Source organism: Burkholderia torrens, assembly GCF_984668525.1.
Genome location: NZ_OZ480213.1, coordinates 798,022 through 852,729 on the forward strand (window position 1 = coordinate 798,022; position 54,708 = coordinate 852,729).

The window sequence follows — 54,708 nt, forward strand, 5'->3', positions numbered from 1 at the left end:
GCGCGACCGCGCGGGAAAAATCCTTCACGTCGTCCCAACCGGCATGCCGCGTGAGCGGCACGACGACGTGCAGCCCCTTGCCGCCGCTCGTCTTGCAGAACGATACGAGCCCCAGTTCGTCGAGCAACCCGCGCACGAGCTGCGCGGCGTCGATCATCGCGCGCCACGGCAGCGCCGGGTCGGGATCGAGGTCGAACACGATGCGGTCGGGCCGCTCGACGTTCGACGCGTGCGCATTCCACGTATGCAGCTCGACCGTGCCCATCTGCGCGGCGCCGAGCAGCGCGTCTACGCTGTCGATCGACAGCAGCGGCCCGTGGCCGGGGTCGAGCCCGTCGTGCTGCGTGACGAACGGGATCTCGCGTCGTTCCGCATGCTTCTGGAAGAACAGTTCGCCGGCAATCTCGCCCGTTGCGCGCACGAGCGACACGGGCCGGCCTTTCAGGTCGGGCAGCAGCCACGGCGCGACCCATTGCCAGTAATGCGCGAGGTCGATCTTGCGCGTGCCGCTTTGCGGGTCGATCACGCGATCGGGATGCGTGATGCGCACGCGGCCGACCTGATCGGCGCCCGATTCGCCGCGCGCGCGGCCGGCAGACGCAGGGGATCGTGCGCGCGACCGGCGGCCATGCGCGGCATCCGCATGCGGCTCGGGCGGGTGTCGGTCGTGCGCTGCTCGGGGTTCGTCCATCGTCGCCTCCGTTTCGGGTTGCCGCGGCATCTCGCGGACGATCTGCCGCGCCGGCTTGTCTTCGCGCAGCGCGACGAACGCCGCTTGCCGCACGATCCCGTCGCCCGTCCATTCCGCGAACTCGCATTCGGCGACGAGCGTCGGCTCGACCCAGTGCACGCGCGTGCGCGACCGTTCGCGCGGCGGCGGATCGAACGGCGTCGTGTCGCGTTCATGCTTGCGCAACGTGGCCGCGAGCCGGTCGAGAAGGCGCGTATCGAACCCGGTGCCGACGCGGCCGACGTAGCGCAGCGGCGGCGCGCCGTGCGATCGCCCGCCGCCCGCGGCGGGCTCGTGCACGCCGAGCAGCAGCGCGCCGAAGCCATGCCGGCTGCCCGACGGCTCGGTATAGCCGCCGATCACGAACTCCTGCCGCCGCCTGCATTTCAGCTTGATCCACGTAGGCGAACGGCCGCCGCGATAGCGCGAATCCGCGCGCTTGCCGATGAGCCCTTCGAGCCCTGTGTCGCACGCGCTCGCGATCAGCGACGCGATGTCGTCGCCGAGGTCGGGCGAGTAGCGCAGCCGCGCGGGGTCGCTGCGGGCGACCAGCGGTTCGAGCCGCGCGCGACGCGCGGCGAGCGGCACGTCGCGCAGGTCGTATCCGTCGAGGAACGGCAGGTCGAAGACAAACAGCGTCACGGCGTCCGAGCGCCCCGCGCCGAGCGCGTTCTGCAGCGCCTGGAAATCGGGCAGGCCGTCGGCGCCCAGCACGACGGCCTCGCCATCGAGCCACGCATTGTCGACGTCGAGTGCTGCAAGCGCGTCGCGCTGCGCGCGCAGTTTCGCGGTCCAGTCGCGGCCTTCGCGCGTCATCAGCGTGACGTGCCGCCGCGCACCGCGGCCCGCGATTCGCGCGAGGATCCGGTAGCCGTCGAATTTCACTTCGTAGCGCCAGTCGCCGTGCGCAGGCGGCTGATCGACCAGCGTCGCGAGTTGCGGCGCAACGCGCTCGGGCAACGCCGCGCGCACGGCGCCGTCCAGGCCGGACAGAGCGGCCGACGCATGTGCTGCCGCGTCGTCGTGACGCGCGGCGCGCGGGCCGGACGCCTTGCCGTCGCCGCGCGTCCTGCGCACAGCCGGCGTGAGTTCGTGATGGACGCTGCCCGGCCGCTGCGCGACGACGTCGAACGCCTCGGCGTCACGCGCGTCGTCGTCGCGTTCCTTGATCAGCAGCCATTGCTCCTGGCGGCCCTGCTGCCGCCCGCTGCGCACGAGCGCCCAGCCGCCGTGCAGCTTCGTGCCGTCGAGCCGGAACGTCAGCTTGCCCGCCCGATAGCCGTCGCGTGCCTGCGCGACGCCGCCGTCGGGCGTCCACGTGCCTTCGTCCCAGACGACGACCGAGCCCGCGCCGTAATGGCCGGCCGGAATCTCGCCTTCGAACGACGCGTATTCGAGCGGATGATCCTCGACGTGCACGGCCAGCCGCTTCACCGACGGGTCGACGCTCGGCCCCTTCGGCACGGCCCACGACTTCAGCGTGCCGTCGAGTTCGAGACGGAAGTCGTAATGGAGCCGCCGTGCGTGATGTTCCTGGATCACGAAGCGCAGCGGCCGGGCTGCGCGCGCGGACGGTTGAGGCTTCTGCGCATGCGCATCGGCATGCGCGCGCCGCCGCCCGTGCGCGCCCTCGGGTTCAGGGCTCTCGTCGAAGCGGCGCTTGCGGCGATACGGATCAAGCTTGCCGGCCATCGCGTCATCCTCCGTCGTGCGCCGTCATGCAGCATGCTTGCGGCGCGCGGCGGTCTTCTTCGCCGTGTGCGCGCCGGTCGCACCATGCTTCGCGGCCGTGCGTTTCGCGGGCGCCTTCGCCGCAGCTTTCGCCGGCGTTTTCGCCGCCGGCTTGCGCCGCGCGCCGGCGGCACGCGAAGACGCCGGCGCCCCGGCCTCCGCTTCGTCTCCCGCATCGGCCGCACCTGCCCCGCCGCCCTTCAGGCTGCGCTTGAGCAGCTCGGTCAGGTCGACGACGTTGGACGCCGCGCGCCCCGTCTGCGCCGGCCGGTCTTCGATTTCCTCGATCCGGCCCGCGCGCACCTTGCGCTCGACCAGCTCGAGGATATCGTCGCGAAACGTGTCGTGATACTCGTCGGGCGTCCAGGTGCCCGACATGTCGTCGATCAGCTTCTTCGCCATCGCGAGTTCGCGCGCGCTGACACCGGCGCGCTTCGCATCGATGGCCGGCACCGACAGCTCGTCGAGCGGGCGCAGTTCCTCCTGCCAGCGCAGCGTATCGAGCGCGAGCAGCGGCCCGACCGGAATCAGCGCACCGAGATGCTGCCGGTCGCGCATCACGACATGCGCGATGCCGATCTTGCCGCTGTCCTTCAGCGCGTCGCGCAACAGCGCATAGACCTTCTCGCCCTTGCGGTCCGGCACGAGGTAGTACGGCGTGTCGAGATACAGGAACGACACGGCGTCCTCGTCGACGAACGTGACGATGTCGACCGTCTGCGTCGATTCGGGGTTCGCCGCGCGGATCTCGTCGTCGGTCAGCACGACATAGCGTTCCTTCTCGTACTCGTAGCCGCGCACGATGTCCTCGCGCGTGACTTCCTTGCCGGTGCGCTTGTTGATCTGCCGGTAACCGACCGGATCCATCGAGCGCTTGTCGAGCAGCCGGAACGACGGCTTCACGGTACGCGTGGCCGGGAACAGCTGCACGGGCACGTGAACGAGCCCGAAGCTGATCGCGCCTTTCCAGATCATCCGTGCCATCGATGCCCTCCTTGTGGCGTGTGGCGCCTCCTTCATGCAGCGAACGTCAGGGCCTGCGGCAGCGGCTGCGCCGCACGATGCTGACGTGGCCGTTGCGCTCCAGGATCGCCGCGTCGACGTCGGCCAGGTCGGTCGCGCCGAGCGCCTGCCGCACGCTTTCGCGGATGTCGGTCGGCGTGAGCAGCGCGGCACGCATCTGCGCGTCGTCGAAGCGGCCGTGGTGATACACCTCGCGCTCGACGCCCACCAGCAGCCGCTCGAGCCGGCGCGAGCGCACGCAGGCCCAGCCGATCGCGCGATGCAGCAGCGCGATCGCGAACGACGCCGCGACGGTCGCCACGAACGGCGACGCGCCGACCACCGCGCGGCTCAGGATCGCGCCGAGCAGGATCCCGACCACGTAGTCGAACGGCGAACGCTGGCCGAACGCCCGCCGCCCGGCGATGCGGATCAGCACGAGCGCGATCATGGCCACGACGATCGCGCGCAGCACCATCTGCCCGGGACCGAGCATCCGGCCCTGTCCGAACAGCGCGACGACGGCGTCCATGATCGCTCGGCGCTAGGCCGGCAACTCGGTGGCCTGCGGCTCGCGCGCCCAGACGCGATGCTGGCCGAGGTCGTCCGACAACGTCTTCAGGATCGCGTCGAGATCGACGGCCTGCCCGACGCACACGCCTTCGGCCGGATCCGGCAGGTGCGCGGCGCTCAGCAATTGCCGCCCCGACCCGACGGCCGCGATCGGCTTAAGGTGCTTGAACGCCTCGCGCACGAAATGCCGTGCGTCGGCGCTGTGCGCGAGGTCGCGGCCATCGCCGTCGCCGCCGCAGACGAACACCGCGTCGAACATCACCGACGGCATGCCGGCCAGCGTCGCCTGCGGCACGATGCCGCCGATCGGCGCGAGCGTCGGCGCGACGATCGTCGGCACCGCGTGCGCGGCCTGCAGCGCGTCGCGCACCTGCTCGACGAGCGTCTGGCTCACGCCCGGCGTCGCGATCAGCGCGATCTTGCGCGAGCGGATGCCGGGCTTCGAACGGCCGATCAGGCTCAGCGCGGGCGAGCGCTGCGCGACGGCCGGCGTCGCGGCCGCCTGCGGCGCGGGCAGCCCGAGCCGTTCGGCGACCTGCGCGGCCAGCCCCGCGTCGAAGCGCGCGATCGTTTCGTTCACCACACGTTCGCGAATCTGCGGCTGCGTCACCTTGCCGAGTTCGAAGCAGTACGCGTCGCGGATATGCCGCTGCTCGATCTCGGTCATGCTCTGATAGAACAACGCGGCCTGCGAGAAATGGTCGGCGAACGATTCGCTGCGCACGCGCACCTTGTCGCCTTCGAGCGGCTCGTGCACGGTCTCGAAGCCGCCGCCGGACGGCGCGGGCGGCGTCTCGCGCGGCCAGCCGCCGCTCGTGGAATTCGGCTCGTACGACGCCTGCCCGACGTTGATCGTCTGCCGGTGCAGCGCGTCGCGCTGGTTGTTCGCGAACGGGCACACCGGCCGGTTGATCGGAATCTCGTGGAAGTTCGGGCCGCCCAGCCGGCTCAGTTGCGTATCGGTGTACGAGAACAGGCGCCCCTGCAACAGCGGATCGTTCGTGAAGTCGATGCCCGGCACCACGTGGCCCGGATGAAACGCGACCTGCTCGGTCTCCGCGAAGAAGTTGTCGGGATTGCGGTTCAGCGTCATCCGGCCGATCGGCCGCACCGGCACGCGTTCTTCCGGCACCAGCTTGGTCGGATCCAGCAGGTCGAAGCCGAAGGTGTCGGCATCGGCCGGGTCGATCATCTGCACGCCGAGCTCGAACTCCGGATAGTCGCCGCGCTCGATCGCCATCCACAGGTCGCGCCGGTTGAAATCCGGGTCATGGCCGGCGATCCGCTGCGCCTCGTCCCACAGCAGCGAATACGCACCGCTCACCGGGCGCCAGTGGAACTTCACGAAACGCACGTCGCCGGCCGCGTTCACGAAGCGGAACGTGTGCACGCCGAAGCCGTCCATCGCGCGAAAGCTCGCGGGCAGCGCGCGATCCGACATCAGCCACAGCACCATGTGCGCGGATTCCGGCACCAGCGACACGAAATCCCAGAACGTGTCGTGCGCGGATGCGCCGGTCGGCATCTCGTTCGGCGCCTCGGGCTTCACCGCACGCACGAAGTCGGGAAACTTGATCGCGTCCTGGATGAAGAACACCGGCATGTTGTTGCCGACGAGGTCGTAGTTGCCTTCCTCCGTGTAGAACTTCACCGCGAAGCCGCGCACGTCGCGCACGGTGTCGGCCGACCCGCGCGGCCCCTGCACCGTCGAGAAGCGCACGTACACCGGCGTTTCGGCGGCCGGGTCCTGCAGGAACGCGGCCTTCGTGTAGTCGGCCATCGGTTCGTAGACGCGGAACACGCCGTGCGCGGCCGAGCCGCGCGCGTGCACCACGCGCTCGGGAATGCGCTCGTGATCGAAGTGCGTGATCTTCTCGCGCATGATGAAGTCTTCGAGCAGCGACGGGCCGCGCGAGCCGCCGCGCAGCGTGTTCTGGTTGTCGGCGATCCGTACGCCCTGGTTGGTGCGCAACGCCTCGTGGTCGGGCCGCACACGGTTTTCGTCGAGCTGGCGCGACTTCGCGCTGTCGGGCGACGGCGCGGGCGAAGTCTTGCCGGCTGAGGGGGAATGGGTCATCGATAGGTCCTCGTGGCATTCGGGTAGGCAGCCGCCACGCGCACCTCGCACTGCGGCACGCGCGGGCGGACAGCAGGAAAGGCCGGCGCGGCGCGGGCCGCGACCGCGCCCGCGGGGCCGGCTACGGCGTCAGGGCGCGCGCAGCGCCGCGTCGAATTCGGCGCGCGTCACGTCGAGCGCCACGTTGCATTCGATCGCGGCATCCTCGACGCGCGGCTTGTGCTCGTCCACCGCGCGCCGCGCGCGGTCGCACAGCTGCGTGCGCACGCGCAGCCGGTCGGCCGCGTCGAGCGATGCGTAGCGCGTGATCACGTCCGGATCGAACCGCAGGTCGACGGTGCAGCGCCAGTCGCGCGCCGTGGCCTCGGCCGGCACGCGCACCCACGACACCTGGATCGTCAGCCGGCCGGAGGCGTCGTCCGCATGCACGACGACGGTCGACTGCGACGGAAAGCCGATCGCGAGCGCATGTTCGAGTTCGGCCACGCGCTGCGACCGGTCGGGTGCGTCGCTCATCGTCGTACGACGCCCAGCAGCAGCGTGACCAGGAAGATCACGACGAAGATGTAGAACAGGATCTTCGCGATCTCGGCCGCGCCGGCCGCGATGCCGCCGAAGCCGAACACGGCGGCAATGATCGCGATGATGAAGAAGATGATGGCGTATCGAAGCATGGAACCCTCCTGGATGACAGCGGTCGTCACCAAACGTCGTCGTCGGTCACGCATCGTGCTTGTGTTTCGGTTTGCCGCGCGCGGGCGTGGAAGCCATTCTCTCGAGCTCTTTCTCGCTCATCGATTTGGCCATCGACTTCGCCGGCGGCTTGAGGTCCTTCATTTTCGTGTCGCCGCGCTTGGCCGACAGCGCGGCGCCTGCGGCACGTTGCTGGGCCTGGGATTTTGCTGGCATGGTTGCGCTCCTGTCGTGAATGCGCGGGCCGATCCGACGGGCGGCCTCGCGCGCGGTTGATTCGCCAGGCAAGCCGTCACGCGGCATCGCGGCGCCGCAGGTCGGCCGGCGGAATCTTCATCGCCTGGCGATACTTCGTCACCGTGCGACGCGCAAGAAGGATGCCGCGCCCCGCGAGGTTCTCCGCGAGCGCGACATCGGACAGCGGTTCGGTATGCCGCTCGGCCGCGATCATGTCGCGGATCAGCACCTTCGCGGCCGATGCCGAGCACACGCCCTTGCCGGCCGCCTCGAGCTTGCGCGGGAAGAAATGCTTGAACTCGAACGTGCCGTGCGGCGTGGCCATGTACTTGTTGCCCGTCGCCCGCGACACCGTCGATTCGTGCAGGTCGAGCTCTTCCGCGATGTCGCGCAGGACGAGCGGCTTCATCGCGATCTCGCCGTAGCGGAAGAAGTCGCGTTGCCGCGCGACGATGCATTCGCCCACGCGCTGGATCGTGTCGAAGCGCTTCTGCACGTTGCGGATCAACCAGCGCGCTTCCTGCAGCTGCTGGCCGAGCGGCGAATCGCGCTCGCCGCTCGACTGCGCGAACAGCGTCGCGTAGCGCTCGTGCAGGCGCGCGCGCGGCAGCACGGCCGGGTTGATCGTCACGATCCATTCGTCGCGTACCTGGCGCACGATCACGTCGGGCACCACATAGTCGCCGCGTGTGCTGCCGTAGTGATTGCCGGGCCGCGGGTCGAGCCCGCGCACCAGCGCGCAGGCCGCGTGCAGCGTCTGCGGGTTGCAGCCGAGGCGCCGCTGGATCTCGGCCGTCTCGCGGCGCGCGAGCCGTTCGAGATGCTCGCGCGCGATCGCTTTCGCTTCCGCCAGCGCCGGCGTACCGGCCGGAATCGCATCGAGCTGCAACGTCAGGCATTCGGACAGCGAACGCGCGGCCATGCCCGGCCGGTCGAGCATCTGCACGAGCCGCAGCGCGATCGCGAGATCCTGTTCCGACAGCAGCAGCGCCGGATCGGCCGCGATCAGCAGCTCGGGCAGTTCCTGGCGCAGGTAGCCGTCGTCGTCGAGCGCGTCGATCACGATGCGCGCGGCTTCGCGGTCGCGCCGGTTCAACGGATACAGCCGGAGCGCATCGTGCAGCTGCTGATGCAGCGACGGCTCCGCGGCGATCCATTCGCCGGGCGACAGGCCGTCGGCATCGTCGCCCTGGCGGTTCGTGCCGCGCGGCGCGGGTGCGGCCGTAAACGGCACTTCGCCGTCCGGCGGGCGGACTTCCTCGGGTTCGGGCGTCGCTTCGGGCGCGGCCGTTTCGACCGGCTGCTCCGGCGTGCCGGGAGCAGGTTCCTCGTCGCCCTGGCCGTCTTCGAGAAACGGATTCATGTCGAGCGCCTGCCGCAATTCCTGTTGAAATTCGAGCGAGGACAACTGCAGCAGCCGCAGCGACTGCTGAAGCCTCGGCGTAAGTGCCAGATGCTGTCGCATCTGCAGAGCAAGCGAGACGGACATCGAAAGCCTCCTGACGGTACGGTTCGCGGTAGGTCGTTGACAGGATTTACGCAGCTTTCGTGCCAGTCCGGCGACACGCGTCGCACGGCGGCTCTCGTGGATTCGCACCCCGTTTCGCCGTGGGTCGGGGCCGCTTTTTTACAAGCCGGGAGCACTTTGGGGAACGCATTTCGCTCGTCGGGCAAGCGCGCGGCGTCGCGGCATGCCGTGCGTCGCGCGCGGCGGGTCGGGTTCAGTACTGCATCGGCGGCGGCGTGCCCGGCAGAGGCGGGTCGCCCTGTACGCCGTTCGGGCCCGGCGGCGGGACGTCGGCCGGTTCGCCGCCGGCCGCGCCTTGCGGCATCGTGTTGCCTGGCGACGGGCGCGCGTCGTAGCGCGTATTCGCATCCGGCATCGTCGTGGTCGACTGGGCGCCACGGCCGTCCGGCGGCGCAGGCGGCGCCGCATGCGCGCCGTAGCTGCCGTTCGTCGGTTGCGTGCAGGCGCCCAGCGCGCACGCGGCAGCGAACGCACACGCGCCCGCGCGTATCGTCTGGATCGTGTTCATCGAAATCCTCCCTCGGATCGACGGCTCAGAGCCGGTTGAAATGGAAATCGCCCGCGTAGGCGGTCGGCGTACGGCGCGCCATCATCACGTCGAATTCGGCCGCGACGCGCGTGAGCGTGCCGCGCTGCCGTTCGATGGCGGCCTGCTCGAGCGCGGCGAATGCAGCCGCGTCGAACGTCACGGTGAGCGACGCCGGATGGCCGTCGACCCGAAAACCGATATGCAACGCGCCGGCCGGCTGTTCCTCGACATGGAACGGCATCGCGCGTGCCTCGAAATGGCGGCCGAGCGTCTCGGCGATATCCCGCAGCAGGCCGGGTTTCACACGGATGCTCATCGCAGCGCCTCCGTTCGGGTTCGCCGCCCCATGCCCGCCGGCGGCGCACGCATGGGCGGCGCATGCACGGGCGGCGCATGCACGGGCGGCTCGCGCGACGGCGGTTCGCGTTCCGGCGGCGCGGTCCCGGGCGGGTCGCCTTCAGGCTGGCGGTACGGCTCCGGCAGGTCGGGCGGCACGTCGTCGGGATCGGGTGGCCCGCGGTCCGGCTCGATGTCGGGAATCGGCGGCTCCGGCCGCTGCAGCCGCTGTGCGGGATCGTGTTTCATCGGCATTCCATGATGGCGGGTTCGGATCGATAGCGTGTGCCACGGTCGCATTCGGATACAGCGGTCGCGCAATGCGCATGCCGTCCCGGCGCGCCACCCGCATACGGGCGGCGGTGCGCATCCGCGCGGCCCCGCGCGATACGCCGTGCCTTCGCTACACCGTTCGCTGCAAATCTTGCAAGCGCGCCGCTACGCGTCATAGGCGGCCATCACGAGCCACAGCTCGCGGCCGTCGTCCCTCACGCAGGCCGCGAGCGCATACGGGTCCGACGGCTCGCACGCGCGCTGCAGCGCGAAGCGCGCGGGCTCGGTCGAACCGAACGTCTCGTCGCCGAGCGGCCGCACGTCGGCCTTGCCTTCGAACATCCGGCGCTCGGGCCGGTAGATCAGCGGTTCATGCTTCCATTCGGTGAAATGGCTCTTCACCGAATCGAATCCGCCGCCGCATACGTTGACCTCGTAGCGCACCCCTGGTCGTCGTTTCGGAATCGTCATTCGTGCCTCCGGCTTGAAGTGCGCATGGCTGGCACCGGGCGGTGCCGCGCGTCGTCGTGATCGTCGTCGCCGTCGATACGGCAAGTCGTGTGCCGCGTGCGCGAACCGGGCACGACCGTTGCGGCACTCGTGGCTCATCGTCACCGATACGGAGCCTCGCGATGAAGGATTCGACCCGGCCCGGCCACGACAAGCCGGCGCACGAGCGGCACAGCGACACGTCGCCGCCGCTGAAGCACCAGGACCGCACGCGCACGCGCCATTCGGAACGCCATATCGACAAGCAGCTCGAGGACACGTTTCCGGCGAGCGACCCGCCGGCGACCGGCGGCGTCACGCGCATCGAACCGGATACGCCGCCCGGCACGCACGACGACGGGCCGTGGCAGGACAAGCGCGAGCGCGGCGACGCGTGACCGGCCGCGCGCATGGCGGACGGCACGCGGCTTGCTGAATCCCGCCGACGAATCGCCCTACCCACCCGCAAGGAGGACTTCATGCATCGCGTCAACGAAATCATGTCGCAGGACGTCGTGCGCATCGCGCCGACCGACTCGATCCGGCACGCCGCGCAACTGATGGAGCGTTACGACATCGGCGCGCTGCCCGTGTGCGACAACAACCGGCTGATCGGGATGGTGACGGACCGCGATCTCGCGGTGCGCGCGATCTCGGCCGGCAAGCCGCCGGAGACGCGGATCCACGAAGTCGCGTCGGGCCCGATCGAATGGTGCTTCGACGACGATTCGCTGGACGAGATCCAGCACTACATGGCCGACGCGCAACTACGCCGGCTGCCGGTCGTCGATCACGACAAGCGCCTGGTCGGCATGCTGTCGCTCGCGGACATCGCGACGCGCACGGCCAGCCCCGACCGCGACGACGTCGCGAACACGCTCGAAGGCGTGTCGCAACCGAAGCAGACGTGACGGCGCGACCCTCGCCCGTCCCGACAACCCGCGCGACCCGCAGGGCCCATACCGGGCACGGTCGCGCCCCATGCAGCCTGGAGGAAACCATGCAGACTTCCGATCAAGGTCAGACCCGCATCATCGGCAAGGGCGCCGCGACCGCGGCCGGCCCCGGCCCCGACGTGATGGCGGCCGATACGCTGGAAGGCGACAAGGTCTATACGACCGACGGCGACGATGTCGGCAAGATCAAGGACATCATGCTCGACGTGCGTTCAGGCCGGATCGCCTATGCGGTGCTGTCGAGCGGCGGCATCCTCGGCATCGGCGACAAGCTGCACGCGATTCCGTGGAGCGCGCTCACGCTCGACACCGAACGCAAATGCTTCCTGCTGTCGGTATCGTCCGAGCGAATCCGCAACGCGCCGGGATTCGACAAGGATCACTGGCCGGCGATGGCCGACCCGCAATGGGCCGAGCCGCTGCACGAGTTCTACGGCAGCGCGCCGTACTGGAGCGCCGGCGACGAGCTCGGGCTGACCGACCCGACCGAGGAACTGAACGATCCGCGCGCGCGCGATCGTCACTGACCGCACGCCGATGCGGCGCCGGCACGCCGGCGCGTCCGCGCGTTCCACACGCCCCGCCCACGCGGGGCGTTTTTCTTCGCATGCCGACACGTCACGCGTTTTTACAAGGTCGTGTAACGACACCGTCGACCTGCCCTTCACCGCCGCTCGCCGATTCCAGATAGCCCAGCAGCCGGTGCGGCGTCAGCGGTTTCGCGCAGTGCGCGTCGAAGCCCGCTGCCTTCGCCTGTTCGCAGTCGCGCCGCGACGCGAACCCGCTGCACGCGACGAGCAGCATGTCGGCCGTTCGCGGATCGCCGCGCAGCCGTGTCGCGAGCTGCAGCCCGTCGAGGCCCGGCATCGCGATGTCGAGCACGACCGCGAACGGCTGCCAGTCGCGCGCGACGTCGCACACGGCGAACGTATCGTCGGCGACGCGGCATTCGAAGCCGCGCGCCTCGAGCAGCAGGCGCAGCGCGTCGGCCGCGTCGCGATAGTCGTCGACGACCAGGACGCGACGCGGGCGGCGCGGCACGGTGCCGGGCGCGCGCCACAGCAGCACATCGTCGGCGGCCGGATCGTCGCCGGGGTCGAATTGCATCGCGGTTCTCCGTGGTTGGACCGGACGGCCACGCAAGCCGCGCACCCGTCGCGACTGCATGCGGCATGCCGATTGCTGCGTCTCCCGGATCGTCGATACGGGAGTTCTTCATGCGCGCGATGCGGCTTCATCCGTCCGGTTTGCGTTCCTCCGCGCGTGCGGCAGCCCGCACGCCGGACCGTTCCGCGTGCAGGCGGCGCGCCCCGGCTGCGGTCCGTGCACGGGGCGTCGCATGACCCGCAAGCCCCCGGCACGGCCGGCCCCGTCCCCCAACGCCGACGACGCGCCGCCCACGCTCGACGCGTGCCGCCGCTGCACGCTGTGGGAACACGCGACGCAGCCCGTGCCCGGCACGGGGCCCGTCGACGCGCCGATCATGCTGGTGGGCGAGCAGCCGGGCGACCAGGAAGACCGCGCCGGCTTGCCGTTCGTCGGCGCGGCCGGCCGCCTGCTCGATCGCGCGCTCGACGAAGCCGGCATCGAACGCACGCACGTGTACGTGACGAACGCGGTCAAGCACTTCAAGTGGGAGCCGCGCGGCAAGCGGCGCCTGCACAAGACGCCCGCCCAGCGTGAAGTGGCCGCGTGCCGCTACTGGCTCGAACGCGAACTCGATGCGGTGCATCCGCGCGTGGTCGTCGCGCTCGGCGCCACCGCGCTGCGCGCCGTGCTGCAGGACAACGACGCGACGCTCGAGCGCACGCGCGCGCCGGTGCGCACCGGCGATGGCCGGCTCGTCGTCGCGGCCTACCATCCGTCGTACGTGCTGCGCACGCGCGGCGCCGATTCGCGCGAGCACGCGTACCGGGCGCTCGTCGACGCGCTGCGCACCGCGTCGGACCTCGCACGCGACCGGCACCGCGAGAGCGGCCGTCACGCCCGCGGCGACGCCGGATGAGCACGCCGGACGAAGGCGTGCAGCCGGCGGCCGACGCCGCGCAACCGTGGTACCGGCGGCTCGGCCCCGGCCTGCTCGCGGGCGCATCCGATGCCGACCCGAGCAACGTGGCCGTCTACGCGCAGGCCGGCAGCCAGTTCGGCTTCAACATGCTGTGGATGATCGTCGTCACGCTGCCGATGATGGTCGCCGTGCAGCTCACGTCGGCCTTCGTCGGGCGCCGCAACCGCGAAGGGCTCGTCGCCGCCATTCGCGAGCATTTCTCCGACCGTCTCGCCAAGGTGCTGATCGTGATGGTCGCGATCGTCAATATCGCGAATGTCGGCGCCGATCTCGCGGCAATGGGCGATGCAACGACGCTCGTCGCCGGCGGCCGCAGCTACTGGTATGCGCCGCTTTACGGCATCGCATCGCTCGCGCTGCAGGTGACGCTGTCGTACGAGCGCTACGCGCGCTGGCTGAAGTGGATGACGCTCGGCCTGCTCGCGTACGTGCTCGAACTCGGCTTCGTGCAGGTCGACTGGCGCGGCGTGCTGCATGCGCTCGTGCTGCCGCGGGTCGCGTTCACGCATGCGTACGCAACCACCGCCGTCGCCGTGCTCGGTACGACGCTGAGCCCCTACCTGTTCGTCTGGCAGGCCGCGCTCGAAGTCGAGGAAACCGCATCCGAGCAGCGCGAAGGGGCGGCCGGCACGCGCGCCGCGACCGAACGGCGCGTCACGTTCGACACGTGGACCGGCATGATCGTGACCAACGCGGTGTCGTTCTGCATCATGGTGATCGGTGCGGCCGTGTTCTTCGCGCACGGCAAGCACGATATCGGCAGCACCGCGCAGGCTGCCGAAGCGTTGCGGCCGATCGCCGGAGAAGCCGCGTTCGTCGTGTTCGCGTTCGGCATCGTGGGCTGCGGCCTGCTCGCGATTCCGGCGTTCGCGGGCAGCGCCGCGTACGGTTGCGCGGAAGCCTGGCGGTTCCGCGAGGGGCTGAACGAACCCGTGCGGCGCGCGCCCGCGTTCTACGCGGTGCTGGCGCTGTGCGTGATCGTCGGCATCGCGATCTGCATCAGCCCGATCGATCCGATCAAGGCGTTGTACTGGAGCGCCGTGCTCAACGGCGTCGCGGCAGTGCCGATGCTCGTGCTCGTGATGCTGCTGGCGCGGCGGCGCGAAGCGGCCGGGCAGCCCGGCAGCGGACCGGCAGCGAAACTGTTCGGCTGGCTCGCGGTCGCCCTGATGGGCGCATCGGTGGTCGCGATGATCGTCGACCTGCTGACCTGACCTAACCTGACCGCAATGGGACGGTTGCGCCGGCAACCGGTTAGGCACGGCGCGAACAACCGGGCGGCCGCCCATGCGGCACCGCCCGGTTGCCGGCCCGCGGCCGTCACATCATCTTGCCGCGCGAGCGTTCGGCGCGCGCTGCCTCGGCCGCCGATTCGACCTTCTTCACCTCTTCCGGCGGCGGCAGCACGGCCTTGAAGCCCATCGACTCGATCCACAGCTCGCGCGCCCAGCCGCGCGTGTGATACAGGTGGTGATCCTCGTCGGCCTCGACCTCGTCATGCGCATCCTTCAGCGTCTTCGCCGCGTCGCCCGACAGCTGGTCGGCCGCGTAGCCGATCAGCTCCCAGTTCAGGTGATCCTTGGTCTCGGCGAGCACCACGCACTCCGCCGCGACGACCTGCGCGACGGCCGGGTCGGCCTGCTTCTGCGCCTGCTCGATCACGTGGACGAGCGACTTGCCGGTAGCCGCGACCGCGCTGCGCCCGGGCGACTGCGCGTCCGGGTCCATGCCGAACGTCTCGAACACCTTGCGCAGCACCTCCTGGTGATGCAGCGTCTCTCGGTGATATTTCTCCCATTCCTTGTGCAGATCCTCGTCGGTCGCGCACTGCAGCGCGGCCTCGTATATCTTCGCGCCGCCAAGCTCGGTTTCGTATGCCTGGCAGAGCAATTCGCGGATGCCTTCGTGTTTCGGTTGCCGATGGGCCATGACTGACTCTCCGAAAAAACGGGCCGCGCACGCGGCCCAGGGGTTGGACGGGCGCGCGTTACTGCGCGCCCACCTTGCGTTCGAGCGCCTGCGCCATGCTCAGGTGATGCCGGAGCGTCGGCAGCGTCGCGCTCGCGAACTCGCGCAGCTGCGGATCCTGGCCGTCGCGCGCCTCGCCTTCGAACAGCACGACGGCCTTGTGGTGCGCGTCGGGGCCGACCGCCGCCACGTACGCGGCGTCGAAGTCGCTACCGCTCTTGCCGCGCAGCGCCTCGACGTCGGGGTCCGCGATCTGTTCGACCTGCGGCTTCATGCCCTTGCGGGCGGCAATCTCGGTGAGCCGTGCGTTCGCCTTGCCGTGATCGCTCACCATCCGCTGCGCGAATGCGCGCACGTCCGGCGACCGCGCCTGCTTCAGCGCGAGCTGGCTGGCCTGCAGCTCGGCCTTGCCGGCGATCGCGGCCTTGTCGACGAATTCCGCATCGCCGCCTTGCGGCGCCTTCGCGATGCGTGCGTCGCCCGCGCCCGACGACGGATTGATCACGCCGCCCGGCACATGCGAATTCGATGCGGGCGGCTCGCTCGGCATCTGCGCGCCGGCGAGCCCCGACACGGCGAGCGCGCCTGCGGCGAGCACCGCGATCGTCCAGTTGGGATGTTTCATCTGCGTTCTCCTTGCACTTGCGTGGAAGCGGCCGCCGGCGGAGGTCGACGCTCGTCAGCCGCCGACGATCGAGCCGCCGTTCGGGTGCAGCGTCTGCCCCGTCATGTAGCTCGCGCCGTCCGACGCGAGCAGCACGTAACAGTCGATCAGCTCGTCCGGCTGCCCCGGCCGCCCGAGCGGCACGTTCGAGCCGAACTTCGCGACCTGTTCGGCCGCGAACGTCGACGGGATCAGCGGCGTCCAGATCGGCCCCGGCGCGACCGCGTTCACGCGGATGTCGCGTTCGGCCAGCTCGATCGACAGCGATCGCGTGAACGCGACGATCGCGCCCTTGGTCGCCGAGTAGTCGGGCAGTTTGGGGCTGCCGTGGTAGGCCGTCACCGACGCCGTGTTGACGATGCGTCCGCCCTGTTTCATGTGCGGCAGCGCGGCCTGCGTGCAGAAGAACATCCCGTACACGTTCGTGCGGAACGTGCGGTCGAGCTGTTCCTCGGTCACGTCCTCGATGCCCGGTTGCGGATGCTGCTCCCCCGCATTGTTCACGAGCACGTCGAGCCGGCCGAGCCGCTCGACCGTGCGCGCCACCGCGTCGCGCGCCTGACGGCGATCGCCGACGTCGCACGCGATCGCCTCGCAGCGCCGGCCGGCCTGTTCGATCAGCTTCTTCGTGTGCGCGGCATCGTCGGACTCCTTCAGATAGACGATCGCGACGTCCGCGCCTTCCTTCGCGAAACCGATCGCCACCGCGCGACCGATCCCGCTGTCGCCGCCCGTCACGAGCGCGACCTTGCCGGCCAGCTTGCCGCTGCCCGTGTAATCGGCTGCGTCGTCGCGCGGCTTCGGGACCATGTCGCCCTCGGTGCCCGGCTGGTGCGTCTGTTTCTGGGGCGGCAGCGTTTGTGCGGTGGTCATGGGTTCCTCCTTGAACGGGTGCCGGTCATGCCGCGCAAGCCGCATGCCGCGCCCGATGCGCCGGCTTGTAAGGCGCGGCCGTGTTCTAGCGGTCGACGTTGCAAGCGCATGCAATAAAGTGCATCGTCAGCGCGAACCGCCCGACGTGGCCTGGTCCGGACGGCGCACCGGGTCGAAGTCGCGCCATTCGCCGTCACGCCAGTCGCCCTCGACGCGCTCGATCGACTGCGCGCCGTTCGCGTGCAGCACGTCTTCCGCGGCGGTCGCGGTGTCGGGCGTCACGCGCGCGGCGAGGATCACGCCCGTGTCGCTCTGCGCGAGCGCGCCCTTGCCCTCGGCCGCCTCGCCGCGCATCCGGCCGAGCGCGCCGCCGAAGGCGCCGAGATACGCGCCGGCCAGCGCACCCGCGGCGGGCACGAACCAGTAGCGCACGCCCACCGCGTAGACGATCAACCCGACGACGACGCCGATCAGCAGCCCGCGGACCGCCCCCGCCATCGCGCCGCGGCCGCCCGGCTTCGCCGCCGTATCGGCGTACACGTCCCCGCCGATCGGAAAGCGCGCGTGCTGGCCGCCCGGATTCAGGAAGAAGATCGACACGTCGTCCGTGCCGAACGCGCGCTCGTAAAGGTGGCGCGCCGCACCTTCCGCCTCGTCGAACGTCGTGAAGCGGCCTGCGACGATCATCGCCATGCTGGTCCTCCGCGTGACCGGTGGTGCGCCGCACAGGGCGCGACGGGACGGCCCTTACATCAGCCGTCCGAGCTCCTTCGATACCGACGCCGGCGTGCCGTACTCGCGATCGGGAATCCGGCGCAGCATGTCGAGAATGTCGCGGTCCGCATGCGAACGCTCCGCACACTGGACGACCTCCGACTTGCTCGCCGGATAGTCCATGCCCTTCAGCGCCTTCTGCACGTCGACCGGGCTCGGCGCCTTGCCGTGCCCCGTCTGGTGGCCGCCCTTGTCGTGGTCCTGCTGCTCGCGCTCGCCTTCGTGCGCGCGTGCGTGGCTGTACTCGTGGCCCGTATGTTGTCGGGATGTCATGAAAGCCTCCTTGGAAATTGAACGAAATCACGCGGACGGGCGGCGCGCGCGGGCGAACGCGGCGAACAGGAGCGCCGCCGCGCCCAGCGCGACCGCACCGGCAACCTTCGGCCGCTGCACCACCGTGTTGTAGGCACAGCTGCGCAGCACCGGGCCGTCCATCCCCTCGCGCTCGTGCAGCGCATGGCGCGAGTCGTACAGTGCGTTGTCGTCGCGCGGCCGCGCGGGCCGCACCGTGCGCTGGCCGCGCGAGAACAGCGTGGCCGCGACGCGATCGAACAGGCGCGGCGCGTGGTACGCGCTCGCCGACGTGAATTTGGCGGCGCCGCCGACGAACAGCGTGCGGCGGGCGTGCGCGGCCGCGAACAGGATCGCGTCGGCGACGAGATCGGGGTCGTAGATCGGCGGCGGCAGCTTCGCCTCGACGTTCATGTAGTTCTTCGCGTGCATCACGAACATCGTGTCGATCGCGGCCGGCTTGATCAGCGTGACCGAGACCGGCAGGTGATCCGCTTCCATCTCGAGCCGCAGCGAATCCGTGAAGCCCTTCACCGCGTGTTTCGAAGCGACATACGCGCTTTGCAGCGGCACCGGCGCGTCGGACGCCTCGCTGCCCATGTTGATGATCGCGCCGCCGTGGAAATCGCTCTTGCGCCGGAAATGATCGGCCGCGACGAGCGAGCCGTGCACGACGCCCCAATAGTTGGTGTCGAACAGACGGCGCTGATCCTCGAGCGGCACCGAGGCCGCCGTGCCGAAGATCGACACGCCCGCGTTGTTGACCCACGTATCGAAGCCGCCGTACGTGTCGGCCGCCTGCGCGGCCGCGCGCTGCAGGTCCTCGACATTGCCGACGTCGCCGGCGACCGGCACCGCCAGGCCGCCGTGCTGGCGGATTTCCTCGCACAGCGTGTTCAGCGCGTCCGCGTTGCGCGCGAACAGCACGAGCTTCGCGCCGCGCCGTGCCGCCTTCCGGGCGGTGACGAGGCCGATGCCGCTTGTCGCGCCGGTGATCACGATCGTCTGCTCGCCGACCGGTTTGAGCATGCAGTTCATCACTGGACTCCTTTGGCGACGCCGCGATTACTTGGCCCGGATGGTCAGCTGGTCGCGCACGTCCTGCACGCCGTCGACCTGCTTCACGACGCTCACGGCCTGCGTGCGCTGCTGCTCGTCCGGCACGCTGCCGGTCAGCGTCACGGTGCCGCGACGCGTCTTCACGTGAATGTCGCCGGACGACAGGCCGTTCGCGCCGACGAGTTCGGCCTTCGCCTTGGTCGTGATCGTCGCGTCGCGAATCTTCGCGCCGGTAGTCGAATGCGACGACGACGCGGTGCTGTCGTCGCCTGCCGCGACCGCGTTCGGCGCGATCACCGCGCAGGCCGCGGCTGCGGCAATCGCGACCGCCATGCCGGCGCGCACCGCACGCTGACGACGAATTCTCGGGGAGCCTGCTTGCAGCGGGATGACCTTCATCGTGACCTCCTTGTGGTCTGGCCGGGCAGTGCCGGCAGGTGACCCCGTGGTGCGCAAACCGCGTGCCGCCCCGGCCGCGCCGCGCGCCCGTACGGCACACCGATCGGACGCCCTATCATCCAACGCTTTGTAATTTTTTCGGCGTACCGACCGGCCGATTTCCCCGCAGCGCACCGGGCATGCCGATTGCCGACTGCAGGGCTAACGGAGGTGCATCGCCGCAGCCCCGATACCGGGAGCCATGCCATGCAAGGAATTGAGTTGGTCAGGGAACATGCGTCGCCGCTGGGGGTGATGGGCGGCGTCGATGCCGGCGGCCGGAACATCCATGTGTCGTGAACGTCGCGAAGCAGCTCGCGGAGCGCGTGTAAAGGTCGACGTCTACACGCGCTGCGACAACCCGCACCTGCCGGAGGTCGTGCCGATCGGCCCGCGCATGCGTGTGATCCACGTGCCGGCCGGGCCGCCGACCGACGTGCCGAAGGAGCGGCTGCGGCCGGACAGGGTGGCGTTCGCGGACGCCATGATCATGCCGGGCGACGCCGCGCTGCGCATGAAGCGGCAACTCGGCATCCCGCTCGTCACGACGTTCGTCAGCCGTCGCGCTTCGTCACGTGCGCGATCTTGTGCGCCAGTTCGCGCACGTCGACCGGCTTGCACAGATAGCCGTCGAACCCGGCCTCCAGCGCGCGCCGTTCGTCGGCGAGGCCGGCATGCGCGGTAACGGCGAGCACGCGCACGTCGGGCGGGCCGCTGTCGCCGTTCATCGTCCCATGCCGCAGCGCGTCGAGCAGCCAGAAGCCGTCGCCGTCGGGCATCGCGAGATCGGACAGCACGACGGTCGGCCGCATGTCGGCGGCCACCGCGAGCGCTTCGCGGCCCGACGACGCGATCGCGACGGCCGCGCCGAACGTGGTCAGCGCGGCGGTGAGGCTCGCGCGCGTCGTTGCATCGTCGTCGACGATCAGGATCCGCTGCGCGTCGAGCGCGAGCGATTCGCGCGGGCCGCCCGCCTGCGCGAGTCCCCACGCCATCGCGCCGGCCGGCTGCCAGCCGGCTGGCAGCGTCACCGTGAACGTCGTGCCGCGATTGCGGCCCGCGCTCACGACGGTCACGCGGCCGCCGTGCAGCTCGGCGATATGCCGCACGATCGACAGGCCGAGACCGAGCCCGCGCCGCGACGACGCGGGCGAATCGTCCGCGCGGCGGAACATGTCGAATACGTACGGCAGGAACTCCGCTGCGACGCCCTGCCCCGTATCGGCCACGGTCAGTACCGCACGCACATCGTCGCGCGCGAGTCCGACCGTGACGTGACCGCCGCCCGGCGTGAATTTCAGTGCGTTCGAGACGAGGTTCGACAGCATCTGCCGCAACCGCTCGGCATCGCCCGAAACGATGCACGACGCGGTATCGCACTCGAATTCGAGCATGATGCCGGTGGAAGCAGCGGCCGTCTGGAACGCGGCGACCGAATCGGAAAACAGCCGCACGATGTCGACCGGCGTCGCGTCGAGGCGCAGTTTGCCGGTCGCGAGCGACGACGCATCGAGGATGTCGCCGACCATCCGCGTCAGCGAACGCGCACTGCGGTCGATCGCGTCGACCGCCTGGTTCTGCAGCGCGTGGTCGCCGGAATTTCGCAACACCTCGATCCAGCCGTAGATCACGTTCAGCGGCGTGCGCAGCTCGTGCGATACCGTGGCGAGCAGCTCGTCCTTCAGCCGGTTCGACGTATCGGCCTGGTCGCGCGCATCGCGTGCGCCTTGCAGCGAGCGCTTCGCGCGCTGGTCGCGACGGCGCTGTGCGCCGGTTTCGCGCAGGGTCAGCGACATCGCGACACAGGCGCGCGCGTCGCCCTGCACCGGGCCTGCCGACACCGTCGCACGAAAACGCCGGCCGTCGCGCCGCACGCACAGCAGTTCGAGCGGCCCGACCGGCTCGCGCATCGCGTCGAGCGATGCGGCGAGCGGATTGCGCCGCAACCAGCGCATCGCGACCAGCGTGTCGAACTGGCGGCCGCGCGCGTCGGCCTCGTCGTACCCGAAGATTCGCCGCGCAGCCGGATTCCAGCTGACGATGTGCCCCCCCGCGTCGATCCCGACGATCGCATCCGGCGATGCGTCGACGACCGCATGCTGCAACCGCGACGCATCGACGCGTGCACGGTCCGCGCCGGCATCGCGCAACAGCAGCACCGCGCCGTCGAGGTTGCCGTCCGCGTCGCCGAGCGACGACGCCACCTCGACGATCGGAACCGGATCGCCGCCGCCGCCCGGCTGCAGCCAGTGCCGGTCGGACACCGCGTCCGCACCGCCGAGCGCGCGATCGAGCGGCGTCGTCTGCACGCGGCGGCCGTCACGGTCGACGATCCGCAGCACGTCGCGCACGGGCCGCCCCGTCGCGTCGTCCGGCCGGCAGCCGGCGAGTTCGGCCGCCGCCGCATTGATATAGGTCAGCCGCCCTTTCGCATCGGTCGCGATCACGCCATGCGGCAGCGCACGCAGCACGGCTTCGAGCTGCCGGCGTGCGGCCGCCTCGCGCCGGTGCGCGCGATCGTTCGTGATCCGCGTGTTCCGCAGCGTCGACGCGATCGCGCAGACCAGCGCACCGACCAGCATGAAGGTACCGAGCTGCACGAGCCGCTCCGGCAGCGGCGCCGGATAGGCGGCCGAGTCGGACAGGAACAGCGTCCACACGAGCATCCCGCTGACGACGGTCGACGCGACGCCGAACAGGAACGACGTCGCCCATGCAGCGCCCGCGAGCAGCGGGTAGTAGAGGACGAACGGCAGGTTCACGCCGCCGAAACGGATCGCGAGCGCCTGCAGCACGGTCGCGATCGCGACCAGCATCACCGCGGTAGCGTAACTTCCGGCCTGCGGCCGGCCCAGATCGATCATCGGACACGCTCCAGCAAGGAGGGCCGATCACTGCGGGCCCGGACACCGCCGACGGGCACGGCGCATGCCGGCCGGTCGGAACCGGCGGCGCAGCCGCCCACCATGGGGAGATTCACGCCCTGACCGCTCCGACACGCCGGCTCGTCGTCTCGCCGCATGTCGAGCGCATGCGCCGCCGTCTCGACCGAAAAACGCGCCGTGATGCGCAAACGGGGGCATGTGCACGATCGCCGCGGCATCAGGAATCCGGCTTTTCCGCTTCGTCTTCGAGTTGCGCGAGCCGGTTGTAGATCGTTTTCAGGCTGACGTCGAGCACTTCGGCCGCTTGTGCCTTCACGCCGCCGCACTGGGCGATCGTGCCGAGGATCAGCTTGCGGTCGACTTCCTCGAGCGGCGTGCCGAACGGCACCGTCACGCGATCCTCGTGCGAATCGACCATGCTGGACAACTCGTCCATGATCGGCGGCGGCAGCGTATCGATCACGTCGGCATCGGTAAAGATGCTCGCGCGCTGCACGAAGTTGCGCAGCTCACGCACGTTGCCGGGCCATTCGTAGGTCTTCAGCGCGTCGCGCGCGGCCGGTGCGAAGCGCAGGTTGCGGCCGCTTTCTTCGTTGTAGCGATGCAGGAATGCTTCCGCGAGCATCGGGATGTCGTCGCCGCGCTCGCGCAGCGACGGCAGCGGAATCGGAAACACGTTGATCCGGTGGAACAGGTCGGGCCGCAGCTTGCCGTCCGCCATCGCGGCTTCCGGGTCGCGGTTCGTCGCGGCGACGATGCGCACGTCGACATCGATTTCGCGCGTCGAGCCGAGCCGCGTGACGCGCCCCGTTTCCAGCACGCGCAACAGCTTGACCTGCGATTCGAGCGGCATCTCGGTGATCTCGTCGAGAAACAGCGTACCGCCGTCCGCGCGCTCGAAGAAACCCTTGTGCTGGCGCTCGGCACCGGTAAAGCTGCCGCGGTCATGGCCGAACATCTCGCTTTCGACGAGGTTCGCGGCAATCGCGCCGCAGTTCACCGCGAGGAACGGGCCGCGGCGGCGCAGGCTCAGGTCGTGTACCGTCTGCGCGGCGAGCTCCTTGCCGGTGCCCGATTCGCCCGTGAGCAGCACCGATGCCTCGGTGCGCGCCACGCGGCCGATCGCGTCGTAGACGGCCTGCATCGCGGGCGAACTGCCGAGCATGCGGCCGAAGCGACCGAGGCGCTGCAGTTCCGAGCGCAGCTCCGCGATTTCCTCGTGCAGCGCGGTCGTGCGCGGCACACGCGCGAAAATGCTGTTCAGCCGCTGCATGTTGATCGGCTTCACCAGGTAGTCGGTCGCGCCGCGCCGCAATGCGTCGATCGCGGTTTCCAGGCTCGCGTGACCGGTGGTCAGCACCATCTCGCAATGCCCGCGTTTGGGCAGCGCGTCGAACAGGTCCATCCCGTTGCCGTCCGGCAGCACGAGATCGCACAGCACGAGATCGGGGGTATGCGTCGAGACCAGCGTGCGCGCTTCTTCGAGCGTGGCCGCCGTATCGCATGCGAGTTGCTGCGCGCGCGCGAGCGTGGCCAGCATCGTTCGCGTATCGGCATCGTCTTCGACGATCAGGACATAAGGCATCGAGGCTCCTTGTAATGCGGCCCGGCACATGCGTCGGCCGACACCGCGGCACGCATGCGGCGCGGCGTCGGCGTGCACCACCGTGCGCATACGACGACACGCTCCACGCTGCACGCGAATGAGCAGACAAGTTTTCCTGCAATGACATACGAATGCTTAGCAGTATAGAAGAACGATGTTGTGCAAGCTTCGCTTATCGAATAAATCTATCTGTCGGCGCTACCTGCATTGCCAGATTCAATGCCTCGGAATCGGTACGAAATGTATTCTGGGTACGTGAAAAACGGCGTGTGCCACGTCATTTTTTCATCCGCCTCGACACATTCGGTCAAATCTTCCCCATTCGGGATCACATCATGTCGAAATCAGTCGATGACGGCGCACGCCTGTTCGGCCGCTCGCGCACGATCCAGGATCTGCTGCTGAAAATATCGCGCGTGGCGGTCACGCGCATCAGCGTGTTGATCGTCGGCGAAAGCGGTGCCGGCAAGGATATCGTCGCGCGGCTCATCCACGACATGAGCCCGCGCCGGCGCGGGCCGTTCGTGCCCGTCAACTGCGGCGCGATCCCGCACGACATCGCGGAATCGCAATTGTTCGGTCACGAGAAAGGCAGCTTCACGGGCGCCGTTGCCCAGCATGTGGGCATGTTCGAAGCCGCACGCGGCGGCACGCTGTTTCTCGACGAAATCGCCGAGATGCCCGGCGAACTGCAGGTCAAGCTGCTGCGTACGCTCGAGACGAACACGATCGTTCGCGTGGGCGGCCACGAGCCGATTCCGCTCGACGTGCGGATCGTCGCGGCCACCCACCACGATCCCGTCGAGGCGCTGCGCAGCGGCCGCTTGCGTGAAGACCTGTTCTACCGGATCGCACCGGTCGCGCTGCACGTGCCCGCGCTCAGGCAGCGCGAGGACGATGTCGGCGACATCGCACTGCAGATCGTCGAGCGGCTGAATGCGCGGCACCGCACGAGAAAGCGGCTGTCGACGCAGGCGATGAAGGCGCTGCGCGCGTATTCGTGGCCAGGCAACGTGCGCGAGTTGCGCAACGCGCTGGAACGCGCATTCATCCTCGCCGACGAGCAGATCGAACTGCAGTTGCCGCGCCGCCCGCCGCCGAGCGAGGAAGTACGTCACAACGCGATGACGTTGCACATCGGCACGACGCTCGCGCATACGCAGCAGCGCTTCATCGTCGCGTCGCTGCGGCATTTCAAGGGCGACAAGCCGCGTACCGCGAAGGCGCTCGGCATCAGCCTGAAGACGCTGTACAACCGTCTCGCGCTGCTTCCCGCGCATGAGCGCAACGCGGCCAGCGCCACCGCGCCGCAGAATTCGAATGCCGCGAACGGCGGCACCCCGACCGACTCGCCGTCCGCGCCGGCGCCATGAGCGCGCTACTCGCGGACGGGATCGGGATCGCGCCGTGTGGCGCACGATCGGTCAATGATGCGGCTTGCGCTCGCGGTCGGTGCCGACGGTGCCGGGTTCGGGATCGCGCGCGGCCGGCAGCGTCGGCGTGACGGTCCGCTGGTCGGGATGCAGCACCGTGCCGGTATCGTGCTCGCCGTCGCGATGCACGCGCACGCGATTCTCGACGTCGCGCACGCCCAGGCAACCGTCGGCCAGATCCTCGATGTCGTGCTTCATCCAGCGCGCCGGCACCGTGCCGTCCAGCTGGACGCAGCCGTCATTCACCTGCACGGCGACGTCGCTCACGTCGATGTCGAGCGCGTGCGCGAGCCGCTCGCATACGTCCTCGCGAATCCGCTCGTCCGAGCGCGTATAGCCCTTCGGCCCGCGGCGCTGGCGCAGCGCGTCGCGGTCGGCCTCACTGCCGAATCGCGACGGATCCGGGGCGCCGCGGCCGCCGCGCGACTGGCCAGCCGGCCGTGCGGCGCGCTCGGTCCATTCGCTGCCCCAGTCTTCCGGGCCGACGTCCTCGCTCGCGAAACGGCGATAAGCCGATTCAGATGCGTGACCTTCCTCCGGCCAACGCGCCGGATCGTCCGGGATGCCGCGCTCGCCGGCGCCCCGGTACGCGCGCTCGTCGCGCTCGTGCCGCTCGGGCGGGCCGCTGCGCTCGCCGTATCGTCCGGGATTTCGTCGTTGCATCGTGTCTCTCCTTGATCGCGCCCGCGTCGCGCACGGCCCCATGCCGCGTCGCGGCGCGCGCCGAGCCGGTGGCACGCAAGCCGCGTGCCGATGCCGCGGCCGGCGCACGATGGATGCGCGCCGCGACGGCGATCTGCCGCCGGGCGCGCGAATCTGCAACGCGATTGCAGTTTTTGCGTGCCGGGCGTCACGGGGCACCGCCGTCGCCCGGTTCGTCCGGGTCGTTCGACTCGCTTGTGCGACCGGGCTCGCTCAGCCGCTCGGTACGGTCCGGCGCGATGTCCGCGCCTTCGTCGAGCGTCGAATCGCCGTCCGCCGACGCGCGCTCGCCGGTGCCCGCACGGTCCGTATCGCTGTCGAGCGAAGTATCGCCGCGTTCGAGTGCGTGATCGTCGAGCGGCGAATCGATGTCGAATGGATGGCGCCGCGCGCCGGCCGTGTCGCTGCCGCTGTCGGACGAGTCGCTCGGCCCCAGCGCGCGGCCGTCGCGGCCGCGGCTGGCGTTGTCGTCGTCCGGGCCGGCCGGCTCGTTGTCGGGGTTCAGCGTGCTGTTCATGTCGATCTCCTTGCAGGGCTTGCCGCCGCGTGCGGCCGGGCGGCCATCACACGGCAGGCGGGCCGCACGGTCGTGCAACCGGCATGCCGCATCGCGCGGCCGGGCCCGGCTCCGGCCGCCGACCCGACGTATGGCACAGCCGATGCGCACCCATTGATCAGGTGAATTGAGTTCCCTTATGCTTTCCGGGGTGCCAATCCGATTCATGTCGCCGCCGCCGGCCCGCCCGGCGGCGGCCGGGCAGGCGTTTGCCTGCCCGCCTTCGACCCGCCGCACCAATGAACAGAGACGCCGCCGACCCTCGCTCGCCCCTCTCGCCGCCCGGCTCGCCCGACGCGCGCGACCTGCTGCATCGCTTCGCCGAGTTCCGTTTCCAGACGGTGGTCGGCTCGATCACCGATTACGCGGTATTCATGCTCGATCCGAACGGCAACGTCGCGACCTGGAACAAGGGGGCCGAGCGCATCAAGGGCTATCGCGCCGCCGAGATCGTCGGCCAGCACTTCTCGCGCTTCTATCCGCCCGACGCGATCGCGGCCGGCCGGCCGTCGCACGGGCTCGACGCGGCAGCCACGCTGGGGCATTTCGAGGACGAAGGCTGGCGCGTGCGCAAGGACGGCTCGCAGTTCTGGGCGAGCGTGACGATCACCCCCGTGCACGATCACGCGAACCAGCTGTGCGGCTTCATCAAGATCACGCGCGACATGACCGAGCGCAAGCGGCTCGAGGAGCTCGAAGCGTCGACGCACCGGCTCAGCGTGTTCATCGCGATGCTCGCGCACGAGTTGCGCAACCATCTCGCGCCGCTGCGCCACTCGGTCGGCGTGCTGCAGCACCTGCCCGATCCGGCGCCCGCGCTCGCGCAGTGCCGCGACGCCGTGCACCGCCAGGTCGGACAGCTGACGCGGCTCGTCGACGATCTGCTCGACGTCGGGCGCATCACGGCCGGCAAGGTCGAGCTCGACGATCGCCCCCGTCACGGTGCGCGACGTCGTGTGTCGCGGCGTCGAGAGCATCCAGCCGAAACTGGCCGCGCGCGGGCAGCACATCCACGTCGACCTGCCGGCCGATGCCGTGCTGCTGCACGGCGACGAAGCGCGGCTCGTCCAGGTGCTGCACAACCTGCTCGACAACGCGTCGAAGTTCTCGCCGCACGGCGGACGGATCGACGTCGGCGCGCGGGTGGAAGGGCCGGTGGTCGCGATCCGCGTCACCAATCGCGGCGTCGGCATCGCGCCCGGCGCACTCGAGACGATCTTCGACCTGTTCGAGCAGCAAGGCGCACCGGGGCGCCCGCCGAGCGGCGGTTTCGGGCTCGGCCTGTCGATCTGCCGGACCTTCGTCGAACTGCATGGCGGACGGATTTCGGCCGAAAGCGACGGGCCCGGTCACGGTGCGACATTTACGGTGCAGTTGCCGATCGACCGGATTGCGCGTGCGGCGCCGGTCCGCGCGCCCGAACCGGCAACGAACGCGCCATCGGATACCACACCGCTGCGCATCGTCATCGTCGACGACAACCGCGACTCGGCCGACACGCTCGCCGTGCTGCTCAAGGTGAAGGGACACGCGCCGCGCGTCGCGTACCACGCGGCAGAAGCGCTGGCGCTCGCCCGCGACTACCTGCCGCAACTGATGATCCTCGACCTGACGATGCCGGACGTCGACGGCTTCACGCTGCTGCAGGAACTGCGCGCGATCGACGCGCTGCGCGACACGACCTGCGTCGCGCTGTCCGGCCATGCGCGCGCGTCCGACCTGGCGCGCACCGAACGTGCAGGCTTCGACGGCCATCTCGTGAAGCCCGTCGAGATGGCCGTGCTCGACGCATTGCTGCAGCGCGTCGCGCGCCAGGTTCAGGACACGCCGTAAGTGCCCGTGCTCAGGCCATTGCGCGGCACATCGCCGCGCATGCCTCGCACGCGAGCGCGCAGCGCCGGCAATGCTCGTGCGCGTGCCGCGAACACTCGGCCGCACACAGGTCGCACGCATGCGCGCACAGCGCGCAAATACGCGGTGCGAGCCCGCTGCGGCGCGACATCGCGCCCGACGCGAAGCGGCACAGCTGCGCGCACTCGATGTCGAGCGCGATGCAGCCTGCCAGCGCGTGTACGTCGCGCTCCGCAAGGCAGGCGGCCGCGCAGGTGTCGCACGCGTGCGCGCAGGCATCGCACGCGGCCATGCAGTTGTCGTATCGATCGTTCATCGCAGTGCTCCCGGTTTCGGTTCGTGTCGTCATGGCGCCAGCTTCACCTTCATCCAGCCCGGCTCGCGCACGTCGAACGCGCGATACGCATCGATCGCGTTCGTCAGCGGCTCGCAGCGCGTGAGCACCGACAACGGATCGAACGCGCCGCTGCGCACGAGCTCGACGAGCGGCGGCGTCACCGTCCGGTGATTGCAATTGCCCATCTTGATCGTCAGGTTCCGGTTCATCGCGTCGCCGATCGGAAACACGCGCGCGGCCGGCGGATACACGCCGATCACCGCGACCGTGCCGGCCTTCGCGACCGCGCGCACCGCCCATTGCAGCACCTGCGACGGCCCGTCGCCCGGCACCCAGTTGCGGCCGTCCGGCCTGGGGCGCGGCACGATCTCAGCGACTTCCGTATCGAATGCGCGCGCGGCGTCACCGTCGGCCGCGGCCGGCCCGTGCGTCGCCCGCATCGCGTCGACGCCCACCGCATCGATCACGCGATCGACGCCGATCCCGCCCGTCAGCCGCAGCACGGTATCGACCGGATCGTCCTCGGAGAAGTCGATGATTTCAGCGCCCTGCGCGCAGGCCATCTCGAGACGCGACGCGATGCGGTCGACCGCGATCACGCGCCCGGCGCCCATCAGCTTCGCGCTCGCGATCGCGAACTGGCCGACCGGCCCCGCGCCGAACACGGCGACCGTATCGCCCGGCTTCACCTCCGCGAGCTGCGCACCGAAATACCCGGTCGGGAAAATGTCCGACATCAGGATCGCGCGATCGTCGTCGATCGCGTCCGGCAGGCGGATCAGGCTCGCATGCGCAAGCGGCGTGCGCGCGTATTCGGCCTGCAGCCCGTCGAACGGGCCCGTCTCGGCCGGCCCGCCGAAGAACGCTGTGCCCGCGCGCGGCCCGCCGGGGTTCGCGGTGTCGCACTGCGCGGTGTAGCCCGCGCGGCAGTACGCGCAGCTGCCGCAGGCGATCGTCGACGGAATCAGCACGCGATCGCCACGCCGCAGGTTGCGCACGTCGCGCCCGATCGCCTCGACGATGCCGACGCCTTCATGGCCGAGGATCGTGCCCGGCTTCATCCCGCCGAGCGTGCCGCGCACCATGTGCAGGTCGGTGCCGCAGATCGCGCTGGCCGTCAGGCGCACGACCGCGTCGGTCGCCGCGGCGACCTCCGGATCGGGCACCGTGTCGATGCGAATGTCGCCGATGCCGTGAAATACGACTGCTTTCATGTCAGGCCCTCCTTGTCGAAAGCGGAAACGGTGCATGTGACCGTCGAGGCTATCGAGCAAGGCGTGCGCCCGGGCCGGTGGCCGCGCACGCGACGTCAATCAGTCGGCCGCAACGCTACCGCCGCCGTCGCGCGCGTTCGAAATCGCTTCGACGAGCTTCAGTTCGTCGTCGATCGACAGCGTCGTGTCGGTCACCTCGCCGCCGAAGGGCGCCAGCGCCGCACTCAGCGCGTAGATGTCGAGTTGCGTCGCGGCGAGCCCGAGCGATACGGTGCCCGGGCGCGCCTTGCGCGCGACGCGGTCGGTCAGCACGTCGTCCACCGGCCGCTCGCGCCATGCGTCGAGCGACGCTTCGACGTGCTCGACCACGCTGTCGAGCAGCGATCCGGACGACACGCGGCCGGGGTCGACCGAATGCGTGCGCAACCGTCCGTCGGTCGTGCACTCGACGATCACGACACCCGACAGCGCGACGACGTGCCGGTCGCGCAACGTCCCGAGTTCGGCCATCGCGCGACGGGCCGCATCGAGATCGGGATAGGACAACACGATCAGCGTGTTCATCAGCGACTCCATGTAATCGAACGGCCGCGCTTCGGCACGCCGCGCTCAATGCGGCAGCCCGAACGCGGCCTTCAGGCTCGCGACGATCATCTGCATCGCGATCGCCGCGAGAATCATCCCCATCAGCCGCTGCGTGACGGCCGTCACGCGCGGCGACAGGTAATGGCCGATCAGCGGCGCCGACAGCAGCGACACGGCCAGCAGCACGAGAAACGCGGCCAGGCCGAGCGCGAACGCAAGTTCCTGCCCGGTCGAGAACGCGCCGTGCCCGAGCACGATCATCGTCGCGATCGTGCCGGGGCCGACCAGCAACGGGATCGTCAACGGATAGATCGCGACGCTCTCGGCCGCCGCCGGATCGGCGCCCTCGTCGTCGCCTGGCGAATGCTGGCGGCTCGGCGCACCATGCAGCATCGACAGCGCGATCAGCAGCACCAGCAGCCCGCCCGCGAGGCGGAAATCGTCGATCGTCAGGCCGAACACGTGCAGGATCGCGCCTCCCGCGACGGCCGATACGATGCAGCCCACCGACACGCCGATCGCGGCCGTCAGCGCGACCTTGCGGCGCACGCCGTCCGCCGCGCCTTCGGTCAGCGACAGGAATACCGGGATGTTCGCGATCGGGTTCATGATCGCGAACAGCGCCGCGAACACCTTGATGGAAAAAGTCAGGTCGAAGGCCACAGGGTCGCTCCCGTTTCGCATGCCGAATCGAATGCAGGTTCACGCCGGTTTCCGGTGCACGGCGCGCGCCGTGCTGATACGATCGACGCACCGCGTTCACGCACGACGGAGGGCCCCGACCGATGCAAGCCACAGATACCTTCATGGATCACGAGATTCGCGTCGAAGCGACGCGCAACGCGAACGGCGCGTGGGTCGCGCAGGTGCGGATCTTCCGCGACGGCGCACCGGTCGACCTGCCCGCGCCCGAGCTCGTCACGCCCGAATGGCTCACGTGCGACGAGGCGCTGCGCGGCGGCATCGACCAGGGCCGCGTGATCGTCAAGACGCGCGACCGGTAACGTCGCGCGGTTCATCGGCGCATCGCCGGCCGCCGTCGCACCGCGCGTTTCATGCATCGAAATCGAGGTCGCCGATCAGGATCTCGCGGTCGCGCTGGGTCCGCGAGCTGAAATCGACCGGCAATTCCATCTGCCAACGCTCGATCGTGACCGGCAGCACCGCGAGATAGCGGTCGAAGCGGCCAGGGTCGCGCTCGGCCAGCAGGCCGGCGACTGCATCGTCGCGCCACGCGAGCCGCGCATTCAGCCGGTTCGGCAGCCCCACCGTCGACGTGAGGCCGACGACGTCGACGCAGGTCGGGCTGCCCTGCCCGTCGTGCGGCACGACGTCGACCTTCACCTCGCCGGGCCGGTACAGGCCGCGCAGGCGCGCCGCGATACGCGGCGCGAATTCGGTTTCGAAACGGGCACGGACGTCGGGATTCATCTCTTCTTCACTCCAGGTTCGGGTTGTGTCGTCACGCCGCCATCACGCGGCTGCAATCTGCTGCTCGAATGCCACTTCCGCCTTCAGGCTGTCGAGATCGCGGCCGAGCGTCACGACCGCGAGCCGCGTGTCGCCGCGCCAGTACGCGATCGAGCAGTCGTGCGCGCCGAGGTCGCCGTCGATCTCGACGCGATCCCAGTGCTCGGCATGCCCGACATAGTGGATCGTCAGGTCGTAATGCTGGCTCCAGAAAAACGGCACCGCGTCGAACGGCCGCTGCTGGCCGAGCATGTTGCGCGCCGCGACGATGCCCTGCCGCTCGGCGACGACCCAGTGCTCGACGCGGATCCGCTCGCCCGTCAGTGGATCGGGCCAGCGTGCGATGTCGCCGGCCGCGTAGATGCCGGGTGCGCTCGTCTGAAGGAAACGGTCGACCGTCACGCCGCGTTCGACGGCAAGCCCCGCGTCCTGCGCGAGCCCGACGTTCGGATGCACGCCGATGCCGACCACCACGACATCGGCCGGCAGCACGTCGCCGGTCGACAGCGTCACGCTGTCCGGCGTGATCCGCGCGGGTGTCGCGCCGAGATGGAACACGACGCCGTGCGATTCGTGCAGCGCCTTGATCGTGTCGCCGAGCGCATCGCCGAGCACGCGCGCCATCGGGCGCGCATCGGGTGCGACGACGTGCACGTCGAGCCCGCGCGTACGCAACGCGGCGGCCGCCTCGAGGCCGATGAAGCTCGCGCCCACCACCACGCAGCGGCGCGCGGTTTTCAGCTTGCCGATCAGCGCGTCGCAATCGGCGAGCGAGCGCAGTACGCACACGTGCGGCAGGTCGGCACCGGGCACCGTCAGCCGGTTCGGCTCGGCGCCCGTCGCGAGCAGCAGCGCGCCGTATTCGATGCGGCTGCCGTCGGCCAGCTCGACCGCGTGCTGCGCGGGATCGATCCGGGCGACGCGCGTGTCGCACCGCACGTCGATGCGCTGCCCGGTATAGAACGACGGTGCGCGCAGCGGCAGCCAGTCGGCGTCGGCCGTGCCCGCGAGGTAATCCTTCGACAGGTTCGGCCGGTCGTACGGCGGGTCGCGATCGGCGCTCAGCAGCGTGACGGGATGCGGATAGCCTTCCTGCCGCAGCGTCACGGCCGCCGCGATCGCGGCGGCGCCGCCGCCGACGATCACGACCGACGCCGGCAGCCCGGTCGCCTTCAGCGCAGGCGGCACGGCGGCCGGCCGCGCATCGAGCACGACGGCACGGCCGTCGCGGCGTTCGACGCGCCAGCACGGCAGCCCGTCGAGCGCCGGCGCGCGCTGCAACTCGCCCGTGCGCAGGCAGAACGCCGCGTGATGCCACGGGCAGCGGATCGTGTCGCCGACCAACAGGCCGTCGGCCAGCGGCGCACCGTAGTGCGGGCAATTCGCCCCCACGGCAAACAGTTCGTCGGCACGGCGCACGAGCAGCACCGCTGCATCGCCGACATGGCCCTCGATCATCGCGCCGTCGGCGATCTCGTCGAGCGCGATGCCTGCCGCGAGATCGGGGCGCGAAGACGAATCGTCGCTTGCAGTCATGACGTGGCTCCCGGAAAGTCAGGTAACGATCCCATTATCGACATCCCTCCTGAAAAGAACAGGTACAGACGCCCCGCAGCGCACGCAAACACGGACTGTAGCTTGCACGCGATCCATGACGGGCGTAGAACGTCATCAACGTTGCGGCGCAACACGCCGCCCGCCCGCGGGGCACGTCGCGCGTCCTGCGCAATGCGCGTGCCGCCTTCATCCCGTCGTCAGGAGTGCTCCCCGATGGCCACCGTCCTGTGTGTGCTCTACCCCGATCCCGTCGACGGCTATCCGCCGCGCTACGTGCGCGACACGATTCCGGTCGTTTCGCAATACGCGGACGGCCAAAGCGCGCCGACGCCGGCCGGCCCGCTCGGCTTCCGGCCCGGCGAACTCGTCGGCTCGGTGTCCGGCGCGCTCGGGTTGCGCGGCTACATGGAAGCGCACGGCCATACGCTGATCGTCACGAGCGACAAGGACGGCCCCGATTCCGAATTCGAGCGCCGGCTGCCCGAAGCCGACGTGGTGATCTCGCAGCCGTTCTGGCCCGCGTACCTGACGGCCGAGCGGATCGCCCGCGCGCCGAAGCTGAAGCTCGCGCTGACCGCCGGAATCGGCTCCGATCACGTCGACCTGGACGCCGCGGCGCGCGCGCACATCACGGTCGCCGAAGTCACCGGCTCGAACAGCATCAGCGTGGCCGAGCACGTGGTGATGACGACGCTCGCGCTGGTGCGCAACTACCTGCCGTCGCATGCGGTCGCGCAGCAAGGCGGCTGGAACATCGCCGATTGCGTGTCGCGCAGCTACGACGTCGAAGGCATGCATTTCGGCACGGTCGGCGCCGGGCGCATCGGGCTCGCCGTGCTGCGCCGGCTCAAGCCGTTCGGCCTGCAGCTGCACTACACGCAGCGCCACCGGCTCGATGCCGCGATCGAGCAGGAACTCGGGCTCACGTATCACGCCGATGCCGCGTCGCTGGCGAGTGCCGTCGACATCGTCAACCTGCAGATCCCGCTGTACCCGTCGACCGAGCACCTGTTCGACGCGGCGATGATCGCGCGGATGAAGCGCGGCGCATACCTGATCAATACCGCGCGCGCGAAGCTGGTCGACCGCGACGCGGTCGTGAATGCCGTCGCGTCCGGGCATCTCGCCGGCTACGGCGGCGACGTGTGGTTTCCGCAGCCCGCGCCGGCCGATCACCCGTGGCGCGCGATGCCGTTCAACGGGATGACGCCGCATATCTCGGGCACGTCGCTGTCCGCGCAGGCGCGCTACGCGGCCGGCACGCTGGAGATCCTGCAATGCTGGTTCGACGGCAAGCCGATCCGCAACGAATACCTGATCGTCGACGGCGGCACGCTCGCGGGCACGGGCGCGCAGTCGTACCGGCTGACCTGACGCCACGCGCCATGCACGGCGCGCGCGACGGTACGTTCAGTCGAGACAGCGTGCGGCGAGCTTGCCGACGGTCACGACCGCCTGCTCGATCTCGGGCGACCACGGGCTGCTGTAGTTCAACCGGATGAAGTTCCGGTAGCTGTCCGCGATCGAGAACATGTAGCCGGGCCCGATCGTGATCCCCTGCTCCAGCGCGAGCTGGTACAGCCGCATCGCATCGACCTGCGCGGGCAACTCGACCCACAGCACGTACCCGCCGGCCGGGCTCGAAATGCGTGTTCCCTCGGGGAAGAACCGCGACACCATCGTCCGCATCAGGTTCGCCTGCTGCGCGTACGCCTTGCGAATCCGCCGCAGGTGATGCTCATAGCCGTCGCGTTCGAGAAACTCCGCGATCGCCAGCTGCGGCAGCGACGGCGTTGCCAGCGTATTCAGGAACTTCAGCTTCTCGACCTGCTCGCGATAGCGCCCCGGCAGCGCCCAGCCGATCCGGTACGCGGCCGTCAGGCTCTTCGAGAACGACGAGCAATGCAGCACGATGTCATGGCGGTCGAACGACTTCAGCGTGCTCGGATGCATGTTGCCGAAGTACAGTTCGTTGTACACGCCGTTCTCGATGATCGGCAGGTCCGCTTTCGTTGCGAACGCCACCAGTTCGCGCTTGCGCTCGTCGGGCATCTGGAAGCCGAGCGGGTTCTGGAAGTTCGGCATCACCATGCACGCGGCGATCGGCTGCGACTTCGCGATCGCGGCCAGCGCCGCGATGTCGATCCCGTATTCCGGGTGTGTCGCGACCTCGATCGCCTTCATCCCCATCCGCTCGATCGCGTGCAGCATCGCGTAGAACGTCGGCGACTCCACCGCGATCGTGTCGCCCGGCTTCGCCACCGCCTGCAGACACAGGTTGATCGCCTCCGTCGCGCCGACCGTCACGATGATCTCGTTCGGGTCCACCGACATCCCGTTCTCCAGGTAGCGGCGCGCGATCTGCCGGATCAGCCGCGGATGGCCCGGCGGCAGCCCGTCGGTCACGCCCCACAGCGACTTGTCGCGGCCGGCTGCGTACGCATAGCGGTTCAGCTTCTCGAACGGAAACAGGCTCGGGTCCGGGTACGGCGAGCCGAGCGGCACCGCGTCGTCGGTGCCGATCGAGCGCAGCGTCGACAGCACGAGCCGGCTCACGTCGACCGACGACGAGATCGCGATCGGCTTCGACGGCCGCAGCTCGCGCACCGGCGCATGGCTGTCGTCGCGTCGCAGGTTCACGAAATAGCCCGACTGCGGGCGGCTTTCGAGCAGCCCGCGGCTTTCCAGCAGCAGATACGCGTGCAGCACGGTCGTGATGCTGATCCGGTGCTGCTGGCTCGCCTGCCGCACCGACGGCACACGATCGCCGTGTCGATATACACCTTGCCGGATGAGTCTCTCTATGTCGTTTGCAAATTTCTCGTAGAGCTTCATCCGCCTCGCCCCGCCAGCGGTGAACCGGCCTGCGATGCATGGGCGGCGCGGCCGCGCCGGCGCGCGAAGCCGGATAGCCGTGCCCGGGCGCGGGTGTCCCCGTGCGAACCTCGTCCGTTATCGAAATTGAAGGCGGATAGCAATGCGAATCTCATCAAGACAAGGTTCGGCATCCTACTGCGTCATTTCGACGAATGTAAGTGACAGTTTGGCGAGGAATCGTCAAATCCGGCCGGCGTGGTGAACAGATTCGAACGCGGCCGCGCGGCCCGCCCCGCGGCCGTGCGCATTCACGCGTCGTCGACGTTGTCCGCGTAATGGTCGATCGCGACCTTGCATTCGTCGAACACCACGGTCAGCAGCGCGATGTCGTTCGACTCGACCCACTTGCGGATCTGCAGGAACTGGCCGGTGCCGAGATCGGCGAGGCGGGCCGGATCGTCGGTCGTCACGTCGGCGGTCGCGATCGCGCGGTTGCCGTGGCCGGGCAGCGGCGCCAGCGTCGCCGCGATGTCGAAGCGCCGGTACGATTGATCGATGCGCATGCGGTTCTCCCTAAGCAGTTCGAAAAGGGTGCGGGCTCAACCGAGCGCCTGGCGGAACACCTTGCCGCCGAATCCCGTCACGACGTTGTCGACCGAGAACGGCGTGTCCTCCTTCGCCTCGACGATGACCGCGACGCTGCCGGGTGCGAGCCGCGCGGCCACCGCCTCGACGAAGGTGCCGTCGAGCAGCGCATTGCCGGCCGCATCCGCGAGGATGCCGGCGCCGGCGCCCGCCGCCATGCCGGTGACCACGCCGAGCGGCCCGGCCAGCAGGCCGAGCAGGCCGCCCGCGATCGCGCCGATCACGCCGCCCTTTAACGGCCGCGATTCGGCCGCGAGCACCGCGAGCTTGCCGGTCGCGTCCTTCTCGACGACGACACCGTTCTCGATGTGGAATCCTTCATTCTTCTCCGACAGCGCCTCGAAATCGTTCACGGCCTGATGGGCCGTGCCGACGCTGTCGAACACGGCGACGATCAGTTGCTTGGTCATTCGACACCTCGCTAGGTTGGATGATCGGGTGTAGCGGTCACGACGCGTGCAGCACGCCGGGATTTGCATTCAGATGCCGGTTGCCGCGGCGCGTGCGCGGGCCGCATCGGCATACGCGTGCGCGGCCGCCTGCTGCAGCCCGGCGACCGACGGCGCACGTGCGCGCGCCGGGTCGGCGGCGTACGCGTCGCGCGCCAGCCGGTACGCATCCGACGATGCGTGCTGCAATTCGATGGCTTCCGTCGTAGCGACGGATTGCGGTTTCATGCGACACCTCCTGCGAAAACGTGGCGAACGCAAGCGTCATGCCGCTTGCGGGTTACCTGCGTGCGTGCACATCGTCCTCGACATCGTCGACGTCCGCCGGAAAGCGATGCTGGCCGAAACTGAGGATCAGCACGCCGACCGCGAGCAGCACGATCCCGAAGGTCGTCATCAGCATCCGCTCGGGGCTGTCGGTCGCGCCGCGCAGGATCAGGTCGCGGGCGAGCGACGTCATCGCAATGAACAGCGGAAACCGTACGGGCAGGCGGCCGAGCCGCAGGTAGCGCACGTCCATCGCGAGCACTTCCAGGTACAGGAACATCAGCAGCAGGTCGGTCAGCGACACCTCGCCCGCGAGCACGACCTTCCACGCTTCCTGCGTCATCGCGAACGCGGTCGCGAGCCCGATCACGATCAACCCGGCCAGCTCGGCCGCGTGCAGGAAGTGACCGAAACGGCGACGGATGCGCTCGGCCGGCGAACCGGAAACGGTGGACGTATTCAAGGCGAAAGTCGGTGTGAAGGTGCGTAAGCGGCGCCGGGAGGCGGGAAATCAGGACAATGCGCGGGACCATGCGCTGGCGAATACGCGGCATCGCGTGCATCCGGCGCGGGCACACGAGCCGGACCGGTCGCCTGCTCGACCGCCGACAGCGTGCGGCGGCAGCACACGTGGAACGCGTCGCCCGCGTCGGTGCAGGCGACGTCGTCGTGTTCGCGGCACAGCAGCAGGCGGCAGCCGAGATACCGTTCGAGCGCGTCGATCCGGTCGCTCACCTGCGTCTCGCCGAGCTTCAGTTCGGCCGCGGCGGCGGACAGGCCGCCGTGCTCGACCACCGCGACAAATACTCGCATCGCTTCCAGCAGGTTCATGGTGACGCTCCTCGTCGGCGGCGCAGCGGGACCTAATCTACTGCACGCGGCACACACGCTCAAGAGCACAGCGCCGCAGCCGCCAGGAGTACAGCTGCGCGGGCGCCGCGCAAAATCCGGCCCCGTTTGACGCAATCGAATGACAGATTCACGTTACGTGTTCCAAAGACCCGTCGAAGCTGCTAGATTGCATGCTCGACGACGTTACGCGGTGCGGGCAGGTCACGCGCCGGGCGGCCGGCCGCCGCTGTCGCGGCCCGTTGCGCGATGCCCGCGCAACGTCCTTCATCCGCATGTCACAAAGAGAACAGTCGCATGACACAGTTCAACCGTTCGCCTTCGCGCGCCGCGGCAGCCGCGGCCCATCCGTCCCGACATGACTGACCGGCAGGCCGCGATGCAGACTCCTCCCCCGCTCTCCCAGGCCGTTCACAGCACGATCACGCGCAGCGCGATCTTTCTCGTGGCGACGATCAATCCCGGCACCGATCACGCCGACACGATCCGTTCGTGGTGCGGCGACATCGCCGCGCTCGTGCGCTCGGTCGGCAAGCGCGTGCCGGGCGGCAACCTCACGTGCGTCTGCGGCTTCGGCGCCGACGCGTGGGATGCGCTGTTCGGCGATCCGCGCCCTGCGTCGCTGCATCCGTTCCGTGAATTCGGCGCCGGCCAGCGCGTCGCGGTCGCGACGCCCGGCGACATCCTGCTGCACATCCGCGCCGAAGCGATGGACCTGTGCTTCGAACTCGCGACGCAACTGCTCGGTGCGCTCGGCGATGCGGTGACCGTCGTCGACGAGGTGCACGGCTTCCGCAATTTCGACCAGCGCGCGATGATCGGCTTCGTCGACGGCACCGAGAACCCGGAAGGCCGCGCGGCGGTCGACTTCACGGTGATCGGCGACGAGGATGCCGAATTCGCCGGCGGCAGCTATGTGATCGTGCAGAAGTACCTGCACGACATGGCCGGCTGGAACGCGCTCGCGGTCGAGACCCAGGAGCGCATCATCGGCCGCACCAAATTGTCCGACATCGAGCTCGCGCCGGACGTGAAGCCGTCGTGCTCGCACAGCTCGCTGACCACGCTCGACGAAAACGGCCAGGAAGTGAAGATCCTGCGCGACAACATGCCGTTCGGGCGGCCGGGTGCCGGCGAGTTCGGTACCTATTTCATCGGCTATGCGCGCTCGCCGGCACCGATCGAGCAAATGCTCGAGAACATGTTCGTCGGCCGCCCGCCGGGCAACTACGACCGCCTGCTCGACTACAGCCGCGCGGTCACCGGCTCGCTGTTCTTCGTGCCGTCGGCCGACCTGCTCGAGGCGCTCGCCGACCGCGCGGCGCCCACCGCCGACGTCACATCAACGGAATCCTCGCCGTCCGCGCCGCAGCGCGACGGCTCGCTGAAAATCGGCTCGCTGAAAGGGACCCCAACCTATGAATAACCTGCACCGCGAACTCGCCCCGATCTCGTCGTCCGCCTGGGAACAAATCGAGGAGGAAGTGGCGCGCACCTTCAAACGATCGGTGGCCGGCCGCCGCGTCGTCGACGTCGACGGCCCCGAAGGCCCCGAACTGTCGGCCGTCGGCACCGGGCACCTGACCGAGGTCGCCGCGCCGCGCGAGCACGTGAGCGCACGGCTGCGCGAAGTCCGCTCGATCGTCGAGCTGACGGTGCCGTTCGAGCTGAGCCGCGAGGCAATCGACAGCGTCGAGCGCGGCGCGCGCGACGCCGACTGGCAACCGGCGAAGGAAGCCGCGCAGCGGCTCGCGTTCGCCGAGGACAACGCGATTTTCGACGGCTACCAGGCAGCCGGCATCGTCGGCATCCGCGAAGGCACGTCGAACCGCAAGCTCACGCTGCCGGCAGACGTGAGCGCCTACCCGGACGCGATCAGCGATGCGCTCGAGGCGCTGCGCCTCGCCGGCGTCGACGGTCCGTATTCGGTCGTGCTCGGTTCGGACGCCTACACCGCGCTCAGCGAAGCGCGCGACCAGGGCTATCCTGTCCTCGGCCATATCAAACGCATCGTCAGCGGCGAGATCATCTGGGCGCCGGCGATCAGCGGCGGCTGCGTGCTCTCCTTGCGCGGCGGCGACTACGAGCTGCACCTCGGGGAAGACGTATCGATCGGCTACACGAGCCATAGCGACAAGGCTGTCCGCCTGTACCTGCGCGAGACGTTCACGTTCCTGATGCTGACGAGCGAAGCATCGGTGGCCGTGGCGCCGCAAGGCAATACGGCGGCCTGAACCCGGTTGCCCGCGCGAGGCGCCCCGAGCCGGGGCGTCGCGCGCGACCGGCCGCACTGCCGGCCGCATGTTCGTCGCCGATCGAGCCCATCCTGCATGGAGAGATTGTCATGAGCGATACGAATGATGCACTGCAGGCGCTGCAAGCGTCGGTCGACACGTTGAAGCAGACCGTCGACGCGAACGCGGGCAGCCAGGCCGGCGACACCGCCGTGCTGTTTACCGTCGTGTCACTGATGCTCGCCGAGCTGCCGCCCGACACGCGCAACCTGATCGAGGATTCGTTCTCCGTCTGGGCCAATGGTCTGCCGAATGCGGCATTGTCGAGCGACGTGAAGCGGATCGCCCGGCAGCGGCTCGCGATGAACCTGTCCGACTGATCGCGGTTCACCACGGTTGCGCCACGTCCGGCCCGATCCGTGCAACCCGCCCTCTCCTTGGCCGGCCCGCCGGCACGCATCGGCTGCGGTGCGTGCACGGCCGGACCTGGCCGGTTCGCCCGCGCCACCGGCGCGCGCGTCATGCTGCGCGCGGCCCTTCGCTACCCCGCCGGACCGCCCGCGGCCGGCCCCCTGCGCGCCGATGTCGCACCACGCGCCGTTCGCGTTCCGCGTGCCGCCGCCCCGGCGCACCGCATCCCCCGCCTGCCGCACACGCCCGCGCCGCCGCGTGCGCGCCCGTCTGTACTCCCTGGCACCCGCGCACGCGTCGATGTGAGGGTGCAATTCACGGCCGGTCCGGCACGGAACTGTGTCTTGGATGGCCCCCGCCGATTCGCTATTTTGAACGCAGTCGAAGCGATGCCGTGGGCTCCTCGCAGCACTCGCGCTTCCCGCCCCGACCGCGACCGTGCGCCACGCCGGCGCGCGCTGCGCGACCGTCCGGGCGCGGCACGCGCGCCGCCGCGCCACGCGTCGCGAGGCCGCGGTCGGGACGCGCGAGCGCCGCACCGCATCGGGACTTCACCCTTCGACCCACCTTCACAGACAGGAGCCAGACCACCATGCCCGCACTTTGCGATATCTGCCACGCGCGGCCGGCCGTCGCGCGCGCAACCGTGATGCAGGACGGCGAGCGCAAGACGATCTCGATCTGCGATTACCACTTCCGCCAGCTGATGCGGCATCAGAGCATGCTGAACCCGTTCGATTCGCTGCTGGGCGGTGGCGGCTCGTCGTCGCTGTTCGGCGGGCTCGACGACGAAGCACCGCTGGCCGAGATTCCGCGCGAATCGGTCGACCCGACCGACGCGTTCAGCGAACAGACGCTCGAACTGCTGCAGCGCGCGGCCGAGAAGGCGCACGAGCTGCGCCGCAGCGAGCTCGACTCCGAACATCTGCTGTATGCGCTCGCGGACACCGACGTGTGCGCCGCACTGCTGAAGGAACTGAAGCTGTCGCCGCAGGACATCAAGTCGTATATCGACGAGCACGCGCACACCGGCACGGCCGACCCCGATGCGCCGCTCGACAAGCTGTCGATCTCGCCGCGCGTGAAGAAGGCCGTGCAGTACGCGTTCCAGGCGTCACGCGATCTCGGCCACTCGTACATCGGCCCCGAGCACCTGCTGATCGGCCTCGCGTCGGTGCCGGACAGCATCGCCGGCACGCTGCTGAAGAAATACGGCGTGACGCCCGAGGCGCTGCGCCAGAAAGTCGTGAAGGTGGTCGGCAAGGGCGCCGAGGACGGTCGCGTCGATGCGCCGACCGGCACGCCGAACCTCGACAAGTTCGGCCGCGACCTTACCGCGATCGCGCGTCAGGGCAAGCTCGACCCCGTGCTCGGCCGCGCACAGGAAATCGAGAGCACGATCGAGGTGCTCGCGCGCCGCAAGAAGAACAACCCGGTGCTGATCGGCGAGCCCGGCGTCGGCAAGACGGCGATCGTCGAAGGGCTCGCGCAGCGGATCGTCAACGGCGACGTGCCCGAGGTGCTGCGCGACAAGCGGCTCGTCGAAGTCAACATCAACTCGATGGTGGCCGGCGCGAAGTACCGCGGCGAATTCGAGGAGCGCGCGAAGCAGCTGATCGACGAAGTCACTGCGAAGCAGGACGAACTGATCCTGTTCATCGACGAGCTGCACACGATCGTCGGCGCGGGCCAGGGCGGCGGCGAAGGCGGCCTCGACATCGCGAACGTGCTGAAGCCCGCGCTCGCGCGCGGCGAGCTGAGCCTGATCGGCGCGACGACGCTCAACGAATACCAGAAGTACATCGAGAAGGATGCCGCGCTCGAACGGCGCTTCCAGCCCGTCTTCGTGCCGGAGCCGAGCGTCGAGCAGACGATCGTGATCCTGCGCGGGCTGCGCGACAGCCTCGAGGCGCACCACCAGGTGACGTTCTCCGACGACGCGTTCGTCGCCGCCGCCGAGTTCGCCGACCGCTACATCACGTCGCGCTTCCTGCCCGACAAGGCGATCGACCTGATCGACCAGGCCGCCGCGCGCGTGCGGATCGGCGCGACGTCGCGCCCGGTCGACATCCAGGAAGGCGAAGCGCAGATCGCGCAACTGAAGCGCGAGCAGGACTACGCCACGTCGCGCAAGCGCTTCGACCAGGCGAAGCAGTTCGAGGAGCAGATCAACGAGAAGCAGAAAGCCGTCGACGAGAAGATGGAGGCGTGGCAGCGCAAGACCGGCTCCGAGACGCTCGAAGTGACCGTCGAGTCGGTGGCCGAGGTCGTGTCGCGCCTGACCGGGATCCCGGTCTCCGAACTCACGCAGGAAGAACGCCAGAAGCTGCTGCAGATGGAGGAGCAACTGCGCGAGCGCGTGGTCGGCCAGAGCGATGCGGTGGTCGCCGTCAGCGATGCCGTGCGGCTGTCGCGCGCGGGGCTCGGCCAGACGCACCGGCCGATCGCGACGTTCCTGTTCCTCGGGCCGACGGGCGTCGGCAAGACCGAGCTCGCGAAGGCGCTGGCCGAGACCGTGTTCGGCGACGAGCAGGCGATCATCCGAATCGACATGTCCGAGTACATGGAGCGGCACGCGGTCGCGCGGCTGATCGGTGCGCCGCCCGGCTACGTCGGCTACGACGAAGGCGGCCAGCTCACCGAGCGCGTGCGGCGCCGCCCGTACAGCGTGATCCTGCTCGACGAGATCGAGAAGGCGCATCCGGACGTCTACAACGTGCTGCTGCAGGTGTTCGACGACGGCCGGCTGACCGACGGCAAGGGCCGCGTGGTCGACTTCAGCAACACGATCATCATCGCGACGAGCAACCTCGGCGCGGCGATCATCATGGACAACCTCACGCAGCCGGAAGCCGCGCGCAAGACCGACAAGGCCGTGCGCGAGGAGCTGATGCAGGTGCTGAAGGGCCATTTCCGCCCCGAGTTCCTGAACCGCATCGACGAGGTGATCGTCTTCCACGCACTGTCGAAGGACAACATCCGCTCGATCGTGCAGATCCAGCTCGACCGCGTGGTGCGGACCGCCGCCGCGCAGGACATCACGCTCGTGATGGGCGACTCGCTCGTCGATCACCTGACCGAAGTCGGCTACCAGCCGGAGTTCGGTGCGCGCGAGCTGAAGCGCCAGATCCGCCAGACCATCGAGACGCGGCTCGCGAAGGAGATCCTCGCCGACCGGTTGAAATCGGGCGACCGGTGCGAAGTCGACTTCGACAAGGACAGCGACGAAGTGAAGTTCAACAAACTCGCCGCGCCGGAAGCGAAGGACACGAAGAACGCGAAGCCGGACGCCGACGGCAAGGCCAAGCCGAACGGCAAGACCGCCAAGGCATCGGGCGATGCGAAGGCGGACGACGCGCCCGCCGCCGCACCGCCGCCCGCGGCGAAGCCCGGCAAGAAGTCGTCCGGCGCGAAGAAGGACGCGCACTGAAAAAACGCGTGCCCTGCAACCCGGGGCACGCATGACCGGCTCCGTCCGCCGGACGGAGCCGCCCCACGCCGCGACAAGGCGCAACCGAGCCACCCGCACCGGGCCCGGCTATTGGAGATTCACCATGACAAATCGACGCGAAGTGCCAGGCATCAGGAAGTACGATGGGCCCGCCGGCGGTTGGGGCGCGCTTCGCGCGACAGCCGATGCGGTGCGTACGCAGATGGAAACCATCGAGGCGCCGATCGTGCTGATGCGGACCAACCAGCCCGACGGCTTCGACTGTCCCGGCTGCGCGTGGCCCGACAAGGAACACAAGTCGACGTTCCAGTTCTGCGAGAACGGCGCGAAGGCCGTCACGTGGGAAGCGACGACCAAGCGCGTGACGCCCGACTTCTTCGCGGCGAACACCGTATCGTCGCTGCTGCGCATGTCGGACTACGAACTGGAGAACATGGGCCGGCTCACGCATCCGCTCGTCTACGACCGCGCGACCGACACGTTCCGCGCGATCGAATGGGACGACGCGTTCGCACGCATCGGCGAAGTGCTGCGCGCGCTGCCGCCCGAACAGGTCGAGTTCTACACGTCGGGCCGCGCGTCGAACGAAGCCGCGTACCTGTACCAGCTGTTCGCCCGCGAGCTCGGCACCAACAACTTCCCCGACTGCTCGAACATGTGCCACGAGCCGACCAGCGTCGGCCTGCCGCAGTCGATCGGCATCGGCAAGGGCACCGTGTCGCTGGAAGATTTCGACCATTGCGAGCTGATCATCTCGATCGGCCACAACCCCGGCACGAACCACCCGCGGATGATGGGCACGCTGCACGAGTGCGCGCGCCGCAACGTGCCGATCATCGTGTTCAACCCGCTGCGCGAACGCGCGCTCGAACGCTTCGCCGATCCGCAGGACATGATCGAGATGGCGTCGTTCGGTTCGACGCGCATTGCCTCGACGTACTACCAGGTCGATGCGGGCGGTGATGCGGCCGCGCTGAAGGGCATCATGAAGGCGCTGCTGAAGCTCGAAGCCGAGCAAGGCAACGTGCTCGATCGCGACTTCATCGCGCAGCACACCAACGGCTTCGACGCATTCTCGGCCGACCTCGAAGCCACGTCGTGGGACGACATCGAACGCGCGAGCGGCCTCAGCCAGGCGCAGCTCGAACAGGTTGCGCTCGCATACGCGAAGTCCAACGCGACCATCATCACGTACGGGATGGGCGTCACGCAGCACAACAAGGGCACCGCGACGGTACGCCTGATCGCCGACCTGCTGCTGATGCGCGGCAACATCGGCAAGCCCGGCGCCGGCGTGTGCCCGCTGCGCGGCCATTCGAACGTGCAGGGCAACCGCACGGTCGGCATCACCGAGAAGCCGTCGGCCGAGTTCCTGAAGAAGATCGAGGACGTGTGCGGCTTCACGCCGCCCGCGCAGCACGGGCACGACGCCGTGCAGGCGATGCAGGCGATGGTCGACGGCACCGCGAAGGCGCTGCTGTGCCTCGGCGGCAACTTCGCGGTCGCGCTGCCCGATCCCGAGCTGTCGTTCCCCGCGATGGCGAAGCTCGACCTGAGCGTGCATCTCGGCACGAAGCTGAACCGTTCGCACCTGCTGGTCGGCAAGGAAACCTTCATCCTGCCGGTGCTCGGCCGCACCGAGCTCGACATGCAGGCCACCGGCCGGCAGTCGATCACCGTCGAGGATTCGATGTCGATGGTTCATGCGTCGGCCGGCAAGCTCAAGCCCGCGTCGGACCAGTTGCGCTCGGAACCCGCGATCGTCGCGGGGATCGCGCACGCGACGCTGCCGAACAGCAAGGTCGCGTGGCTCGACCTGATCGCCGACTACGACCGCATCCGCGACCTGATCGACAAGACGGTGTCCGGCTTCGAGGCGTTCAACGAGCGCATCCGCACGCCGGGCGGCTTCCGCCTGCCGCTGCCGCCCACCGAGCGCGTATGGCCGACACCGACCGGCAAGGCGATGTTCTCGGTCTACAAGGGCGTGAAGGAGGACGCGGACGTGCTCGGCGCCGAGCAGGTGCTGCGCCTCATTACGCTGCGCAGCCACGATCAGTACAATACGACGATCTACGGGCTCGACGATCGCTATCGCGGCGTGTTCGGCCGGCGTGACGTGCTGTTCATGAACGCGGCCGATCTCGCCAAGTACGGGCTCGAGCACGGCGACCTCGTCGACATCGAGACGATCACCGCGTCGGGCCGCACGCTGCGCCTCGAGAAGATCACCGCGATCGAGTACGACATCGCGCCCGGGTCGGTCGGCGCGTACTACCCGGAAGCGAACGTGCTCGTGCCGCTCGACTACATCGACAAGGAAAGCGGCACGCCGTCGTACAAGTCGGTGCCGGTGCGCGTCGCACGCTCGGCGGTGGTCTGATTCCGGTTCGGGCAGGTTCGCGCCGCACGGCACGCAGCGACATGCCGCGCATCTGAACCTGCCCGCCGCCCCGCTCTACCCGTTCTACCCTCTCCCGTCCGCCGCATCGCCACCGATGCGGCGGACGCTTCATTTCATCCCGTCGAACGACGCGACGCTTGCCGCGCAGCCGACGTCGGCGGCTGGGCGGCCGATGCGCGAACGCGCGCCGACGCGGTCGCTTTTTTGTGGCTGTCGACTAGAAAAAAGCTGGGGTCGTGGGGTGGCTGAAATAGCGAGCAAACAGTCCGTCGCGCCGTACAGGAACGAACCGTGCTCGTTTTTTCAGGTACTTGATGGAGGACAGATCATGAAACCCACGAGAATTGCAACCCGCCGAATTCTGGCAACGCTCGCGGCAGGCGGCGCACTCGTCGCGGGCAGCGCGGCCTTCGCGCAAGACTATGCCCCGCAACCGAGATACGAACAACGAGATCCTGCCCCGGGGGCAGATGTGTCCGTCACGATTGGCATGCACGGTGACCGCTACTGGGACGGCCATCGCTACTGGGAACACGATGCATGGAGGCATCGTCATCCGCGTGATCGGGATCCGTGGCGCGAGCATGAACACGAGCACGAGCATCGTGAATAATTGACGGCCCGCAGGGCACACGACATTGCACAGTGCCCGTCAGATCAGCTTGAGCGCGGCTTCTCCGTCTGGAAGAGGTCGCGCGCCTTTATGATTCGCGCAACTGTAGCCATCAGTGTTCGATCAGGCGGCAACGCCCTGCCGCTACCCTGGCCCCGACAATTCTTGACTGTGCCCCTACCTCCGAACTGGTAGGATGTCGGTCGCTCGGCATGGACGGCGGCCACGGGGCGTTCAACTGTCCCCCTTTTAAACCGCGATCGGCCGACCTGCCGTCCCCTGAGCGACACAGTGCGCCAATCGCACTCCCTGCCCCCGTAGCCCCGCAACACCCCGGCTCGCCCCGCGCGACCCGTTGCAGTAACCGTTGGAGTGGCGCGCCCCGCGCCTGCAAGCATGAAGAAATCGAAGCAGTCCCCGCGTCCATCGCACCACAAAGACCGCACGCCACTCGTACGCGCCGGCGCATTGCTGCTGATGGCCGGCCTGCTGTACCTGCTGTGGCCGTCCGCCGAAACCGCGTACCTCGCGATGGAGTCGGTGATCCGCTGACGCGCACGGCCGGCCGCGCACTACGCTATACTTGCGCGATGGAAACCAAACCTGCCTCGCCGATCGTGCATTGCTGGTGGCGCGCCTGACCCAGGCGGCCCGTTTCCTTTTGCATGTCCCAAACGTGATGCCGCCAGCGATGGCGGCATTTGCGTTTCTGCGCTGACGTCATGGCTGGCAGCTTCGATAACCCGGAGCCAACGACGACCATGACGCAACCCACCCGCCCGACCATCCTCACCGGCGACCGCACGACCGGCCCGCTGCATCTCGGCCACTACATCGGCTCGCTGCGTGCGCGCGTGCAGATGCAGCACGAAGCGACGCAATTCCTGCTACTCGCCGATACGCAGGCACTGACCGACAACATGGGCCGCCGCCAGCGCGTCACCGAGAACGTGATCGAGGTCGCGCTCGACTATCTCGCGGTCGGCATCGATCCGGCGATCTCGACGATCGTCGTGCAGTCGCAGGTGCCCGAACTCGCCGAGCTGTCGCAATACCTGCTCAACCTCGTCACGGTCGCGCGCCTCGAACGCAATCCGACCATCAAGGAAGAGATCCGCCTGCGCGGGTTCGAGCGCGACATCCCGGCCGGTTTCCTGACCTACCCGGTGAGCCAGGCGGCCGACATCACCGCGTTCAAGGCGACGCACGTGCCCGTCGGCGACGATCAGCTCCCGATGATCGAACAGACCAACGAACTCGTGCGCCGCTTCAACGCGACCGTCGAGCAGCCGGTGCTGGTCGAATGCGAGGCCGTGCTGTCGTCGGTCACCCGGCTGCCGGGCATCGACGGCAAGGCGAAGATGAGCAAGTCGCTCGGCAACGCGATCACGCTCGGCTCGACGCCGGACGAGATCGCTCAGGCCGTGAAGGACATGTACACGGACCCGAACCACCTGCGCGTGAACGACCCGGGCCAGGTCGAGGGCAACGTCGTGTTCACGTTCCTCGATGCGTTCGAGCCCGACGTCGCGAAGGTCGACGAGCTGAAGGCCCACTATCGCCGCGGCGGCCTCGGCGACAGCGTCGTGAAGCGCGTGCTGAACGAGCGGCTGCAGGCGCTGATCGAGCCGATCCGCACGCGCCGCCGCGAGTTCGAGACCGACAAGGCCGAGGTGATGGCGATCCTGAAGCGCGGCACGCTGCACGCGCGGGAAGTGGCAGGCGCGACGCTCGCGGAGGTGAAGGGCGCGATGGGGCTCACGTATTTCGATTGAGCGGCGATGCCAGCGGGCATGGCTCCCACCACGCCATGCACGCTGGATCTGAACGTTGACGTGGGCCGAATCATGCAAGCCGACGCGCGACGCGCCGCTCGACCGCCGTGCCCGCCCACGTCGCGATTTCGACAAGCAACAGGTAACACACGGATAGCGCGAGCAATGTCTCGACGAACGCGAAGCTCGCCGAGCCGATACCGGTCAGCACGAATGTCAGTTCCGGTACGGTGACGATCGACAGCACCGCGGTTTCCTTGCTCAGCACAATGGTCAGGTTGGTCAGCGCCGGCAGGATCAGCACCATCATCTGCGGCAATTGCACGCGAAAGGTCGTTTGCCAGCGGCTCAGGCCGAGACAGGAGGCCGCTTCGACATGCCCTTTCGGCACGGCCAGGAATCCGGAACGAAATGCCTCGGTGAAATAGGCGCCCGCATAGAGCGCAAGGCTGACCACGCCTGCCGTCAACGGCTCGAGCGTCAAGCCGAATGCCGGGCCGCCGTAGTACAGCAGAAAGAGCTGCACGAGAAACGGCGTGCCGCGGAACAGCTCGACATAGACGCGAATCGCCGCGCGTACGAAGCGGCCGCCCGCCTGCTGCGCAAGCGCCGCACCGAAACCGATCGCGGCCCCGGCGAGCGTACCAGCCGCCCAGGTCGCGACGGTCATCGCGAGCCCCGCACCGATCTCCGGCAGGTTGTTCACGAGTACATCGGGATGGAAAGTCAGCATGGGAATCTCAGGCAAGCCACTGACGCGTCACGCCGCGCGCAGGCGCCGCTCCGCGCCATGCGCGATCAGTGCCAGCGAACCGCAGAGCAGAAAATAGATCATCCCGGCCGCGACATAAGCTTCGAGCGGCTGGTACGTGCTGGCCGCGATGTTCTGCGCGGTTCGCGTGATCTCCGCCACCCCGACCACGGAGACGAGCGACGATGCCTTGATCAGCAGCACCATTTCGTTGACGAGCGACGGCAGTGTCATCCGCACGGCCTGAGGCACCTGGATCCGCCACAGACGATCTTTTGCCGAGAACCCGAGCATCGTCGCGGCCTCGAGCTGCCCCTTCGGGAGATTCGCGAATCCGCCACGGAGAATTTCGGCGATATACGCGGCAGAGCACAGCGACACGGCGCTGACGGCCGCCATCACGGGCGGCACATTGATGCCCACGAACGGCAGGAAGTAGTAGACGAGCAGCAGTTGCACGAGCAGCGGCACCCCGCGAAACACCCGGACATACGCACCGGCAGCGGCACGAATCGCCACTTGCGGCGCAAGCCGTCCGCAGCAGATCGCAAGACCGATGAAGAAGCCGAGCACCAGGCCGGCTGCCGAGACTTCGAGCGTCATCAGCGCCGCATGGAACAGCAACGGCAGGCCGTCGATGAAGGTGGTCAGGCTGAACATGGCAAGTTGCTCGGTCGTGGTGCTCGGCGGTGGCGCGCGATGATGTTGCCCGGACGTGGCGCTCAGTAGTTCGGCGTGGGCATCTCGGTCGGCAGTGCGGTCGCGACGCCGAGCCACTTGCGCTGCAGTGTCGCAAGCGTGCCGTTCTTGTTCAACGTGACGAGCGCCGCGTTGAACGCATTGGCCAACGACGCGCTGTCCGCATCCTTGCGTAACGCATAGGCGAAGTAGACTTTCGCGCCGAACGCAGGTTGCACCACCGAGAACACGGCCGGGCGCTGCTTCGCGACATACGCGATGTTGGTCAGCGAGTTGGCGACGGCGGCAATGCGCCCGGTCGCGAGGTCTGCATACGCCTGGTTGTTGTCGACGTATTCGCGGATCGTCGGCGGCTTCGGCAGCGTCGCCGCGTAGCTCTTCAACTGTTCGAGTTGCGCGCTGCCCTTGCCCGCTCCGACCACTTTGCCCGCTATATCGGCAGAGGTCTTGAGACTGCCGTCGCTGGCTCGCTTGAGCAACGCATCGGTGGCTTCCGCGATCGGCAACGAGAACGCATAGCGTTCCGTGCGCGCCTTCGTTACGGTCAGCGGTCCTGCGACCATGTCGAACTTGCCCGCGTCGAGCCCGGGCAGCACGCTTTCCCACGGCAGATCGATGAAGCGCACCTTCACGCCGACAAGCTGCCCTACAGCCGCGAACAGATCCTTGTTGAAGCCGGCCTGCTGGCCGTTCTCGAGGAAATCGAACGGCGCAAACTGCATTTCGGTCCCCACCACCAGCTCGCCGTGCTGCTTGACTTGATCGAGCAGGCTCCCGGCATGGGCGGCCACACTGGCTGCCGCGAGGGTCAACGCCACGAACAGCGAAGTACAGGACTTGGATCGTTTCATCTGACGTGTTCCATTCGAATCGAAAAGTGACTGGATGACCGGACTGACGCCCGCCCGTTGATCGCCAGGCGACTCCGCCGTCAATGCAATCTACGTGGTCAATTTACCGACAGAAATATTGTTTTCCGATCCACCGAAAAGCTTTTCCCTATGTACGCGGTCTTTCATCGACTCTGCGAACAGGCGCATCCGCGCCATCCGTGGGGCGCCCGCGCAAATGCACATGGAAAAAAATGATGCAGATCTTCCATGACCATCTTTTTGACTATGCAAAATAGCAGCGCGCCTCGCGTCGCGAGCCGCGTCCGATTCGATACCTTGTGCGAGCCACGCGTCATGGAAAACATTGCGTTGCGCTATTCGTTGCGCCAGTTGCGCTACTTCGTGGTCACTGCGGAAACACTGTCGTTTACCGCCGCCGCACGCCAGTTGCATATCTCCCAGCCGTCGATCTCTACATCGATAGGCGAACTGGAATCTTCATTCGGCGTCCAGCTCTTCATCCGCCATCGTGCGAGCGGTGTGTCGTTGACGCCTGCCGGACGCGACTTGCTCGGGCAGGTGCGCAACCTGCTGAAGAATGCGGAAGAACTGCAGACAATGGCACGCGAGATGGACGGCGGAATGTCGGGCACGATCGCGCTGGGCTGCCTCGTCTCGCTGGCTCCGCCCTTGATGCCGCCATTGATGAGCCGCTTCGTTTCCGAGTACAGCGGCATCGGGTTCCGCACGATGGAGGCGACCCAGGACGACCTGCTGTCGGCACTGAGCAACGGCACGCTGGACATGGCGCTCACTTATAGCCTCGATATTGCCGACGACATTTCGTTCACGCCGCTCGTCACGCTGCCGCCGTATGCGATTCTGCCGCCCGAACACAAGCTCACGCGCAGCAAGAAAGTCGCACTCGCCGATCTGCTCAACGAACCGTATGTCCTGCTCGACCTGCCGCACAGCCGCGAGTACTTCGCAGGACTTTTCGATCCGCTCGGCCGCCGCCCGACTCCAACGTTCCGTTCGTCGCAGCCGGAAGTCGTGCGCGGCATGGTCGCCAACGGTCTTGGCTACAGCATCCTGAACTTCCCGCTTCGTTCGACCCGCACCGTCGATGGTGCGACGTTCGCGGTCCGTCCGTTTCGCGACGAGGTCGCGGCGATCACCCTCGGCATCGCGATGTCGCGCAGCATGAAACCCCGCCAGCTCGTCACACGCTTCGCGCAATTCTGCGAAACCTATATCCCTCAGGTGCACGTTCAGGCCTCGCCGGCTGCATAGGAAAAAACTTCTTGTTGCATCCGAAAAGAATATTTCGACTCTTTATTGGACTTGCTAAATTGGTCGCCAATGTGATCGGTTTCAACGTTTCCCGGAGGCACGATGCGGTCCATCCCAACGGCGGCGCCGTCCATCGACGTGATCGTCCGCGACCTGAAAAGCAATTGTGAACGCGACTTCGGCGACGCCCGCGCGATGCCACCGGGCGTCTACACATCGCCCGAGTTTCTGGAGCGCGAACAGCAAACCCTCTTTCGCAACGAATGGCTGTGCATGGGTCGCGCGAGCGCGCTGCCGAACCCGGGCGACTACCTGACGGCGGAGACCGCCGGCCAGCCGATCATCGTGCTCCGTCGCGACGACGGCACACTGCGTGCCATGTCGAACGTATGCCTGCACCGCATGTCCACGCTGCTCGAAGGCCGCGGCAATGTGCGCCGGATCGTCTGCCCCTATCACGCGTGGAATTACTCGCTGGACGGCGATCTGCGTGGCGCCCCGATGATGGACAGGCAGGACGGATTCTGTAAGGACAGCTACAAGCTTCCGCAGGTTCGCTGCGAGATCTGGCAGGGCTGGGTCTACGTCACGCTCAATCACGAGGCGCCACCTGTCGCCACGCAGTTGAAGGAACTCGACGAACTGATCGCCGATTACGACATGGCGTCATATGTCGAGACTTTCCACGAAGAACACGTGTGGGACACCAACTGGAAGATCCTCGCGGAAAACTTCATGGAAAGCTATCACCTGCCGATGCTGCATCGGGCGACGGTGGGCCCGCATTCGAAGCTCGACGAGATGGAGTGCCCGCCCGGGCTTCCGGCATTCAACTATCACTGGATCACGAAAGAGGCGTCGCTGCCGATCGGCAATGCGCATCCGAACAACACGCGCCTGCAAGGCCAATGGCGCAAGACGACCGCGCTCCTCGCGATCTACCCGACCCATCTCGTCACGCTGACACCGGGCTATTTCTGGTATCTGGTGCTTCAGCCGCTGGGCGTGGATCGCGTGCAGATCCGCTTCGGCGGCGGCCTGTCGCCGGAATTCGTCGACGACCCGAAGGCGGCTGAATACATGGCGACGCTGAAGCAGCTGCTCGACGAAGTGAATCTCGAAGACCGGCGCGGCGTCGAGGCGGTATTCCGCGGCGTGCATGCCCCGCTTGCGAAGCCCGGTCACCTGAGTCATCTGGAACGGCCGAACTACGACTTCGCACGCTATCTGGCGTCGCACGTCGCGGTTTGAAGCCGCACGCAAACGACTCGCCCCTCACGTCACCTCATTGAAGCTCACGATGACCAGCCAACCCTACATTTCGTTCGTCGGCGTCAGCAAGTCCTACGACGGCCGGCATGCGGTTGTCGACGGTCTCGATCTCGACATCGCCCGAGGTGAATTCGTCTCGCTGCTGGGACCGTCCGGCTCCGGCAAGACCACCACGCTGATGATGCTCGCCGGTTTCGAGACGCCGACCGACGGCACCATCCTGCTCGACGGTCACCGCCTCGACGACAAGCCGCCGCACCAGCGCGACATCGGCATGGTGTTCCAGAACTACGCGCTCTTCCCGCACCTGACGATCGCCGAGAACGTCGCGTTTCCGCTCTCGGTGCGCAAGACCGCTCGCGACGAACGCAAGCAGCGCGTGCAGCGCGCGCTCGACATGGTGGAGCTGTCGCATCTCGCGTCGCGACGTCCCGCACAGTTGTCGGGCGGCCAGCAGCAG

General features: G+C 68.5%; 58 protein-coding genes and 2 pseudogenes (2 of these 60 cut by a window edge). 21 read left to right on the top strand and 39 right to left on the bottom strand.

What is annotated here, in order from left to right:
• From ligD to AC5LXX_RS33925, 12 genes are all read right to left on the bottom strand, one after another.
• On the bottom strand, positions 1-2,422 hold the 5' portion of the coding sequence (gene ligD, locus AC5LXX_RS33870) for a DNA ligase D (protein ID WP_493413572.1). 326 nt of this gene lie to the left of the window's left edge; the window shows 2,422 of its 2,748 coding nt (coding positions 1-2,422); its start codon is at positions 2,420-2,422; its stop codon lies off the left edge, out of view.
• A gap of 24 nt (positions 2,423-2,446) precedes the next feature.
• Positions 2,447-3,445 carry a non-homologous end joining protein Ku gene (gene ku, locus AC5LXX_RS33875; protein ID WP_493413573.1) on the bottom strand — a complete coding sequence of 333 codons (999 nt, stop codon included), beginning with the start codon at positions 3,443-3,445 and terminating at the stop codon, positions 2,447-2,449.
• A 46-nt stretch (positions 3,446-3,491) separates the two neighbouring features.
• Positions 3,492-3,995 (bottom strand): DUF421 domain-containing protein, encoded by a 504-nt coding sequence (locus AC5LXX_RS33880; RefSeq protein ID WP_493413574.1) that lies wholly within the window; start codon positions 3,993-3,995, stop codon positions 3,492-3,494.
• Between the two features lie 12 nt (positions 3,996-4,007).
• Positions 4,008-6,113 (bottom strand): catalase HPII, encoded by a 2,106-nt coding sequence (katE, locus tag AC5LXX_RS33885; RefSeq protein WP_493413575.1) that lies wholly within the window; start codon positions 6,111-6,113, stop codon positions 4,008-4,010.
• A 129-nt stretch (positions 6,114-6,242) separates the two neighbouring features.
• Positions 6,243-6,629: a DUF3022 domain-containing protein gene (locus AC5LXX_RS33890; protein WP_493405670.1), complete on the bottom strand. Its 387-nt coding sequence runs from the start codon at positions 6,627-6,629 to the stop codon at positions 6,243-6,245.
• Positions 6,626-6,787 (bottom strand): DUF1328 family protein, encoded by a 162-nt coding sequence (locus tag AC5LXX_RS33895; RefSeq protein WP_006767422.1) that lies wholly within the window; start codon positions 6,785-6,787, stop codon positions 6,626-6,628. The genes AC5LXX_RS33890 and AC5LXX_RS33895 overlap by 4 nt, the downstream gene beginning before the upstream one ends.
• Before the next feature lie 46 nt (positions 6,788-6,833).
• The gene (locus AC5LXX_RS33900; RefSeq protein WP_493414334.1) at positions 6,834-7,022 is read right to left on the bottom strand and encodes a DUF3008 family protein; all 189 of its coding nucleotides are present in this window, start codon (positions 7,020-7,022) and stop codon (positions 6,834-6,836) included.
• Positions 7,023-7,098: 76 nt separating this feature from the next.
• A complete protein-coding gene (rpoN, locus tag AC5LXX_RS33905; RefSeq protein ID WP_493413576.1) occupies positions 7,099-8,532 on the bottom strand; it encodes an RNA polymerase factor sigma-54 in 1,434 nt (477 codons plus the stop codon).
• Between the two features lie 232 nt (positions 8,533-8,764).
• Positions 8,765-9,079 (bottom strand): hypothetical protein, encoded by a 315-nt coding sequence (locus AC5LXX_RS33910; protein WP_493413577.1) that lies wholly within the window; start codon positions 9,077-9,079, stop codon positions 8,765-8,767.
• Between the two features lie 25 nt (positions 9,080-9,104).
• Positions 9,105-9,416: a hypothetical protein gene (locus AC5LXX_RS33915; RefSeq protein ID WP_493413578.1), complete on the bottom strand. Its 312-nt coding sequence runs from the start codon at positions 9,414-9,416 to the stop codon at positions 9,105-9,107.
• Complete coding sequence (locus tag AC5LXX_RS33920) at positions 9,413-9,691, bottom strand: hypothetical protein (protein WP_493413579.1); 279 nt, start codon at positions 9,689-9,691, stop codon at positions 9,413-9,415. The genes AC5LXX_RS33915 and AC5LXX_RS33920 overlap by 4 nt, the downstream gene beginning before the upstream one ends.
• A gap of 183 nt (positions 9,692-9,874) precedes the next feature.
• Positions 9,875-10,180 carry a hypothetical protein gene (locus tag AC5LXX_RS33925; protein ID WP_124452481.1) on the bottom strand — a complete coding sequence of 102 codons (306 nt, stop codon included), beginning with the start codon at positions 10,178-10,180 and terminating at the stop codon, positions 9,875-9,877.
• A gap of 161 nt (positions 10,181-10,341) precedes the next feature.
• On the opposite strand from AC5LXX_RS33925, the gene AC5LXX_RS33930 reads away from it, so the two are divergent.
• The 3 genes from AC5LXX_RS33930 (at position 10,342) to AC5LXX_RS33940 (ending at position 11,681) form a co-directional block, all read left to right on the top strand.
• A complete protein-coding gene (locus tag AC5LXX_RS33930; RefSeq protein ID WP_493413580.1) occupies positions 10,342-10,596 on the top strand; it encodes a hypothetical protein in 255 nt (84 codons plus the stop codon).
• 81 nt (positions 10,597-10,677) lie between these two features.
• The gene (locus AC5LXX_RS33935) at positions 10,678-11,109 is read left to right on the top strand and encodes a CBS domain-containing protein (protein WP_124452477.1); all 432 of its coding nucleotides are present in this window, start codon (positions 10,678-10,680) and stop codon (positions 11,107-11,109) included.
• A gap of 89 nt (positions 11,110-11,198) precedes the next feature.
• Positions 11,199-11,681, top strand: coding sequence for a PRC-barrel domain-containing protein (locus AC5LXX_RS33940; RefSeq protein ID WP_021161233.1), 483 nt, complete (start codon positions 11,199-11,201; stop codon positions 11,679-11,681).
• Between the two features lie 91 nt (positions 11,682-11,772).
• Here the strand turns inward: AC5LXX_RS33940 and AC5LXX_RS33945 are convergent, their stop codons facing one another.
• Positions 11,773-12,261, bottom strand: coding sequence for a response regulator (locus AC5LXX_RS33945; protein WP_493413581.1), 489 nt, complete (start codon positions 12,259-12,261; stop codon positions 11,773-11,775).
• A 232-nt stretch (positions 12,262-12,493) separates the two neighbouring features.
• On the opposite strand from AC5LXX_RS33945, the gene AC5LXX_RS33950 reads away from it, so the two are divergent.
• Positions 12,494-13,159, top strand: coding sequence for a UdgX family uracil-DNA binding protein (locus tag AC5LXX_RS33950; RefSeq protein WP_493413582.1), 666 nt, complete (start codon positions 12,494-12,496; stop codon positions 13,157-13,159).
• Positions 13,156-14,436 carry an NRAMP family divalent metal transporter gene (locus tag AC5LXX_RS33955; RefSeq protein WP_493413583.1) on the top strand — a complete coding sequence of 427 codons (1,281 nt, stop codon included), beginning with the start codon at positions 13,156-13,158 and terminating at the stop codon, positions 14,434-14,436. The genes AC5LXX_RS33950 and AC5LXX_RS33955 overlap by 4 nt, the downstream gene beginning before the upstream one ends.
• A 106-nt stretch (positions 14,437-14,542) precedes the next feature.
• On the opposite strand, the gene AC5LXX_RS33960 is transcribed toward AC5LXX_RS33955, so the two are convergent.
• The 7 genes from AC5LXX_RS33960 to AC5LXX_RS33990 form a co-directional block, all read right to left on the bottom strand.
• Entirely contained in the window at positions 14,543-15,151 is a 609-nt protein-coding gene (locus tag AC5LXX_RS33960) for a DUF892 family protein (RefSeq protein WP_493405682.1), read from the bottom strand.
• Positions 15,152-15,209: 58 nt separating this feature from the next.
• The gene (locus AC5LXX_RS33965) at positions 15,210-15,815 is read right to left on the bottom strand and encodes a DUF4142 domain-containing protein (RefSeq protein ID WP_493413584.1); all 606 of its coding nucleotides are present in this window, start codon (positions 15,813-15,815) and stop codon (positions 15,210-15,212) included.
• Between the two features lie 54 nt (positions 15,816-15,869).
• Entirely contained in the window at positions 15,870-16,727 is an 858-nt protein-coding gene (locus AC5LXX_RS33970; protein ID WP_493413585.1) for an SDR family oxidoreductase, read from the bottom strand.
• A 126-nt stretch (positions 16,728-16,853) separates the two neighbouring features.
• The gene (locus tag AC5LXX_RS33975) at positions 16,854-17,420 is read right to left on the bottom strand and encodes a hypothetical protein (RefSeq protein WP_124452463.1); all 567 of its coding nucleotides are present in this window, start codon (positions 17,418-17,420) and stop codon (positions 16,854-16,856) included.
• A gap of 54 nt (positions 17,421-17,474) precedes the next feature.
• Positions 17,475-17,774 carry a DUF2795 domain-containing protein gene (locus tag AC5LXX_RS33980; protein ID WP_493413586.1) on the bottom strand — a complete coding sequence of 100 codons (300 nt, stop codon included), beginning with the start codon at positions 17,772-17,774 and terminating at the stop codon, positions 17,475-17,477.
• Positions 17,775-17,801: 27 nt separating this feature from the next.
• Positions 17,802-18,830: an SDR family oxidoreductase gene (locus AC5LXX_RS33985; protein ID WP_493413587.1), complete on the bottom strand. Its 1,029-nt coding sequence runs from the start codon at positions 18,828-18,830 to the stop codon at positions 17,802-17,804.
• Between the two features lie 27 nt (positions 18,831-18,857).
• Complete coding sequence (locus tag AC5LXX_RS33990; RefSeq protein WP_493413588.1) at positions 18,858-19,250, bottom strand: BON domain-containing protein; 393 nt, start codon at positions 19,248-19,250, stop codon at positions 18,858-18,860.
• Between the two features lie 246 nt (positions 19,251-19,496).
• Between AC5LXX_RS33990 and AC5LXX_RS33995 the strand changes: the two are divergent.
• Positions 19,497-19,842: pseudogene (locus AC5LXX_RS33995) on the top strand (glycosyltransferase); the annotation flags it as partial.
• Between the two features lies 1 nt (position 19,843).
• Here AC5LXX_RS33995 and AC5LXX_RS34000 read toward each other — a convergent pair.
• Together AC5LXX_RS34000 and AC5LXX_RS34005 are read right to left on the bottom strand one after the other, a co-directional pair.
• The gene (locus AC5LXX_RS34000) at positions 19,844-22,153 is read right to left on the bottom strand and encodes a hybrid sensor histidine kinase/response regulator (RefSeq protein ID WP_493413589.1); all 2,310 of its coding nucleotides are present in this window, start codon (positions 22,151-22,153) and stop codon (positions 19,844-19,846) included.
• A 238-nt stretch (positions 22,154-22,391) separates the two neighbouring features.
• Positions 22,392-23,759, bottom strand: a complete 1,368-nt coding sequence (locus AC5LXX_RS34005; RefSeq protein WP_493413590.1) for a sigma-54-dependent transcriptional regulator — start codon at positions 23,757-23,759, stop codon at positions 22,392-22,394.
• Between the two features lie 356 nt (positions 23,760-24,115).
• On the opposite strand from AC5LXX_RS34005, the gene AC5LXX_RS34010 reads away from it, so the two are divergent.
• The gene (locus AC5LXX_RS34010) at positions 24,116-25,153 is read left to right on the top strand and encodes a sigma-54 interaction domain-containing protein (RefSeq protein WP_493413591.1); all 1,038 of its coding nucleotides are present in this window, start codon (positions 24,116-24,118) and stop codon (positions 25,151-25,153) included.
• Positions 25,154-25,204: 51 nt separating this feature from the next.
• On the opposite strand, the gene AC5LXX_RS34015 is transcribed toward AC5LXX_RS34010, so the two are convergent.
• Positions 25,205-25,876, bottom strand: coding sequence for a BON domain-containing protein (locus AC5LXX_RS34015; protein WP_493413592.1), 672 nt, complete (start codon positions 25,874-25,876; stop codon positions 25,205-25,207).
• Between the two features lie 187 nt (positions 25,877-26,063).
• Entirely contained in the window at positions 26,064-26,432 is a 369-nt protein-coding gene (locus tag AC5LXX_RS34020; protein ID WP_493413593.1) for a chemotaxis protein, read from the bottom strand.
• 278 nt (positions 26,433-26,710) lie between these two features.
• On the opposite strand from AC5LXX_RS34020, the pseudogene AC5LXX_RS34025 reads away from it, so the two are divergent.
• Positions 26,711-28,304: pseudogene (locus AC5LXX_RS34025) on the top strand (PAS domain-containing hybrid sensor histidine kinase/response regulator).
• Positions 28,305-28,314: 10 nt separating this feature from the next.
• On the opposite strand, the gene AC5LXX_RS34030 reads toward AC5LXX_RS34025, so the two are convergent.
• The 4 genes from AC5LXX_RS34030 to AC5LXX_RS34045 all read right to left on the bottom strand — a co-directional run bounded on the left by AC5LXX_RS34030 (position 28,315) and on the right by AC5LXX_RS34045 (position 31,121).
• Entirely contained in the window at positions 28,315-28,638 is a 324-nt protein-coding gene (locus tag AC5LXX_RS34030) for a four-helix bundle copper-binding protein (RefSeq protein WP_124452416.1), read from the bottom strand.
• A gap of 29 nt (positions 28,639-28,667) precedes the next feature.
• Entirely contained in the window at positions 28,668-29,873 is a 1,206-nt protein-coding gene (locus AC5LXX_RS34035; protein WP_493413594.1) for a zinc-dependent alcohol dehydrogenase, read from the bottom strand.
• A gap of 99 nt (positions 29,874-29,972) precedes the next feature.
• Positions 29,973-30,437 carry a hypothetical protein gene (locus AC5LXX_RS34040; protein WP_493413595.1) on the bottom strand — a complete coding sequence of 155 codons (465 nt, stop codon included), beginning with the start codon at positions 30,435-30,437 and terminating at the stop codon, positions 29,973-29,975.
• Between the two features lie 45 nt (positions 30,438-30,482).
• Positions 30,483-31,121 carry a MarC family protein gene (locus tag AC5LXX_RS34045; protein ID WP_493413596.1) on the bottom strand — a complete coding sequence of 213 codons (639 nt, stop codon included), beginning with the start codon at positions 31,119-31,121 and terminating at the stop codon, positions 30,483-30,485.
• Between the two features lie 122 nt (positions 31,122-31,243).
• Between AC5LXX_RS34045 and AC5LXX_RS34050 the strand changes: the two genes are divergently transcribed.
• A complete protein-coding gene (locus AC5LXX_RS34050; RefSeq protein ID WP_034189953.1) occupies positions 31,244-31,462 on the top strand; it encodes a DUF6566 family protein in 219 nt (72 codons plus the stop codon).
• 49 nt (positions 31,463-31,511) lie between these two features.
• On the opposite strand, the gene AC5LXX_RS34055 is transcribed toward AC5LXX_RS34050, so the two are convergent.
• Together AC5LXX_RS34055 and AC5LXX_RS34060 are read right to left on the bottom strand one after the other, a co-directional pair.
• Complete coding sequence (locus tag AC5LXX_RS34055; RefSeq protein WP_493413597.1) at positions 31,512-31,889, bottom strand: DUF5594 family protein; 378 nt, start codon at positions 31,887-31,889, stop codon at positions 31,512-31,514.
• Between the two features lie 42 nt (positions 31,890-31,931).
• The gene (locus AC5LXX_RS34060; RefSeq protein ID WP_493413598.1) at positions 31,932-33,464 is read right to left on the bottom strand and encodes an FAD-dependent oxidoreductase; all 1,533 of its coding nucleotides are present in this window, start codon (positions 33,462-33,464) and stop codon (positions 31,932-31,934) included.
• A 234-nt stretch (positions 33,465-33,698) separates the two neighbouring features.
• Here AC5LXX_RS34060 and AC5LXX_RS34065 point away from each other — a divergent pair, with 234 nt between their 5' ends.
• The gene (locus AC5LXX_RS34065) at positions 33,699-34,859 is read left to right on the top strand and encodes an NAD-dependent formate dehydrogenase (protein ID WP_493413599.1); all 1,161 of its coding nucleotides are present in this window, start codon (positions 33,699-33,701) and stop codon (positions 34,857-34,859) included.
• A 36-nt stretch (positions 34,860-34,895) separates the two neighbouring features.
• Here AC5LXX_RS34065 and AC5LXX_RS34070 read toward each other — a convergent pair whose 3' ends face one another.
• The 6 genes from AC5LXX_RS34070 to AC5LXX_RS34095 form a co-directional block, all read right to left on the bottom strand.
• Positions 34,896-36,320, bottom strand: a complete 1,425-nt coding sequence (locus AC5LXX_RS34070) for an aminotransferase-like domain-containing protein (protein WP_493413600.1) — start codon at positions 36,318-36,320, stop codon at positions 34,896-34,898.
• A gap of 290 nt (positions 36,321-36,610) precedes the next feature.
• Positions 36,611-36,865: a hypothetical protein gene (locus AC5LXX_RS34075; protein ID WP_493413601.1), complete on the bottom strand. Its 255-nt coding sequence runs from the start codon at positions 36,863-36,865 to the stop codon at positions 36,611-36,613.
• 36 nt (positions 36,866-36,901) lie between these two features.
• Positions 36,902-37,357: a DUF1269 domain-containing protein gene (locus tag AC5LXX_RS34080; protein ID WP_493413602.1), complete on the bottom strand. Its 456-nt coding sequence runs from the start codon at positions 37,355-37,357 to the stop codon at positions 36,902-36,904.
• Between the two features lie 69 nt (positions 37,358-37,426).
• A complete protein-coding gene (locus AC5LXX_RS34085; RefSeq protein WP_493413603.1) occupies positions 37,427-37,624 on the bottom strand; it encodes a hypothetical protein in 198 nt (65 codons plus the stop codon).
• Positions 37,625-37,676: 52 nt separating this feature from the next.
• Positions 37,677-38,126 carry a phosphate-starvation-inducible protein PsiE gene (locus AC5LXX_RS34090; protein ID WP_124456354.1) on the bottom strand — a complete coding sequence of 150 codons (450 nt, stop codon included), beginning with the start codon at positions 38,124-38,126 and terminating at the stop codon, positions 37,677-37,679.
• Positions 38,123-38,494 carry a helix-turn-helix domain-containing protein gene (locus tag AC5LXX_RS34095; RefSeq protein ID WP_493413604.1) on the bottom strand — a complete coding sequence of 124 codons (372 nt, stop codon included), beginning with the start codon at positions 38,492-38,494 and terminating at the stop codon, positions 38,123-38,125. The genes AC5LXX_RS34090 and AC5LXX_RS34095 overlap by 4 nt, the downstream gene beginning before the upstream one ends.
• 376 nt (positions 38,495-38,870) lie before the next feature.
• Between AC5LXX_RS34095 and AC5LXX_RS34100 the strand changes: the two genes are divergently transcribed.
• The 8 genes from AC5LXX_RS34100 to trpS all read left to right on the top strand — a co-directional run bounded on the left by AC5LXX_RS34100 (position 38,871) and on the right by trpS (position 49,400).
• The gene (locus AC5LXX_RS34100; RefSeq protein WP_493413605.1) at positions 38,871-39,938 is read left to right on the top strand and encodes a Dyp-type peroxidase; all 1,068 of its coding nucleotides are present in this window, start codon (positions 38,871-38,873) and stop codon (positions 39,936-39,938) included.
• Entirely contained in the window at positions 39,931-40,746 is an 816-nt protein-coding gene (locus tag AC5LXX_RS34105) for a family 1 encapsulin nanocompartment shell protein (protein WP_124456350.1), read from the top strand. The genes AC5LXX_RS34100 and AC5LXX_RS34105 overlap by 8 nt, the downstream gene beginning before the upstream one ends.
• Before the next feature lie 110 nt (positions 40,747-40,856).
• Entirely contained in the window at positions 40,857-41,126 is a 270-nt protein-coding gene (locus tag AC5LXX_RS34110; protein ID WP_124456349.1) for a hypothetical protein, read from the top strand.
• 623 nt (positions 41,127-41,749) lie between these two features.
• On the top strand, positions 41,750-44,587 hold the full coding sequence (locus AC5LXX_RS34115) for an ATP-dependent Clp protease ATP-binding subunit (protein ID WP_493413606.1): 2,838 nt from the start codon (positions 41,750-41,752) through the stop codon (positions 44,585-44,587).
• Between the two features lie 124 nt (positions 44,588-44,711).
• Positions 44,712-46,991, top strand: a complete 2,280-nt coding sequence (locus AC5LXX_RS34120) for an FdhF/YdeP family oxidoreductase (protein ID WP_493413607.1) — start codon at positions 44,712-44,714, stop codon at positions 46,989-46,991.
• 349 nt (positions 46,992-47,340) lie between these two features.
• Complete coding sequence (locus AC5LXX_RS34125) at positions 47,341-47,625, top strand: hypothetical protein (protein WP_493413608.1); 285 nt, start codon at positions 47,341-47,343, stop codon at positions 47,623-47,625.
• A gap of 396 nt (positions 47,626-48,021) precedes the next feature.
• Positions 48,022-48,177 carry a hypothetical protein gene (locus AC5LXX_RS34130; protein ID WP_493413609.1) on the top strand — a complete coding sequence of 52 codons (156 nt, stop codon included), beginning with the start codon at positions 48,022-48,024 and terminating at the stop codon, positions 48,175-48,177.
• Between the two features lie 209 nt (positions 48,178-48,386).
• A complete protein-coding gene (gene trpS, locus AC5LXX_RS34135; protein WP_493413610.1) occupies positions 48,387-49,400 on the top strand; it encodes a tryptophan--tRNA ligase in 1,014 nt (337 codons plus the stop codon).
• A 70-nt stretch (positions 49,401-49,470) separates the two neighbouring features.
• Here the strand turns inward: trpS and AC5LXX_RS34140 are convergent, their stop codons facing one another.
• The 3 genes from AC5LXX_RS34140 to AC5LXX_RS34150 all read right to left on the bottom strand — a co-directional run bounded on the left by AC5LXX_RS34140 (position 49,471) and on the right by AC5LXX_RS34150 (position 51,701).
• Entirely contained in the window at positions 49,471-50,133 is a 663-nt protein-coding gene (locus tag AC5LXX_RS34140) for an amino acid ABC transporter permease (RefSeq protein WP_493413611.1), read from the bottom strand.
• Between the two features lie 27 nt (positions 50,134-50,160).
• On the bottom strand, positions 50,161-50,811 hold the full coding sequence (locus tag AC5LXX_RS34145; RefSeq protein WP_322080820.1) for an amino acid ABC transporter permease: 651 nt from the start codon (positions 50,809-50,811) through the stop codon (positions 50,161-50,163).
• A gap of 62 nt (positions 50,812-50,873) precedes the next feature.
• Positions 50,874-51,701 (bottom strand): transporter substrate-binding domain-containing protein, encoded by an 828-nt coding sequence (locus tag AC5LXX_RS34150; protein ID WP_493413612.1) that lies wholly within the window; start codon positions 51,699-51,701, stop codon positions 50,874-50,876.
• A 336-nt stretch (positions 51,702-52,037) separates the two neighbouring features.
• On the opposite strand from AC5LXX_RS34150, the gene AC5LXX_RS34155 reads away from it, so the two are divergent.
• From AC5LXX_RS34155 to AC5LXX_RS34165, 3 genes are all read left to right on the top strand, one after another.
• Positions 52,038-52,976 (top strand): LysR family transcriptional regulator, encoded by a 939-nt coding sequence (locus tag AC5LXX_RS34155; protein ID WP_493414335.1) that lies wholly within the window; start codon positions 52,038-52,040, stop codon positions 52,974-52,976.
• Positions 52,977-53,078: 102 nt separating this feature from the next.
• A complete protein-coding gene (locus AC5LXX_RS34160) occupies positions 53,079-54,227 on the top strand; it encodes an SRPBCC family protein (protein WP_493413613.1) in 1,149 nt (382 codons plus the stop codon).
• A 49-nt stretch (positions 54,228-54,276) separates the two neighbouring features.
• Positions 54,277-54,708, top strand: partial view of an ABC transporter ATP-binding protein gene (locus AC5LXX_RS34165; protein WP_493413614.1) — the 5' portion only. The gene runs 747 nt beyond the window's last position; the window shows 432 of its 1,179 coding nt (coding positions 1-432); the start codon lies at positions 54,277-54,279; the stop codon falls past the right edge of the window.

Bases quoted from the DNA above. Each gene is read 5' to 3' on its own strand.
- ku (WP_493413573.1), bottom strand. From the start codon at position 3,445: ATGGCACGGATGATCTGGAAAGGCGCGATCAGCTTCGGGCTCGTTCAC.
- AC5LXX_RS33880 (WP_493413574.1), bottom strand. From the start codon at position 3,995: ATGGACGCCGTCGTCGCGCTGTTCGGACAGGGCCGGATGCTCGGTCCC.
- katE (WP_493413575.1), bottom strand. From the start codon at position 6,113: ATGACCCATTCCCCCTCAGCCGGCAAGACTTCGCCCGCGCCGTCGCCC.
- AC5LXX_RS33890 (WP_493405670.1), bottom strand. From the start codon at position 6,629: ATGAGCGACGCACCCGACCGGTCGCAGCGCGTGGCCGAACTCGAACAT.
- AC5LXX_RS33895 (WP_006767422.1), bottom strand. From the start codon at position 6,787: ATGCTTCGATACGCCATCATCTTCTTCATCATCGCGATCATTGCCGCC.
- AC5LXX_RS33900 (WP_493414334.1), bottom strand. From the start codon at position 7,022: ATGCCAGCAAAATCCCAGGCCCAGCAACGTGCCGCAGGCGCCGCGCTG.
- rpoN (WP_493413576.1), bottom strand. From the start codon at position 8,532: ATGTCCGTCTCGCTTGCTCTGCAGATGCGACAGCATCTGGCACTTACG.
- AC5LXX_RS33910 (WP_493413577.1), bottom strand. From the start codon at position 9,079: ATGAACACGATCCAGACGATACGCGCGGGCGCGTGTGCGTTCGCTGCC.
- AC5LXX_RS33915 (WP_493413578.1), bottom strand. From the start codon at position 9,416: ATGAGCATCCGTGTGAAACCCGGCCTGCTGCGGGATATCGCCGAGACG.
- AC5LXX_RS33920 (WP_493413579.1), bottom strand. From the start codon at position 9,691: ATGCCGATGAAACACGATCCCGCACAGCGGCTGCAGCGGCCGGAGCCG.
- AC5LXX_RS33925 (WP_124452481.1), bottom strand. From the start codon at position 10,180: ATGACGATTCCGAAACGACGACCAGGGGTGCGCTACGAGGTCAACGTA.
- AC5LXX_RS33930 (WP_493413580.1), top strand. From the start codon at position 10,342: ATGAAGGATTCGACCCGGCCCGGCCACGACAAGCCGGCGCACGAGCGG.
- AC5LXX_RS33935 (WP_124452477.1), top strand. From the start codon at position 10,678: ATGCATCGCGTCAACGAAATCATGTCGCAGGACGTCGTGCGCATCGCG.
- AC5LXX_RS33940 (WP_021161233.1), top strand. From the start codon at position 11,199: ATGCAGACTTCCGATCAAGGTCAGACCCGCATCATCGGCAAGGGCGCC.
- AC5LXX_RS33945 (WP_493413581.1), bottom strand. From the start codon at position 12,261: ATGCAATTCGACCCCGGCGACGATCCGGCCGCCGACGATGTGCTGCTG.
- AC5LXX_RS33950 (WP_493413582.1), top strand. From the start codon at position 12,494: ATGACCCGCAAGCCCCCGGCACGGCCGGCCCCGTCCCCCAACGCCGAC.
- AC5LXX_RS33955 (WP_493413583.1), top strand. From the start codon at position 13,156: ATGAGCACGCCGGACGAAGGCGTGCAGCCGGCGGCCGACGCCGCGCAA.
- AC5LXX_RS33960 (WP_493405682.1), bottom strand. From the start codon at position 15,151: ATGGCCCATCGGCAACCGAAACACGAAGGCATCCGCGAATTGCTCTGC.
- AC5LXX_RS33965 (WP_493413584.1), bottom strand. From the start codon at position 15,815: ATGAAACATCCCAACTGGACGATCGCGGTGCTCGCCGCAGGCGCGCTC.
- AC5LXX_RS33970 (WP_493413585.1), bottom strand. From the start codon at position 16,727: ATGACCACCGCACAAACGCTGCCGCCCCAGAAACAGACGCACCAGCCG.
- AC5LXX_RS33975 (WP_124452463.1), bottom strand. From the start codon at position 17,420: ATGGCGATGATCGTCGCAGGCCGCTTCACGACGTTCGACGAGGCGGAA.
- AC5LXX_RS33980 (WP_493413586.1), bottom strand. From the start codon at position 17,774: ATGACATCCCGACAACATACGGGCCACGAGTACAGCCACGCACGCGCG.
- AC5LXX_RS33985 (WP_493413587.1), bottom strand. From the start codon at position 18,830: ATGAACTGCATGCTCAAACCGGTCGGCGAGCAGACGATCGTGATCACC.
- AC5LXX_RS33990 (WP_493413588.1), bottom strand. From the start codon at position 19,250: ATGAAGGTCATCCCGCTGCAAGCAGGCTCCCCGAGAATTCGTCGTCAG.
- AC5LXX_RS34000 (WP_493413589.1), bottom strand. From the start codon at position 22,153: ATGATCGATCTGGGCCGGCCGCAGGCCGGAAGTTACGCTACCGCGGTG.
- AC5LXX_RS34005 (WP_493413590.1), bottom strand. From the start codon at position 23,759: ATGCCTTATGTCCTGATCGTCGAAGACGATGCCGATACGCGAACGATG.
- AC5LXX_RS34010 (WP_493413591.1), top strand. From the start codon at position 24,116: ATGTCGAAATCAGTCGATGACGGCGCACGCCTGTTCGGCCGCTCGCGC.
- AC5LXX_RS34015 (WP_493413592.1), bottom strand. From the start codon at position 25,876: ATGCAACGACGAAATCCCGGACGATACGGCGAGCGCAGCGGCCCGCCC.
- AC5LXX_RS34020 (WP_493413593.1), bottom strand. From the start codon at position 26,432: ATGAACAGCACGCTGAACCCCGACAACGAGCCGGCCGGCCCGGACGAC.
- AC5LXX_RS34030 (WP_124452416.1), bottom strand. From the start codon at position 28,638: ATGAACGATCGATACGACAACTGCATGGCCGCGTGCGATGCCTGCGCG.
- AC5LXX_RS34035 (WP_493413594.1), bottom strand. From the start codon at position 29,873: ATGAAAGCAGTCGTATTTCACGGCATCGGCGACATTCGCATCGACACG.
- AC5LXX_RS34040 (WP_493413595.1), bottom strand. From the start codon at position 30,437: ATGAACACGCTGATCGTGTTGTCCTATCCCGATCTCGATGCGGCCCGT.
- AC5LXX_RS34050 (WP_034189953.1), top strand. From the start codon at position 31,244: ATGCAAGCCACAGATACCTTCATGGATCACGAGATTCGCGTCGAAGCG.
- AC5LXX_RS34055 (WP_493413597.1), bottom strand. From the start codon at position 31,889: ATGAATCCCGACGTCCGTGCCCGTTTCGAAACCGAATTCGCGCCGCGT.
- AC5LXX_RS34060 (WP_493413598.1), bottom strand. From the start codon at position 33,464: ATGACTGCAAGCGACGATTCGTCTTCGCGCCCCGATCTCGCGGCAGGC.
- AC5LXX_RS34065 (WP_493413599.1), top strand. From the start codon at position 33,699: ATGGCCACCGTCCTGTGTGTGCTCTACCCCGATCCCGTCGACGGCTAT.
- AC5LXX_RS34070 (WP_493413600.1), bottom strand. From the start codon at position 36,320: ATGAAGCTCTACGAGAAATTTGCAAACGACATAGAGAGACTCATCCGG.
- AC5LXX_RS34075 (WP_493413601.1), bottom strand. From the start codon at position 36,865: ATGCGCATCGATCAATCGTACCGGCGCTTCGACATCGCGGCGACGCTG.
- AC5LXX_RS34080 (WP_493413602.1), bottom strand. From the start codon at position 37,357: ATGACCAAGCAACTGATCGTCGCCGTGTTCGACAGCGTCGGCACGGCC.
- AC5LXX_RS34085 (WP_493413603.1), bottom strand. From the start codon at position 37,624: ATGAAACCGCAATCCGTCGCTACGACGGAAGCCATCGAATTGCAGCAC.
- AC5LXX_RS34095 (WP_493413604.1), bottom strand. From the start codon at position 38,494: ATGAACCTGCTGGAAGCGATGCGAGTATTTGTCGCGGTGGTCGAGCAC.
- AC5LXX_RS34100 (WP_493413605.1), top strand. From the start codon at position 38,871: ATGACTGACCGGCAGGCCGCGATGCAGACTCCTCCCCCGCTCTCCCAG.
- AC5LXX_RS34105 (WP_124456350.1), top strand. From the start codon at position 39,931: ATGAATAACCTGCACCGCGAACTCGCCCCGATCTCGTCGTCCGCCTGG.
- AC5LXX_RS34110 (WP_124456349.1), top strand. From the start codon at position 40,857: ATGAGCGATACGAATGATGCACTGCAGGCGCTGCAAGCGTCGGTCGAC.
- AC5LXX_RS34115 (WP_493413606.1), top strand. From the start codon at position 41,750: ATGCCCGCACTTTGCGATATCTGCCACGCGCGGCCGGCCGTCGCGCGC.
- AC5LXX_RS34120 (WP_493413607.1), top strand. From the start codon at position 44,712: ATGACAAATCGACGCGAAGTGCCAGGCATCAGGAAGTACGATGGGCCC.
- AC5LXX_RS34125 (WP_493413608.1), top strand. From the start codon at position 47,341: ATGAAACCCACGAGAATTGCAACCCGCCGAATTCTGGCAACGCTCGCG.
- AC5LXX_RS34130 (WP_493413609.1), top strand. From the start codon at position 48,022: ATGAAGAAATCGAAGCAGTCCCCGCGTCCATCGCACCACAAAGACCGC.
- trpS (WP_493413610.1), top strand. From the start codon at position 48,387: ATGACGCAACCCACCCGCCCGACCATCCTCACCGGCGACCGCACGACC.
- AC5LXX_RS34140 (WP_493413611.1), bottom strand. From the start codon at position 50,133: ATGCTGACTTTCCATCCCGATGTACTCGTGAACAACCTGCCGGAGATC.
- AC5LXX_RS34145 (WP_322080820.1), bottom strand. From the start codon at position 50,811: ATGTTCAGCCTGACCACCTTCATCGACGGCCTGCCGTTGCTGTTCCAT.
- AC5LXX_RS34150 (WP_493413612.1), bottom strand. From the start codon at position 51,701: ATGAAACGATCCAAGTCCTGTACTTCGCTGTTCGTGGCGTTGACCCTC.
- AC5LXX_RS34155 (WP_493414335.1), top strand. From the start codon at position 52,038: ATGGAAAACATTGCGTTGCGCTATTCGTTGCGCCAGTTGCGCTACTTC.
- AC5LXX_RS34160 (WP_493413613.1), top strand. From the start codon at position 53,079: ATGCGGTCCATCCCAACGGCGGCGCCGTCCATCGACGTGATCGTCCGC.